Genomic DNA, 44,112 nt, shown 5'->3' with positions numbered 1-44,112 from the left:
GGTTCTTGATGGTGAAGTAGGAATTAAACATCAAACCCACATTGAGTAGGTTTGAGTAGGTTTTAAATAACGGTAAAATAATTAGTACTTATTCTTGCCCTAAACCATATTGTTAATATTTTATTTGAAGCCGAGTTAAGTAATTAACTCGGTTTTTGATTGCTATTATTTTTCGGGGGGGATTGCCTTATAATTTAATTGGTAAACAAAAACATCTTACTTGCCCAAAATCATCTGTAACACAAACTTGGAACCAATAAAGCCAAGCGCCAATAAAAAGAAGCCAATAATGGTAAAGCGAATCGCTTTTTGTCCACGCCAGCCAAATTTATAACGGCCCAACAGCAGCGCGCCATAGATAAACCAGGAAATAATACTAAAGGCAGTCTTATGCGCTAAGTGCTGGGCAAAGAAGTTATCAATGGTTAGGAAACCAAAACCCAATGCCAGCGTCAGCAGGATAAAGCCGGCAATCAGCATATCAAACAGCAGCTCTTCCATGGCTTGAAACGGTGGCAGCAAATTCACCCAAATCCGGCGTTTCTGTTTGTTTTTCAGCTCCCGGTTCTGAAACCAGAGCAAGACCGCATGGATAGTGGCCATCAGCAAGACCGCATAGGCCGATAACGACAGCAGGATGTGAATATCCAGACCTAAAGAATTGTTTTCGACAAACAGGTTTAAACCGCTAAAGGAATGGCCCAGAATCAGGCCGGTCGCGGCCACTGGAATCCCAATCAGGTTTAGCGCAATCACCGGCCGGTAAGTACTAAACAGTACACTTAATAACAGCATTAAGCCTGAGGTAAAGGACATCAGGTTAAACACGTTATAGTTAATGCCCATCGGCAGCAGCATGTCGTTATACAGCACAGCGGCGTGCAAACATAAACCCAAGCCCAGCACAATACCAATAAACCAATGGTTTGGAGCACGCTTGGACATTAAATGCATAAATAAATACCAGAACGAAGTGGTATAAGCGATTAATGCCAGAATCGTGTAAACCAAGGGGAGACTGCTCATGTCAAACCTTTTTCAGGATGATGAATATTCATTTATATAAATTCGATGCGAACTACAGTATCCTATAGCATCTTATGCATAAATTTTCTATTTTAAGAAACATTTTTTTGCTGATGGCTATTTTAAGCGGATTTTGCAATGTTTGATACCTTAACAGAACGACTCACGCAGAGTTTAAGAAATGTTACTGGCTCAGGGCAGCTAACCGAAGACAATATTAAAGATACGTTACGTGAAGTACGTATGGCACTTCTTGAAGCCGATGTGGCGTTACCTGTAACTCGTGAATTCATCGCGAAAGTTAAGGAAGAGGCATTGGGTCAGGAAGTGATGACTCAGTTATCCCCTGGTCAGGCGTTCGTCAAAATTGTCTATGACGAACTCACAAAAATGATGGGCGAGGCCAATGAAAGCCTTGACCTTGCTGCCAAGCCACCGGTTGTGGTGTTATTGGCAGGTTTGCAGGGTGCGGGTAAAACCACCACTGCAGCAAAATTGGCACGTTTCTTACAAGAACGTCAAAAGAAAAAAGTAGCGATGGTGTCTGCCGACGTTTACCGTCCTGCGGCAATTAAACAGCTACAAACGGTTGCAGGCGAAGTTGGCGCAATTTTCTTTGACTCAAATGCCAATGAAAACCCTGTCGATATTGCCAACCGTGCCATCGAACAGGCAAAAATTCAGTTTGCTGATGTGTTAATTGTCGATACTGCAGGTCGTTTGCACGTCGATGATGACATGATGGATGAAATCAAGGCATTACATTCAGCGATTAAACCGACTGAAACCTTGTTCGTGGTCGATGCCATGACGGGTCAGGATGCGGCAAATACAGCCAAAGCCTTTAATGATGCCTTGCCATTAACAGGTGTAATCCTTACTAAAACTGATGGTGATGCGCGCGGTGGTGCAGCACTTTCAGTTCGTGCGATTACAGGTAAACCGATTAAATTCTTGGGGATGGGTGAAAAACTCGATGCCCTAGAGCCATTCCACCCAGAACGTGTTGCACAACGTATTTTGGGCATGGGTGACGTGCTGTCTTTGGTCGAAGAAGTTGAACGTAAAATCGACAAAGAAAAAGCCGAAAAAATGGCGAAAAAACTGCAAAAAGGCGGCAGCTTCAACTTTGAAGATATGCTGATGCAGTTTGAACAAATGAATAAAATGGGCGGCATGATGGGCTTCTTAGACAAGTTGCCTGGCATGAGCAACTCAGGTATTCAAGATGCAATTGCGCAAGCCAATCCTGAAAAGCAAGTGAAAAAGATGGAAGCGATTATCCAGTCGATGACCATCAAAGAGCGTCGTAACCCAGACCTGATGAATCCAAGCCGTAAAAAACGTATTGCTGCGGGTTGTGGTATGGATGTGTCAGAAGTGAATAAGTTGATCAAGCAACATGCACAAATGGCAAAAATGATGAAAAAATTTGCCAATCCATCGGGCATGGCAAAAATGATGCGTTCACTGGGCGGTTTACAAAAGCAATTCAGTGGCGGTGGTATGGGGCCATTGTTTGGTGGCAACGACCCAACCAAGAAATAATTGTTAAAAACATCTTAGAATCAAAGTGTTAAAAAAGCAGGCGCATAAAAATGCGCCTGCTTTTTTGTTGTTCTTTATTCGTAGATGACAGCTACACCGAAAGATTTATCAGCGTAGATGGAGCAATGTTTGGTTTTTAGTGCACTTCATGGGTTGCATATTGAATATAACGCTGCAAACCTTTGAGCAATAAATCTTGCTCGACTTGCGGTTGATATTGCTGCAAGAATTTGGCAAACAGCGGTGCATCGCCACCCGTTAAAATCAGTTTACGTGGTGACTGTCGAATTACATGCTCAATGGTGCTGAGCAAGCCGAGTAAAATACCATGATGAACAGCATCAATGGTGCTGCGTCCTGGGGTGAGTTCATCAAATGCAGCATCGGGAATTTTAATGCCTTTGGTGTTTTGAATCAGTGCATCACGTTGCAAATATAAGTTCGGTAAAATATAGCCGCCTAAATGCGTCAGTCCATCCGCCAAATCAATAGTCAGCGCCGTACCACAACTAATGACACAATAATTTTCTTGTGGGTCATTTGCCACGGCAAGCACTTGCAGCCAGCGATCTATCCCCAGTTGTTGAATATCATATTCACAATGCAAACCTGCATAATCTGCATGCACTTTGGCATAAATCACAGGCACATTCAGGGTTTTTAAAATCAAGTGAATGCGTTGATTATTCTTCTGATCTTGTACCGATGACACGCCTACTTTATGCACATTCAGACTTTTAAAGTGTTGAATCAAACCCAGCAACAAATCGGCAGGAGATTGCAAATGCAATTCTGCTTCATGTTCGATGATGCGGTCTTGTTCTGTGACCCAATATTTCAGGCGGGTGTTACCAATATCTAGCCATAAATTTTTCATGAAGATGACTCGGCATGATCGATAGGGCGTAAACGTCCCTGATAAAAAACTTCAAGCCCTTGTGCCGTTTCAATTTGCACTGCGCCATCATCCTGAATGCCTAAAAAAGTACCCTGACAAGTACCTTTAAAATGTTCAAATTCAACTTGTTGTTCCATAAATGCGGCATGATGATTGAAGCGAGATGCCAAATTATAGCAATCGTGATTAAACCAGTCGCAGGCTTGTTGAATGGCAAGATAAAGCTCTGCGATCAGGCGCACACGATCAATAGATACCAAACCCAGTTCGGTTAAAGATGTGGTTTTTTGATCAATAACTGCTGAGCTGACAGGTGCAAGATTAAGCCCAACCCCAACAATGACTTGCTGTGCAGAAATTGGCTCAATTAAGATGCCGCCCCATTTGCCTTGCGGGCTGTATAAGTCATTTGGCCATTTTACTTGTAGATTCAGCGCCTGTAGACTCGGCATTTGCAAGATATTTAACGCAATTTCTAAAGCCAAACGCCCATTTACAGGTGTTCGTAAATTTAGCAATGTGCTTAAATAGATGTTCCCTTCGGGTGATACCCATTGCCGTTGACGTTGTCCTCGACCATGCGTTTGTCTGGTACTGCATACCAAGACACTCTGCACACCTTTTTGTGCAATTTCCCGTACATCATCATTGGTGGAAGTGGTAATCGGCTTCAGGATGAGTACTTCTGGAAGCTGTCCTGCTTCTGTGAGTTGTTGTTGCAGTTGTCGGGTTTCTACATCCATACGAATTTACAAATAGTGGAATATATTTATGGAGTTAATCATATATTTATTGATTGGTGCAATTGCTGGATTTGCAGCAGGGCTGTTTGGCGTGGGCGGCGGCTTAATTATTGTGCCAATTTTATATATTGTGTTCACTCAACTCAATTATGACCCATCGGTGTTAATGCACATGGCGGTGGGGACATCATTGGCAACCATTATTGTAACTTCGATCAGCTCAGTTACGGCACACCATAAAAAAGGTGCGGTGATGTGGCCTGTATTTCGTAATCTTGCGCCTGGTTTAATTGTGGGTGCATTTGTTGGTGCAGGTATTGCCGATTTCCTTTCGGGGCAAGGCTTACAATTATTAATTGGCGGTTTTGCACTGTGGGTGGCTTTTAAGATGTTTAGAGGCGCAAATATTGCGGTTGATCCTTCACATCATTTGCCTTCAACTGCAAAGCAAGTCATGGCGGGCGGTGGGATTGGCATTGCCTCTGCAATTTTTGGGATTGGCGGTGGCAGTTTAACAGTGCCGTACTTAAACCGTTACGGCGTGGTCATGCAAAAAGCGGTAGCAACCTCAGCCGCTTGTGGTTTGCCAATTGCGGTGGCGGGCGCATTAGGCTTTATGTGGTTTGGTAAGCAAGCCGAAGTTGCAGTACCCAATACCATTGGTTATATCCACATTTATGCATTTATAGGCATTAGTGTGATGAGCTTTATTACTGCCAAAGTTGGTGCGAAAGTGGCACATTTGTTATCGCCAGCGATGTTGAAAAAATGTTTTGCCTGCTTGCTGACCACCGTTGGCTGTTATTTTGTATATCAGGGTATGCGAGTATTTTTCTAAGTTGAGTCGCTATTTTCTTTGTTTTAAGCCATGTAAAATTGGCTCTAGCGCCATGAAATTGTCGGACAATGTCATGGCGTTGTGATCTGTTTCGCAGTAAAAAGAAAGATGCTTGTATCGGAGCTATGCTTGCAGTCGAAGGATGATCCTGAGATGTCTTAAATGAGAGTAGCTCCGAATTTTCATCACTGCATCTTATAAAAACAAGATAGGAACAGTATGCAACAACAAGAATCAGAAAGTTTATCGGAACAAATTGCCCGACACATCGCAGAACAGATTATTAGCGGTGATTTGGTTGAAGGTGAGCGTATTCAGGAATTGCGCATCGCCAAAGAACTGGACGTGAGTCGTGGTTCGGTACGTGAAGCGCTGTTGTTATTGCAACGTACTCATCTGATTGAAATTTTTCCACGTCGTGGTGCAATTGTGTCGGAAATGTCGGCACAGCAAGTCCGAGCTTTGTTTGACAGCAGCAGTTTGTTATTGGGTTATATTGTGCAGCGTATTGCGGACACGTGGCGAATGCATGAAGCAGAAGCCTTACAACAACTTTTGCTGCAACTGGCAGAGCAATGTCGCTTGGGCAATACTGAAAAGTTTTATGATTTAATTTTTCAATATCTGGCACGGCAGCCTGATATGGTGGGAAATTTATATTTAATGAAGTTCTATCAAGAGTTATTGCCATCGTTAAGACGCAGTTACTTTTTGACCTTAAATACTTCGCGTCGGGAGTTACAAGAATCTTTTGAATTATTTAAACTGGTGAGTGATGCAATTTTAAGCAGAAAATCACAACAAGCCACTTTATTTATGGAAGATTTTTGCCGACACTTGCGCAACTTGGTGTTGGAATCTCTGACCCGTATGAAACAGATCGAGCTTGCATGGGCAAGACGTTCACGCCGTTAATTGGGACATTATGCGTTTAAGCAGTTTAAAACTTTCTGGCTTCAAATCTTTTGCCGACAGTACGACCTTACATTTTAAAGCCAACCGTACCGCTGTGGTGGGGCCGAATGGTTGTGGTAAATCCAATGTGATTGACGCCATTCGTTGGGTGATGGGCGAATCTAGTGCGCGCCAGTTGCGTGGCGGCAGTATGCAGGATGTAATTTTCACAGGAACTGCCAAACGCAAACCTGTAGGTGTAGCCAGTGTTGAACTGCGTTTTGACAATACCTATGGCAAATTGGGCGGTGCTTATAACGCCTATAATGAACTGTCGGTACGTCGGCAGGTCAACCGTGATGGTAAGTCTGAATATTTTTTAAATGGAACCAAGTGTCGTCGTCGTGACATCACCGATATTTTTCTGGGTACAGGTTTAGGCCCGCGTTCTTATGCAATTATTGAACAGGGCATGATTAATCGTTTGGTTGATGCTAAACCTGAAGAAATGCGGGTGTTTATTGAAGAAGCGGCAGGCGTGTCACGTTATCAGGCGCGTCGTCGTGAAACCATGCTGCATTTGGATCACACCACGCAGAATCTGGCGCGTTTGGAAGATATTGCTTCAGAACTAAAATCGCAACTGAAAACCTTAAAACGTCAGTCAGAAACAGCTATTCAATACAAAGCGCTTGAGAGTGAAATTCGTACCATTAAAGTCGAAGTGTTGTCTTTTCAGTGTGAACAAAGTGCGCGTTTACAGCAAGAATATACCCTGAGTATGAATGAGTTAGGGGAAAGTTTTAAATTGGTGCGCTCTGAGCTGACTACTTTGGAACATGACTTAACTGCGACCAGTGAGTTGTTTCAGCGTTTGATTCAGCAATCGACACCGCTACAACAAGAGTGGCAACAGGCAGAAAAGAAACTGGCTGAACTGAAAATGACTTTGGAACAAAAACAAAGTTTGTTTCAGCAAAATACCGCGACTTTATCGCAGCTTGAACAACAAAAAGCACAAACCAAAGAGCGTATGCAGCTGATTGAATTACAGTTAGAAAGTCTGGTTGATCAGCAAGAAAACCAACAGGAAAATCTACAGCAGCAAGATCATTTAGCGCAGCAGCAGAGTCAGCAATTTCAAGATTTAAAAGCGCAGCAACACACTCAAGCTGAACAATATGCGCAAGTCAAAGCACAAGTAGAACAGCAACAACAAAAGTATGTGCACATGCAGGCTCAAAGTGAGCAACTGGCGAAAAACATCAGCCGTATTGAACAGCAAAAACAAACCCTGACACAGCAGTTTGCACAAATTCAGCCGCAAGATCAGCAAGAGGGGATGCAACAACTGCAAGACGAAAAGACCCGCTTGCAGGCTGAAATGTTGACGCTAGAACACAGTATTCAAGACAGTACTCAGCAACTCGCCACGTTGCAGACCAACTATAATGAGCACAAAGCACAGTGTGCGACCTTAAAATCTGAGATTCAGATTTTGCAGTCAGAACAGAAAAATCTCAATCAATTGCTCATTAAGCAAAGTCCAAAAGCACAAGCCGATGTGGTGCAGTTGATGCAAGTGTTACAACTTGCAGATGTGGCGAAACCACATGCCAATTTAATTGAAAAGTTTTTGGCTAAATGGTTGTCTGCACAGGTGGTAGAAGCAGATATTGAATTTCAGGACAGCCGCGCACGTCAGCTAAAAATTCATTTGGCTGTAGATTCAAAGACATCAAAAATACAGCTTTCGGGGTGTGAGTCGCTCAGTGACTGGATTGCTTCACCGCAAAGTAGCTTGTGGCAAAGTGTCGCAATTACAGAAAGTTTATCGCAGGCTTTGGCATTGCAAGCGCAATTACAAGCAGGGCAGTCTATCCTTGGTTTAGATGGTTATCATGTGGGAGCAGACTGGGTAATCGGGCTGTTTTATGATGAAGCGGCACAGGCAGGGCAAGGGGCATTAAGCCATCGGATTCGCTTGGATGAAATTGAACAGGCGTTGGCGTTGCAACTGCCACAATATGAGCAAGCAGAACAGCAACTGCCTGAATTGCAGCAACAGGTACAACAGTTGCAGCAGCAATTGCAGCAACAACAGCAACAGCTCAAACAGCAACAGCAAGCCTTGCAAACGCTAGATGTGCAAATGGCGAAAGCCGAAAGTGCGGCACAGGCTTTTGCAGTACAGCAACAGCAATTACAGCATCAATTGGCACAATTAGATGAGCAGCTTGAAGAAGATGCTATGCAAAAAGATGATCTGGAAATTGATTTGCATGCTTTGGCTTTTAAACTTGAGCAAGCCTTACCGCAGTATAAAACCTTGCAATTTCAGGTCGAGCAGCTGAATGAGCAGCTGGATAGTTCACAGCAACAGTTTCAGCAGCAGCAACAAGAAGTGGATCTGTTACGTCGTCAAGCGGTACAAACTCAGCAGCAAATTGAACTGTTAGAAAAAGATGCCACTTTCTTAAAAGCACAATATCAACAAATTGTGGCGCAAATGGAACAAGCCAAAAAGTTTGTCGATCCTGTTCAGTTGGAATTGCCTGACTTGGAAACTCAGTTTTCAGAGCAGCAGCAGCAGACTGAAAAGCTGCAAAAAACTTGGCAGGAATGGCAAGTGGAATTGAACAGTGTGCAGTCCAAACAGCAGCAACTGACCGAGCAACGGCAGCAGCAACAGCAGCAAGATGAACAATTACGTGCCAAACTCGAAGAAAAGCGCTTGGCATGGCAATCGGCAAAGTCGGACTATCAGCATTATTCTGAACAGTTAAAAGATTTAAACAGCGAGATCATCACAGGTTTGCAGATTGATGTCGCTGCGCATCAACAAAAACTGGCGAAAGCGCAGCAACAGTTTGATAAATTGGGTGCGGTCAATTTGGCGGCTTCGGAAGAATATGAAGAAGTATCTGCCCGTTTTGCAGAATTAAGCCATCAAATTGAAGACTTGGAAAATACCGTTTCGCAGTTACAGGCGGCAATGAAAAGTATTGATCAGGAAACTCGTAAACTGTTTATGAATACTTTTGATCAGGTGAATACCGAATTGCAGGAGTTGTTTCCTAAAGTCTTTAATGGCGGTGAAGCGAGTCTGAGCTTGGAAGATGACTGGCAATCTGGGGTGAAATTGATGGCGCGTCCACCGGGTAAGCGCAACAGTTCTTTGGCCTTACTTTCAGGGGGTGAAAAAGCACTGACAGCTTTGGCTTTGGTTTTTGCAATCTTCCGTTTAAACCCAGCGCCATTTTGCGTACTCGATGAAGTTGATGCACCGTTAGATGATGCTAACGTGGGGCGCTTTTGTAATTTAGTAAAAGAACTTTCTGAACAAGTGCAATTCATTTACATTACACATAATAAACTTGCTATGACGATGGCAACCGACCTCTTAGGTGTTACCATGCCTGAACCGGGAACCTCAAAATTAGTAACCGTAAATTTAGAAGAAGCCGCAGAATACGGCCTAGTCGCGGAGGCATAATATGGAAATCACCACAATCGTTGGAATTGTCATCGCTATTGTGATCATGGCGTTTGGTTTGAAAATGATTCTAAAAAAACCTGTAGATTCAGCGCCATCCTTAGATTCGGAACTGCAATTTAATGCAGAAAGCCAAAAACCGATTATTCCACGCCATGTACGTGACCAATTGCAAAGCGACGCTACGCCACCGCGTGTGGAGCCGACTTTAACGGTAGATGAAGTTACGCAAGATGCGCCTGCCAAGTCTGAACCACAGGCTTTAACGGATGATGTCGTGGCTTCTTCAAGCACAGAAACTGACAAAGTTGAACCGAGTTTGCAGGCAAATACAGAAAATTCTGAGCTTGATCCATCCACAACGATATCGAAGTCTGAAGTTGCACAAGACACGCCAAGCCCGACAGCGACAACTTCAGAATATTCATTATCGGATGAAATTCAGCAAGTGATTGTAGAAACTGAACCGAATGCGCAGACTGTCGAGCAAAACAAAGCTTCGACTGAATACAGCCTGAATCAACACATTGAAACTGCCGAAATTTCAGAATTTAATGAAGAAAGCAGCATTTTAGATTCGCATTTGTATGAACAAAAAATCATGGATGAAGAAAGTGCCCTGGCAACCGCTGAATCTTTTATCGCGCTGAATGTCTTCCCTGAACGTCGCATACTTTCGGGCGATAAAGCCTTAAAAGTCTTGATGAAATATGGTTTACGTTTCGGTGAAATGTCATGTTTCCATCGCTATAACGAAGATGGCACTAAATTATTATTTTCAGTTTTACAAATTAATGATGAAGGCGCAGATGGTTTTGATTTAGAAACTTTATCGAGCGAACAAGTTAAAGGTTTAGCGTTCTTCCTCGCTTTGCCGCACAGCGATGTGCAAAATGCCTTTGATACCATGGTCAGCATTTCAGGACTGATTGCACGTGAAATTGATGGAACGGTCTATGACCAAAACCATTTAGAGTTTACTCCACAATTACGTGAACACTGGCGTCATCAGGCGATAGATTATCGTGCTGGTCAGGCAAGTCATGCCTAGAATTGCGATCTCGTACTGGGTATAAGCTACGTCAAGTGTTTGGCAATTGAACTGAGTGCAGTAGGATAAATTGCAACTTTGCAGCCGCATTTTTATAATGTGCGCAGCAATACAAGCTGTAGCATGCGCTACATAGAAAAAATTGAAGGGCGGAACAAGACCGCCCTTTTTTATGGTGGAAAATATGTCTGTAGATTTAACCGTCGTGGCGCAAATGCGTCAATTGATTCAACTGCTTGCCAAGCACAATCATGCCTATTATGTGATGGATCAACCGACAATTGCAGACAGTGAATATGATCAGCTTTTCCATCAACTAAAAGCGTTGGAACAACAGTATCCAGATTTAGTTCAACCCGATACACCGACCAATAAAGTCGGTGGCACACCTTTGGCAAAGTTCACCACGGTTACACATGCTGTGCCAATGTTGTCTTTAGGCAATGTGTTTAATCAGGAAGAATTATTTGCCTTTGCAAGACGTGTCGAAGAGCGTTTGCCCAACCAAAATATTGAATACGATGTCGAACTCAAATTTGATGGTTTGGCGATTTCACTTTGGTATGAACATGGTGTTTTAGTGCGTGGTGTGACCCGTGGTGATGGGGAAACAGGGGAAGACATTACCCACAACGTCAAAACTATCCGCAATTTACCGAAAGTTTTGAGTGCGACAGAAACGGCTATTCCTGAATTTTTGGAAGTGCGTGGTGAAGTGTTGATGCCAAAACTTGGTTTTGAAAAACTCAATGCGGCCAATACAGCCAAAGGTGAAAAAACCTTTGCCAATCCACGCAATGCAGCAGCAGGCAGTTTGCGTCAGTTAGACCCGAATATTGCGGCTTCACGTCCTTTAGCATTCTATGCTTATGGCATTGCGCAATGTGTGCCGCCTCATGGACAAAGCACCATGTCCGACAGTTTGGCATGGTTGGGGCAGTTTGGTTTTGAAATTGGCGAACGTCATTTTGTCTGCAAGAGCATTCAAGATGTTCAGGCGGCCTATGAGCAAATTAACCTTGAGCGTCCGAATTTAAGCGTTGAAATTGATGGCATGGTGGTCAAGGTCAATGACTTGAAACAGCAACAGCAATTGGGCTTTTTAAGTCGTGAGCCGCGCTGGGCGACTGCCTATAAATTCCCTGCAGTTGCCGCTTTAACCACCATTGAAAATATTGATTGGCAAGTGGGGCGCACAGGTACGTTGACGCCTGTGGCACGTTTAAACCCCGTTGCGGTAGGTGGTGTGACGGTATCCAATGTTACTTTGCATAATATTGGTGAAATTCACCGTTTGGATGTGCGTTTAGGCGATACGGTCAGTGTTTACCGTAGTGGTGATGTGATTCCCAAAGTTGAAAAAGTCTGGCCTGAATTTCGCCTTGCCGATGCGCAAGAAGTGCATTTACCTGAACAATGCCCTGTGTGTGATTCGCCTGTGGTGATGCCTGAAGGTGAGGCTTTGGCGCGTTGTTCAGGCGGTTTGTATTGTGCGGCACAGCGTATTGAAGCGATTCGTCATTTTGTGTCACGTAAAGCCATGGATATTGAAGGTTTGGGTGATCGTTGGGTGGAGTCATTACTGCATCTGAACTTGCTACAAAATGTGGCTGATATTTATCATTTACACGAACACCGCGACACTTTGCTCGGCATTGAAAAAATGGGTGAGAAGTCGGTTCAAAACTTGATTGACTCGATTGAAAACAGCAAAAAAACTACTTTGGCTGCGTTTATTTATGCATTGGGAATTCGTGGTGTGGGCGAAACCACCGCGCGGATGCTTGCCAATACTTTTCAGACTTTAGAGGCTTTGCGTGAAGCTGATTTAGAAGCGTTAAAGAAAACTCCAGATGTGGGAGATATTACGGCAGAATGGATTTTGGACTTTTTCCAAGCACCGCATAATTTAGAAGTGTTGGATCGTTTATTAGCTGCAGGCATTCATTGGGATGCTCCGATTGCACCGACACGTCAGCCTTTGAATGGTGAAAGTTGGGTGATTACAGGGACGTTGAGCCAAATGGGACGCGATGAAGCGACTCAGTTGTTGCAGGCTTTGGGTGCACGGGTGAGTGGTAGTGTTTCGGGTAAAACCAAATGTGTCGTGGCGGGTGAGAAAGCTGGCTCAAAGCTGGAAAAAGCCGAGAAGTTGGGTGTGCAGGTCATGAATGAAGCTGAGTTTATTCAGCTGATGCAGGAATATGGTGTGCTTGAATAAGCATCATCCTACATTTTATCCACTAATAGGTACAAAGGCACTTCAACGATGAAGTGCCTTGGTTTTTACTGAGAGAAGTCGAAGGTTTAACGTTTCTTCACAATGCCATCATCAATGAGTTGCTGAAAATGTTCGACTAGACTGGTTTCAATATTGCGGTAGTGCATACCCAATTCACGCTGACTTTTTTCCGCATTAAAATAAATTGGGTAGCCCATATTCAGTTCCACAAATTTACGGGAAAAACCAAGTAGAGGGCCAAAGGCTTTAAAGGCAAATTTAGGTAACTGATTGCGTGGGAAAGGGTATTTACGTCCAAAGTGCTGCGCTAAAATTTTGCCCATTTCCAATAAGCTGAGTGTGCCACCGCTAATAATATAGCGACCTTCAGCAGCAGGGTTGAATGCGGTCTGAATGTGAGCATCGGCAACATCACGCACATCGACAATGCCATTCCACATAGCAGGGACACCTGCCAAGGTCATACCGTTGGCAAACTGCAATAACACTTCCACGCTGCCCGATTGGGTGTTTTTGGTCAACGATGGGCCAAGCACCAAAGCAGGGTTGATACAGACCAAATCCCAGCGGTTTTGTGCCTTTGCCATTTCCCAAGCTTTGCGTTCAGCTGCCACTTTTGAATAAGGATAAGGCTGATGCTCAGGGCTGCTGCTAGTATTCCAGTGACTTTCATCAAAGCGATTATTGGCCGTATTTAAAATATCAATCGCATCGCCATAGGTTGCAGCAATACTTGAAGTCACCACTACACGCTTTACCGATGCAGTACGATTAACGCTGTTTAATACATTTTCGGTGCCTATGACGGCAGGTTCAATAATGTCTTTAACTGCATCTTTATAATTGGTGACCACAAAAGGCGAGGCCATGTGCAGCACGATTTCACAACCTTGCATGGCGGCATCAAAAGCACCTTCTTCAAGTAAGTTGGCTTGGAATAATTGTAAGTTGCCTGTGCTTTTTGCCGCGATATCAGTCAGATGTTGAAAACTGTGGGTTTTATTCAGATCACGCACCGTCGCGTGTACGGTATGTCCTTGTTCAAGCAGGTTTTTAATGACCCAACTGGCAATATAGCCTGTTGCGCCTGTGACTAAAATGGGTGCAGATGTATTTAGATTTGTCATTATTTTAAGAAAGTGATGGAACTCGTGACTATCATAAAGCAGCTGGGTTTTAAAATCCGCTTTTTAGGCGTTTTTTACGATACTTGAGCGTCAAAGTATGGTTTCTTTCAATATTTACAAAATGATGCAAAATCATTGTATTGTCATTTTTAAAGCTAAGTTTTGCCAAGCAGTTGTTTTATATATGGGAATTTTTAAGTTATATTGCAAATGCGTATGTTTCTCATTTTAATTTTATAAAAATCATGGGTTTACAATAATTAACTTTTGCAATTTTGCCTGAATGTGTCCATAATGACTAGATTAAGAAAGGGAGTACAGCAAATGCGTGGCAATCCAGAAGTCGTAGACTATTTAAATATGTTGATTGGTGGCGAACTGGCTGCTCGCGATCAATACCTGATTCATTCGCGTATGTATGAAGATTGGGGTTTAAGCAAAATTTTTGAGCGCATTGACCATGAAATGCAGGAAGAAGCGCAGCATGCCGATGCTTTAATTCGTCGTGTATTGTTCCTTGAAGGCACTCCAAATATGCAGCGCGATGACATCGACGTGGGTGAAGATGTGGTGTCTTGCTTAAAAGCCGATTTAAAACTGGAATACGAAGTACGTGAAAAATTGGCGCAAGGCGTAAAATTGTGTGAAGAAAAAGGCGATTATGTTAGCCGTGATATGTTGCGTCAGCAAATGACCGACACAGAAGAAGATCATACGTACTGGTTGGAAAAACAATTACGTTTAATTGAATTGATTGGTTTACAAAACTACATTCAATCGCAAATGTAATCTGATCAAAGCAAAATAGACCAAAACCCGATTTATGATAAGTCGGGTTTTTTTATAGATCGGTTTTTATAGATTGGCTTTTTTATATCAATTGGTTTTTTTAAGGATGTATCTTGGTGCTTTGCAGATGTCGATTGAGCCGATTCAGTATTATACTGAGGTGATTTTCTAACTTGAGAGCAAGCCACGTGCAACAACAGATTTTATTGATTACAGGCTGGGGCGGTGGTACTGCACTCTTAAATCCGTTACAGCAAGCCTTAACTGCACAAGGTTTTCGGGTTGAGCTCATCAATATTTTTAACGCTACTGATGCTCAAGTCATGCAGCAACAGGTTGAATTTGCACGTCAGTTTGATGTAATTATGGGCTGGTCACTGGGTGGGCAATTGGCAACGCTACTGGTCGATGCGATTGCCAGCCAATATGCAGGATATAAAACCTTAATTACCATTGCATCCAATCCGTGTTTTGTTGCACAAGCCGATTGGGATACCGCTATGCCACAAGCCACGTTTGCCCAGTTTAAACAATCTTTTGCACAAGATCCAATTCTGACCCTAAAGCGTTTTGGTTTTATGGTGTGTCAGGGTGTCACTAGTAGTAAAACCGACCTATTACAATTACAAAGTTTGGTTCAGCCACAGCCGCAATCTTTGCTTCAACACGGTTTGGATTTATTGGAAAACTTAAACTTGGTGACTAAGCTTAAAAATTATACAGGTCTGCAGTATCATCTTTTTGCCGAGCAGGATGTTTTAGTTGATTGCAAAGTTGCAGCTAAACTGCAAAATTTAGCTGCAAAGTTTTTAAGCGTAGATGTTTTGCAAGGCTCGCATGGGCTGCCATTGTTCCATGCCGATGAGTTGACTAGCAAAATCTGCCAATATTTACAGAAAAACCCGCCAACAGGTCCATAAGTGACAAATCTCGCAATTTATTTTATCTGTAGACAGGTTTAAGATTTAGCACATCAAGTTTTTTACAAGATCAAGGATGATGGTGGGATGACAGAACAGATGGATTTGGCTTTTGATCGTGAACATCTTTGGCATCCTTACACCTCTATGACTCAGCCCTTAACAACCTTTAAGGTTAAGCGGGCATTTGGCAGCACCATTGAACTTGAAGATGGTCGCCAGTTGATTGACGGCATGTCATCGTGGTGGTGCGCGATTCATGGCTATAACCATCCTGAGCTGAACCGTGCTGTGACTGAGCAACTCGACAGTATGGCGCATATCATGTTTGGTGGATTGACCCATCGTCCTGCTATTGAGTTAGGGCGTTTGTTGCTCGAAATTACCCCACCGAGTTTAGATAAAATTTTTTATGCAGATTCAGGCTCCGTCGCCGTTGAAGTGGCGCTGAAAATGGCTGTGCAATACTGGACTGCACAAGGCAAAACTGAAAAAACCAATTTTATTACCACCCGTTCTGGCTATCATGGCGATACATGGAATGCCATGTCGGTTTGTGATCCTGTTACAGGGATGCATCAGGTTTTTGGCTCAAGTTTGGCGCGTCGTTATTTTGTATCTGCACCACAAACAGGTTTTGACCAAGAGTGGAATCCTGCCGATATTGCAGAATTGGCGCAAAGTTTGGTAGAGCATCATCAGCAGATTGCCGCCATGATTATTGAACCAATTGTGCAAGGTGCAGGCGGCATGCGTTTTTATCATCCTGAATATTTGCGTCAAGCCAAATTGCTTTGTGAGCAATATGATGTGTTGTTAATTTTTGATGAAATTGCCACAGGTTTTGGGCGTACAGGTAAGTTGTTTGCATGGGAACATGCTCAGGTCGAACCCGATATTATGTGTATCGGCAAAGGGCTGACAGGCGGTTATATGACTTTGTCTGCCACATTGACCACGAAGCATGTTGCAGAAATGATTTCGCAGGGTGAGGCAGGTGTGTTTATGCATGGCCCGACCTTTATGGCAAATCCACTGGCTTGCGCGGTTGCAGTAAAAAGTACCCAATTATTATTAGAACAAGACTGGCAAGCCAATATTCAACGCATTCAGCAGCAACTTGAACAGCATTTAACGCCATTGGCTAATTTGGCATGGGTGCAGGATGTGCGGGTTTTAGGTGCAATTGGTGTGGTAGAACTTAAACATGCTGTCGATATGCAAAGCTTGCAACAAGAATTTGTGCAACGCGGTATTTGGGTGCGTCCATTTGGTAAATTGGTTTATGTGATGCCGCCGTATGTGATTACAGCAGCAGAACTAAATACTTTATTGCAGCAATTGGCTGAGGTGGTGGCAGGCATGCAAGGAGCGAGCGCATGAGTTTACTCGATCACTATGCAGAACAGCTTGATCAGCTTCGCCAACAGGGTAATTTTCGTCAGTTTCGCAGCAATCAACAGCAAGCTAAAACCATTGAAATTCAGCAACAGCAGATGCTGAATTTATCGTCTAATGATTATTTGGGTTTAGCTTCTGACTTGCGCTTGCGTGAACAGTTTTTTGATGAAACACCGAATGCACAGCGTTTAATGAGTGCCTCTTCATCACGTTTGCTGACTGGAAATTTCACTGTCTATGAACAGCTTGAAGCCACATTAACGCAATTATTTCATGGGCGAGCTGCCTTGTTGTTTAATAGCGGCTATCACATGAATATTGGTATTTTACCTGCATTGGCAGATGCGAAAACCTTAATTTTGGCCGATAAACTGGTACATGCGAGCATGATTGATGGCATTCGTTTGTCATCTGCAAAATATTTGCGTTATCGACATAATGATTTGGCGCATTTGCAGCAATTGCTGACGCAATATCATGCTGATGAAAATTATGAACGTATTATTGTGGTGACTGAATCTATTTTTAGTATGGATGGTGATGAAACTGATTTAGCCGCTTTGGTCGCGCTGAAACAGCAATTTGCCAAAGTCATGTTATATGTCGATGAAGCACATGCCATTGGCGTACGTGGGCAGCAAGGTTTAGGTTGTGCCGAACAATATGGCGTAATTGATGCCATTGATTTTCTGGTCGGGACATTTGGCAAAGCCGTTGCTTCAATTGGGGGATATTTGATCTGTGATCCGATTATCCGTGATTACTTGATTAATCGGATGCGTCCGCTAATTTTTAGTACCGCGCAGCCACCTATTTGCATGGCGTGGACGCAATTTATGCTGAATCAGATTGTACACATGCAGGCACAGCGTCAGCATTTGGCCGCCTTGAGCCAATATATGCAACAGGGGATTCGGGCCAAAGGTTTTGCTTGCCCATCCACTTCGCAAATTGTACCTGTGATGATTGGCGACTCTACTGCAACTGTAAGCAAAGCCCAACAATTACAGGCGGCAGGTTTTTATGTGATGCCTGTACGTCCGCCGACTGTACCGCAAGGCAGCTCACGACTGCGGATTTGTTTAAATACGCAATTTGAAACGGCAGATTTAACACAGTTACTGGATTTGCTTTAAGTGTGCGTATGCGTATAGATAAGGCACAAGTGGCACAGCGTTTTGCCCGCGCTCATCAGAGTTATAAAACGCATGCCGTGGTACAGCAGCAAATTTGTCAGCAGTTAATGGCAAAAATGCAGCAATATATTGTACAGCAAAAGTTGTCAGGTCAACCTCAGCCTTGCTTTGAAAACGTCTTGGAAATCGGCTGTGGTTCAGGGAATTTAACCGACTTGCTACTGCGTGAATTTCAAATTCAACAGCTGACTTTAAATGATTTATATGCCGAAGTGTTGCATGCGTATCTGCATCATCCTCAAACAACTATCACTCAAATTCATGGCTTAATTGGCGATATAGAACAGCTCGATTTTCCGCAGTCTTTGGATTTAATTTGTTCGAGTTCGGCTTTGCAATGGGTGGAAGATTTTGGAGCATTATTGTGCAAGGCGAATCAAGCGTTACAGCCGCAAGGGTATTTGTGCTTTTCGACATTTGGCCCTCAAAACTTGACTGAAATTAAGCAACTAACAGGTCAGGGCTTACATTATTTGAGTATGGATACGTTACAACAACAGCTCAAACAGCAGGGCTTTGAAGTATTACACTGTTCAGAGCAGTTTGAATCATTAAGTTTTGAACATCCCAAACAGATTTTGCAGCATTTAAAAGCCACAGGTGTCACGGGTACAGCACAAGGGCAGCGTTGGAACAAAACGACTTTAACCGAATTTTATCGGGGCTATGAACAATTTAGTCAGCAACATAGTTCACAGAAAAAAAGTTACACGCTCACGTATCATCCTATTTATTGTCTTGCACGGAGAATGCCATGACAGCTCAAGTTTATTTTGTGAGTGGTATTGATACAGGGATTGGCAAAACCTATGCCACGGGTTATTTAGCCAAGACCATGAATGAACAGGGTATTCAGACCATTACCCAAAAACTGATTCAAACGGGCAATCAAGACGTTTCAGAAGATATTGAGCAGCATCGTAAAATTATGGGCAGTGAATGGTTGCCTGAAGATGATGACAAACTCACCATGCCTGAAATTTTTAGCTATCCTGCTTCACCGCATTTGGCTACACAAATTGATGGTCGTGAGATTGACTTTGCTAAAATTGAGGCTGCGACTGCGCAACTGGCAGCAAAGTATGATGCAGTATTATTAGAAGGTGCGGGTGGACTCATGGTGCCGCTGACCACAGACCTACTCACCATCGACTATATTGAGCAAAAACAATATCCTGTTATTTTGGTGAGTTCTGGGCGTTTGGGCAGTATTAACCACACTTTGCTCAGTTTGGAAGCTTTAAAAACACGTGGTTTGAATTTACATGCATTGGCATATAATTTGAACGATGAATCACAAGACCCTTTAATTTCGCAGGATACTGCCAAATATTTAAAAAATTATTTGTCAAAAAGCTTTCCAAAAGCACAGTGGATTGAAATTCCTGTATTGCCAAATATTTAATTTTTATTATTTTTTGTCCAACCAATTTGCCCAATAAAAAAGCCACACATGAACGTGTGGCTTTTTATCAATTTGGCGTATTTCAGCTTTTAGAATTTTTTAAAGCTTTTATTGCCAAACGGTTTGCGTGGTGCATTTTCGTCACGACGTTCACGGTTGCCGTAGCTGTTGCCATCCTGACGTGGTTCACGGTTGCTGTAGCTGTTACCATTCTGACGTGGTTCGCGGTTGCCATAGCTGTTACCGTCTTGGCGACGCTCACGGTTGCCATAGCTATTGCCGTCTTGGCGACGTTCACGATTGCCATAGCTGTTGCCATCTTGACGACGCTCACGGTTGCCGTAACTGTTACCTTCTTGGCGTGATTCACGTGGTGCAAAACCTGTGTTTTGTGCAGCTTCTTCGGTGTCACGACGTTGCTGACGCAAGAAACCACCACGACGTGCTGCCAACGGTTTTTCCTGCATACGCTCATTGCGACGTTTTGCCATGCCGTACAAACCTGTGCCTTGACGTGGTTTTAACTCAACCGCTTTGGCAAGGTTATCGATGTCATTTTTATCCAATTCCATCCAGCGACCTGTACGTAATTCACGCGGTAAAATTACCGTGCCGTAACGGGTACGCAATAGACGGCTGACTTTCAGACCTTGTGATTCAAAAATACGACGAACTTCGCGGTTACGACCTTCTTTTACCACCACTTGATACCAGCGGTTAATACCATCACCGCCAATTTCAGAGAAAGATTCAAACTTGGCAGGGCCATCATCTAGCACTACGCCGCGCAGCATGTTGTTTTTCAGTTGTGGTGTCACTTCACCCATCACACGAACTGCATATTCACGTTCAATTTCGTTCGATGGGTGCATTAAACGGTTGGCTAATTCACCATCGTTGGTGAATAGCAATAAACCTGTCGAGTTAATGTCCAGACGACCAACCATTACCCAACGATCATTGGCAATTGCAGGCAGGTTATCAAATACAGTTGGGCGCTGTTCTGGGTCGTTGCGTGAGCAAATTTCGCCTTCTGGTTTGTAGTAAATCAGAACACGACGACGAATTTCATCTTCAATTTGGAACTGAACTTTACGACCATCGATGCGAAGCTCATCACCTGGTTCGATACGTTCACCCACTTGGGCAACTTGGCCGTTGACACTCACACGACCAGCGGCAATGACTTCTTCCATATAACGGCGAGAACCCAAGCCTACTCGTGCGAGTACCTTTTGCAACTTTTCACTCATGACAGCACAACCTTAGAAATGATCATCAACAGTTTACCTATTCAAGACACAGACGCAGATGCATCGAGTGCCATGAAAGCTTCCTTGGCATCCTGTAGGGGAGGCAATTGGCTTAAGGAATTCAAGCCAAACGCATTTAAAAATTGGGGCGTTGTAACTAACAACGCAGGTCTTCCTGGGAGTTCTCGAAAGCCAGATTCCTTAATCCAGTTCCAGTCAAACAATGTACGTAAAATTTGACTATTGTTTGATACTCCGCGAATTTGTTCAATATCTGCACGGGTCACAGGCTGGTGGTAGGCAATCACGGCCAATATTTCCAGCATAGAGGGTGAAAGTCTAGTCGGACGTTCAGGCCACACCTGTGTAATAATTGTACGATACTTTGCCCGTACCTGAAAACGAAAACCTTGAGCGGTTTCGATCAGTTCAATCGAGCGACCATGTTGTAGCATGGCCAATTGTTGTAAAAACTGGCGTAATTGCGCTTTGCTATATTTATCTTGAAAAGCTTCTTTCAGACGCGCTAAAGACACAGCACTGTCACTGGCAAAAATAATTGCTTCGAGTTGCATCAGCACTTCATGCTGTTGTTCGCCTTCAGACAAGCTCGAAATTATGGGTTCTGGATTCATGCCTGCGCCCCTTGAATGCTCAATGGTGCTTCAATCCCACTGCTGATAATGCACACTTTTTGCTGGCGAGTCAGTTCTAAAATCGCCATAAAGGTCACAACCATGCCCATGCGTCCCTGACTTGGTTTTAGCAACGCATCAAAACTCAGTACTTCACCCGATGCGAGTTTGGCTTCAATAAATGCAATCCGTTCTTCAAGTAAAACAGGTTCTTGCAAAATTTGATGGGTGACAGGTTCAGGACGATTAAAAATGCAGAACAAGGCATCACGTAATTGATCGGCTGCATAGCCGACATTATTGACTGCGGTATGCCCTAAGCTAACATTGGTAGCAAAAGTATCGCGTTCTAAAACAGGCATTTGCCCCAAGCGTTCAGCTGCTTGTTTGACTCTTAAATAGGTTTCTAAACGGTCAATCAGCTCTTGTTTTGGGTCTTTTTCAATGCTGCTGATACTGGCAGGTTTAGGCAACAATAGGCGGGATTTTAAATCGGCCAGTAATGCCGCCATCACCATATAATCGGCAGTCAGTTCAATATTTAGCGATTTCATGGCATCCATATACGACAGATATTGCGATGCAATCGGGGCAATATCTAACTGGAGTAAATCGAAGCCATTTTTTTGAATCAGGTAAATTAAAAAGTCGAGTGGTCCTTCGAAATGCTCTAACAGAATTTCAAATGCTGCAGGAGGAATATACAAATCCTCAGGAATCGACTCTTGCCACTCATCTAACACACGAATGTGTTGGGCAGGTTCCATCGCATTGTGGAGGGATTGATTCATTACAGTGTTGGGCCACGCGAATTTTCAAAAGCATGCAAATGCTATTTCCGCTTCAGATAAGAAGGAGATGGAGAAATAGCTCAGAATTAATAGCGGCTAGTCTAAAGGATATCGTGATTGAAATAAATCTGTTCTACGACCAAATATCAAAAAAAGCCTAAAATAAATCGGGATTGAGGGAGATTTAAGGCAAGTTGTAAAAATTAACTCATTCAATCTTTAAGTATTTATTTCTGTTTATTCTGTAATGCGTATTCAATCATTGCCATGCAGCTATCTTGCAGGCAAAGATTACGGCTTTCTGATTGTGCCAAAAGTGCTTTGCATAATGCTGCATCTAAAAAATAAGTATAAGTAGCGGGAGGTTCAGGCATTGTTGCTGTGAATGCAGTTTTGGAACATACGATTGCATCGGACTCTAATGTCCAAGGATGTTGCACATAAATGTGCATCTCATCCGAGAACTGCTGCAAATTTAACAATACCTGAAATAAAGTCATCGGTTTAATTCATGCAAGCAAGGCTTTTAAACTGCCGTGCTGTCAATCACTTTGAAGGTAGTGAATGCTTATTCAAAAGCACTCACATCTCCCACACCACGACGCACAATTTGCGGGTTGTCGCCCGATAAATCAATAATACTGGTGGTGCTAAGTGTGCCTAAGCCACCATCAATCAGTACATCAATACGTTTGTTGAGTTGTAGATCAATCTCGTATGGATCATCTAAAGGGTCTTCTTGCCCTAGTAAAATCAGGGTGCTGGTCAGTAAAGGTTCGCCTAATTCTTTAAGCAGCATGCGACAAATGGGGTTGCTTGGAATACGCAAACCAATGGTTTTTTTATTGGGATGCATCAAGCGACGCGGAACTTCACTGGTCGCAGGTAAAATAAATGTGGTGACCGCAGGCGTATTGTTTTTCAGCAGACGATACATGGCATTGTCCACTTTGGCGTAGGTGGCAATATCCGATAAATCGGCACAAATAATGGCGTATTGGTGTTTTGCGCCTAAACCACGAATTTGTGAAATGCGCTCCATCGCGTTTTTATTACCAATTTGGCAACCAATCGCATAAGCAGCATCGGTTGGATAGACCACCACATCGCCTGCGCGTATGCGTTCAACCGCTTGGCTGATTAGACGCGGCTGTGGATTTTCAGGATGTACTCTTAAATGCAACATATGAATTCCTCAGTAGCGTAAATGTGACGTTAGGCTCATTATGAAAGGGGATTGATGTCACTTGCAATCATTGCCTTGTGCTTTATTACATTTAATCCAAATTTTTTCGTTCAAACTCTGCAATTTGTAATGTTTTGCCACCTCGGGTGCAGTAACAAATACATTCAATAAAGCGTTTTGCATCGCGTGGTAATTTGGCTTCTCCGTTAAAATAACGCTGCACTTGGGCAAAGACATTGTCTTTAAATGTGCGGCCATCTCCACCTTCACCGGTCAGGTTATCTAAAGATACACGGAATTTTCGTCCAAACGCTTGAGCAAACAGCCATTCAATGGCTTGAGGTTTAATTTCAACCTGTTCAAATAAGGCTTGTTGTTCCTGAGTACGACCATCGGGAGCATACCAATAGCCTAAGTCTGGCAGTAAACGTCGTTGTTCGCCTGCGATGCTCCAATGGCTAATTTCATGTAAAGCGCTATTAAAGAAACCATGTGCAAATTGAATACGTGCAGGCTGTGTTGCCGTGGCAGGAAAGTACTCAGGTTCAAAATCACCTTTGACCAAGTTCACATTTAGGTGGGAAAACCAGTGATTAAAGTGTAAGATGAGCCAGTCCACCTGTTCCGTTTCTGTATTGAGTTTTGCCCAGTCCGAGAGTTGCACTTGGGGGTGCGAAGTGTCAGAATTGGTGGTTGGAAGTGTGCTCACAAGTGATGAAAAATTCACTTCTGTTTGCGGCTGCAACAGATGCATGACTGTGTTACCCAAAATTGGTCTGTCTAAATAAGTACAAAATTGTATCTTAATCTTTGACAGAGTACTGATGAATTTGTAGAATTGCCGCCTTAATTATGTCAGCAAATACCTTTCCGGCACAGATTGAGCCGTTTAAATGGGCTGAACAGGGCTTTACATGGTCAGGTAACCTGCCATTGTCTCGCTTTGCTCGTATCGCCCGTGAAGCTGTTGGATCAATTGATGATCAATTGGTTAACATAGACTGTAAGCTATCAATGGATGCGTATCATCGCATTGTATGGCTAGATGGTCATATTGAAACGAAAGTTCCAATGGAATGCCAGCGCTGCTTGGGTTCTGTAGAAATAGACCTCGTTTCAGATTTTCATCTAGCTCTTGTGGATGATGAGTCACTGATAGAGCGCTTGGATGAGGATGCTGATTTCATTGTATTAGGTGAAAGTGAAGCCACCACCAAAGGCGATTATGATTCGCCTGCGACGGCTAATTTACTGTCACTTATAGAAGATGAATTGTTATTGTTGTTGCCTTTATCTCCTAAGCATGACGCTTGCGAGCATAAGCATCAACCTGCCATTCAGAACATTGCCGAAGAAAAACGTGATAATCCGTTTGATGTTTTGGCAAGTTTGAAAGGTAAACTTAACTGAAAATTATGTTATAATTTCCAGTTAAGACAACTCAATTTGTTCTGATCCATTTTTCGATCTTTGTAAGGAGCCATCATGGCCGTTCAGCAAAACCGTAAAAGTCGCTCTCGCCGTGACATGCGCCGTTCACATGACGCTTTAACCGAGAATGCATTAACTGTAGACCAAGCTACTGGTGAAACTCATCGTCGTCACCACGTAACTAAAGATGGTTTCTACCGTGGTCGTCAATTATTCGCTAAAGCAGATGCTGAATAATTGGTGATGTATTAAGCGTCAAGCTTAGTAGAAAAAATGGGAGCGTAAGCTCCCTTTTTTTGTGCCCGATTTTTGTTGTATTTGGCAATTACTAAAAACAAAATTAAGTGTTAAATTTCCGCTCCATAACTGAGCTTACATGAGAAGGTGTGGGTTGTAGCTGCAAAAAACTACAATTTGCGCATCTTAATTAAAGGATTTTTTATGTCTGCTAAACGACTCGAGCAAGCAGCTCAAGCCACTAAAACTGCATTTGTCTTTCCTGGTCAAGGCTCACAAAAAGCCGGTATGTTGGCTGAGCTTGCAGAACAGTTTAGCGGTGTGCGCGAAACATTTGCAGAAGCCTCTGAAGCGATTGGCTTTGACTTATGGCACATTGCACAAAGTGGTGAAGGTTTAGACCAAACAGAATTTACTCAGCCTGTATTACTCACTGCAAGTATCGCTTTATGGCGTGTGTGGTTAGAGTTGGGTGGTGTTGCACCAAAATATTTGGCAGGACACTCATTGGGCGAATACAGCGCATTAGTAGCTGCAGGCAGCTTGAGCTTGGGCGATGCCGTTAAACTGGTAAACTTGCGCGGCAAATTAATGCAAAACGCTGTGCCACAAGGTCAGGGCGCAATGGCTGCCATTTTAGGCCTTGAAGATGCCAAAGTGCTTGAGCTATGTGAACAAGTGAATGTGCAAGGTCGTGGCTCGGTAGAAGCAGCTAACTACAATGCACAAGGGCAAGTGGTTATTGCAGGCGATAAAACTTTAGTCGAAGCAGTAATGGCATTGGCCAAAGAAAATGGCGGTAAAGCCATTGCCCTGCCTGTATCTGTACCTTCACACTGTTCATTGATGAAACCTGCTGCCGAACAGTTTGCACAAGCTTTGGAACAAACTGCCATTGAGCTACCGCGTATTCCTGTAATACAAAATGTCAACGCTGGAATCGCGGCAGATGTTGCGCAATTAGGTCAGGCACTCACTGCGCAATTGTACCAATCGGTGCAGTGGACACAAACCATGCAATACCTACAAGATCAGGGTATTGAATATATCGTGGAATGTGGCCCAGGCAACGTATTGGCGAATCTTGCGAAGCGTTTACCGAATATCGAAAAAGCATTCCCACTCGACACACAAAGTCGTATGGAAGATGCACTAAATGCCATTTTAGTGGCAGAAGGGAAAATTGCATGACACAAGAACGTAAAGTTGCATTAGTCACAGGTGCAAGCCGAGGGATTGGTGCAGCCATCGCTCAGCAACTCATTCAAGACGGTTTTTTTGTGGTAGGTACTGCCACTTCTGAAGCGGGCGCAGAAAAATTATCGGCAAGTTTTGCAGAAAACGGTGCAGGTAAAGTATTGGATGTCCGTGATGGTGCAGCCATTGATGCATTGGTTTCTGAAATTGAACAAAGCTATGGTTCAGTTTTGGTTTTAGTTAACAATGCGGGCATTACCAAAGATAATTTGTTACTGCGTATGTCAGAAGATGATTGGGATGACATTCTCAACATTCACTTAAAGGCAGTTTACCGTTTATCTAAACGTGTCTTGAAGGGCATGACCAAAGCACGTTTTGGACGCATTATTAATATTAGTTCTGTGGTAGCACATTTTGCGAACCCAGGACAAGCGAACTATTCTGCGGCAAAAGCCGGTATTGAAGCATTCAGCCGTAGCCTTGCCAAAGAAATGGGCAGTCGTCAAATTACAGTAAACTCGGTTGCTCCGGGCTTTATTGCAACTGAAATGACAGATCAGCTAAGTGAAGAAATTCGCAAAAAAATGAGTGAGCAAGTGGCATTAAACCGTTTAGGTGATCCACAAGATATCGCAAATGCAGTGAGTTTCTTGGCTTCTGACAAAGCTGGTTACATCACTGGTACAGTGTTACACGTAAATGGTGGTTTATACATGAGCTAAGCTCAAGTATAAACTTTCAAAATTTTATAGATTCAATTAAACTAACGGCATTAAAAACGCCACAAGCAATGAGGAGAATTCCTGTGAGCGATATCGAACAACGCGTTAAACAAGCGGTTGCAGAACAACTTGGTCTTAAAGCTGAAGAAATCAAAAACGAAGCATCTTTTATGGATGACTTAGGTGCTGACTCTTTAGACTTAGTAGAGCTTGTAATGTCTTTCGAAAACGATTTTGACATCACAATCCCAGACGAAGATTCTAACGAAATCACAACAGTTCAATCAGTAATCGACTACGTAACTAAAAAACTTGGTTAATTGTTGATTTCAGCTCTGCTGAAATGAAAGCCACCGCAAGGTGGCTTTTTTATGCGCTGTCGTTTTTACAATCGAATATGAAAAAGGCGCATTTTGTTAAATGTGTGATGTAGCTTACATTTTGTTACCAGGCTAGTGTCTAATCACAACCGAAGTCGCTTATTTTTTTAGTTATAAATGAATGAGAACAGAAACGTGCTTATGTAAGTGAGCGACGCTTTATAACAGCAGAAAAAAATAGGAGTACCTCATGGGTCTTTTTGATTTTGTAAAAGGGATTGGTAAGAAAAATACAGCACCTGCAGAGCCACAAGCTGCACCAAGCACACCTGCAGAACCATCAGCACAAGAAATTGCCAATAAACTTTTGGGGCATGTGAAAAGTTTAGGCTTACCTGTGACAGGTTTATCGGTGAGTTATAACGCAACTACTGACTTAGCGACAGTGCGTGGACAGGTCAACAGTCAGGCAGACCGTGAAAAAATTATTCTTGCAGTGGGTAATATTGACCATGTTGCACAAGTAGATGATCAACTCACAGTTGCAACCCCAGAACCAGAAAGCAAGTTCTATACAGTAAAATCAGGCGATACCTTATCTAAAATTTCTAAAGAATTTTATGGGGATGCCAACCAATACAACAAAATCTTTGAAGCTAACCGTCCATTACTAAAAAATGCCGATGACATTTTCCCAGGACAGGTGTTGCGTATTCCTGCATAAATGTGAGCAGCCTGAATAAAGGCGCGTGATGCGCCTTTATTTATTTTGTTTTTTGTCGTTTTTGGGCTGTTGGATTATTGCCCTATTCTCATAATGAACAAAAGAAGTAAAAAAACGGCATTATTGTATAAATATTTTGTAAGATAACGATTTTTAAAGGTTTATGGAAATTTTAAAAATAAATAAATTAAAAAAATCAAATTGTTAGGTATTTGCACAACCTAGCCATTAAATACTCGATCGTATCTTTAAAAAAACCGCCATGAATGGCGGTTTTCTCAATGACAACTCATGTGTCTCACAACGATATTTTATGTGTCGCGATATTACCAGCTCAACGCACCGCCCGTCTGATAATCAGTCACACGCGTTTCAAAGAAGTTCTTCTCTTTACGCAAGTCCATCATTTCAGACATCCATTGGAACGGGTTGTTTACGCCAACAAACTGTTCAGGTAAACCGAGCTGACTTAAACGACGGTTACAGATGAATTTCAAATATTCTTCCATCATGCCTGCGTTCATACCCAATACACCACGTGGCATAGTGTCACGCGCATATTCAATTTCAAGCATCGTGCCTTCAAGAATCATTTGAATCACTTCTTGCTGGAATTCTGCAGTCCACAAGTGTGGGTTCTCAATCTTGATTTGGTTAATCATGTCGATACCAAAGTTCAAGTGCATAGATTCATCGCGTAAAATGTACTGGAATTGCTCTGCAACACCATTCATTTTGTTACGACGGCCCATCGACAAGATTTGGCTAAAACCGCAGTAGAAGAAAATACCTTCAAGTACACAATAGAATGCGATCAAGTTGCGTAGCAAAATTTGGTCGTTTTCAGGTGTACCTGTTTTGAAAGTAGGATCACTTAAAGATTGCGTGTACTTCAAGCCCCACGCTGCTTTACGTGCAACCGATGGTACTTCGCGGTACATGTTGAAGACTTCGCCTTCATCCATACCTAAAGATTCGATGCAGTACTGGTAAGCGTGAGTGTGAATCGCTTCTTCAAAGGCTTGACGCAAAATGTACTGGCGGCATTCAGGGTTGGTAATGTGGCGATAAATAGCCAATACCAAGTTATTAGCAACCAATGAGTCTGCAGTAGAGAAGAAACCAAGTGAACGCATAACAATGGTGCGCTCATCTTCGGTTAAGCCATTTTCAGACTTCCACAACGCGATGTCGTGGTTCATGTTGACTTCTTGTGGCATCCAGTGGTTTGCACAACCATCTAGATATTTTTGCCATGCCCATTCGTATTTGAAAGGTACAAGCTGGTTTAAGTCTGCACGACAGTTGATCATGGCTTTATCATCAACCTGTACGCGTGACGCACCCATTTCCAACTCTTCAAGACCTGGAGCAACATCCAGTTGTTCTAGAGCGTTAGATGCTCTTGCCAACGGATCGGTTGAATCTGTTGCTCCACTTCTAGGGGCTGTAGCGGGTTGTGCAGCTGCCACAGTCTTCTGTGGTTGCTCTGCATGAGATACCATCTGCGGATCATGCGCTTTTTGCGGCTCGACGGGCGCAGACTTGTGTTCAGGAGCAGCCGGTTTTTGCGAATCATCTTCGAAATCGTCCCAACTTAGGATAGACATATCAATTCTCTCTTCGTTGCTTTATATCTTTTATGGACATCCAGCTACGCTGAGATGTCTTAATATACGCTTAATTTGTGAAAGCAAAATTAAGTTTTGCTCATCTTGGTCTGAAAAATGTACATTCCGACCAATGTGCTCACGACTTATTTTGCTTTCGCTGTTGTTTTGCCGCTTGTACCCAAAAGTAAGCAATTGGTGCGTAAAACAACACTACAAAGGAAACCAGCAAGACCGCGAGTCCTAACATATAGTTGTGGGTCATGTGTGGCATGTAGTGGTTTCCTTATTAATTTAACAATCCATTTTCTTGTACTAAATCCATGCATGATTAATCATGCATGGATAAAATATGTTTACTATTTCTCATCGCCTTTGATAGCAACTATTAAGGCGGTAAATACTGCCATGAATAATACTATCAATAATAAAATTACAATAAGTAGTACAAGAAAATATGGAATAGTCATTTATTGACAAGCCTCACAATCAGGGTTGTCAATGCTGCATGCTTGTGGCACTGGCGCTGCATTTGCAAAGCCGTCTTCCTCTGCAGGAACTTCAGGTTTAATTTCCTGCGCTACCGCTGCAACAGGTGCTGCCGTAACAGTTGCAGGTTTTACTGCGTTCAATGCGCCCGTGTTAATAGTCGATTTCTCTGCAGAAGTCGCACCTAATGCACGTAGGTAGTAGGTGGTTTTCAGACCACGTAACCATGCCATTTTGTAAGTCAGGTCAAGTTTCTTACCGTTTGCACCTGCAATGTACAAGTTCAACGATTGCGCTTGATCAATCCATTTTTGACGACGTGATGCTGCATCTACAATCCAGCGTGGCTCAACTTCAAACGCAGTCGCGAAAATTGCTTTCAATTCTTCAGGAATACGTGAAATTTTTTGTACTGAACCTTCAAAGTGTTTCAGGTCATTCACCATTACAGAATCCCACAAATCACGCGCTTTCAATGCACGAACGAGGTAAGGGTTGATTACTGTAAATTCACCAGACAAGTTCGACTTCACATATAAGTTTTGGAATGTCGGCTCGATAGACTGAGAAACGCCACAAATATTTGAAATGGTTGCAGTCGGTGCAATCGCCATCACATTTGAGTTACGCATACCGTCTTTTTGAACTTTGGCACGTAAGCTGTCCCAATCCAAACGCTGTGTACGGTCTACTTCAAACATACGTTCTGGACGCGATTTCGCCACAATGTCTAAAGAGTCAATTGGTAAGATGCCTTGATCCCACAATGAACCTTTAAATGTTTCGTAAGTACCACGCTCAACCGCCAAATCGCTAGACGTTTGAATCGCGTAGTAGCTGATCACTTCCATAGATTCATCGGCAAATTCAACTGCAGCATCTGAACCATAAGCCAAGTTCATCTCATAAAGCGCATCTTGGAAGCCCATGATGCCCATACCTACAGGACGATGTTTCAAATTTGAATTGCGTGCTTGTGGTACAGCGTAGTAGTTGATGTCGATGACGTTGTCGAGCATACGTACTGCAGTTTTAATAGTACGTGCCAATTTCTCACGGTCTAACACACCACCTTGAACGTGTTGTACAAGGTTGATAGAACCCAAGTTACATACCGCGATTTCATCTTGGTTGGTATTTAGGGTAATTTCAGTACACAAGTTAGATGAGTGCACTACACCAACGTGTTGTTGCGGTGAACGTAAGTTACATACGTCTTTGAATGTGATCCACGGGTGACCTGTTTCAAACAACATTGACAACATTTTGCGCCATAAGTCCTTCGCACGAAGTTTCTTATGTAGCATGTTGGTTTCTTTGGCAATGCTTTCGTAGTACGCATAACGCTCAGCAAAAGCTTCGCCCGTCAAGTCGTGCAAGTCTGGTGTTTCAGATGGCGTAAACAATGTCCATTCTGCATCTTCAAAGACACGTTGCATGAACAAGTCAGGTACCCAGTTGGCTGTGTTCATATCATGGGTACGACGACGGTCATCCCCTGTGTTTTTACGCAGCTCTAGGAATTCTTCGATGTCTAAGTGCCAGGTTTCTAAGTACGCACATACCGCACCTTTACGCTTACCACCTTGGTTGACCGCAACAGCTGTATCGTTAGCAACTTTAAGGAACGGAACAACACCTTGAGATTTACCGTTTGTTCCTTTGATGTATGAGTTCAAGGCACGTACTGGCGTCCAGTCATTGCCTAAACCACCTGCCCATTTAGACAGCATTGCGTTGTCACGCATTGCACCATAAATGTTGTAAAGGTCATCGGAAATTGTAGTTAAGTAACAGCTTGATAACTGTGGACGTAGCGTACCTGAGTTAAACAGGGTAGGCGTAGAAGCCATGTAGTCGAAGCTAGACAATAAGTTATAGAACTCGATTGCACGTGCTTCACGGTCATCTTCATTAAGCGCCAGACCCATTGACACACGCATAAAGAACAATTGTGGAAGTTCAAAGCGTACGCCATCTGAGTGAATGAAATAACGGTCAAATAAAGTTTGCAGACCTAAATAGGTAAACTGGTTTGAGCGTTCAGGCTGAATCGCTGCAGCAAGTTTGGCAAGGTCAAACTCAAGTAAGTCTGCAGAAAGCAAATCAAGTTCTACACCTTTTTTCAGGAAAGTTTCTAATGCTTCGCCTTCAGGTGTATCTGTTGCCAAACCTAAAAATTCTAAGCCTGTTGCTACCAAGTCATTACGCAATAAACGCGCAGTCACATAGGTATAGTTCGGCTCTTGCTCAATACGGGTACGAGTCGCCATCATCATGGTGGTTGAGATGTCAGACTCTTTTACACCGTTGTAGAGGTTTTTCACGGTTTCATCAATGATGGCATCTACATCAATGCCTTCTAAACCTTCTGCCGCTTTATTCACGGTTGCTTTTAACTCACCTAAATCTAGTGGTTTAAGCTGACCGTTTGCATCAGTGACTTGTAACGTCGGGTGATGGTTTTCACCTGCTTGCTTACGCGCTTCTGAGCGTTGTTCACGGTAGATGACATAAGCACGAGCAACTTTTTGCTCGCCTGTACGCATGAGCGCAAGTTCAACTTGGTCTTGAATTTCTTCAATGTGAATAGTTCCGCCAGACGGTAAACGGCGGTTGAATGTGTTCAACACCATTTCAGTCAGTTGTTCGATCCGATCATGAATGCGGCTTGAATCGGCGCTTTGTTGACCTTCTACAGCCAAAAACGCTTTGCCAATTGCAACTGCAATTTTTTCAGCATCAAAAGCGGCAACATCACCAGTGCGTTTAATCACTTGTAATTGACCAGGGGTTGAGGTGATTACGCTCATGTCAGCATAGCTCCATTGTCATCTATTGTTATGTTTATGGACCATTAAACTGGGCAAAACTTAGGCCGCAGTGATTGAGGGATAAACACAAGACTTAGTGGTTTAAAATTGAATTGAACACAAGATACGGGAAAATTGAGGGTAGTTCAATATTGACTTTTTCTTTTAAATTTTGACTGATTTGGAATTAAGATTGTTCTCAAAAATACCGTTTTTGGTCCTTTGGGCTATAAGCCTTATCAGACAAGGGCATAGCATAACAAAGCTCGGAAAAACTGCTTATAGATAACCTTGTGGATAACTTGAAAAGTTAGGAGATAATTTTTCCAAAGGCGGCAAAGGCTTGATCTAGTGCAAAAAATACCCATTTTGTAACTTTATATTTCTTAAATATGTTTAAAAATCACCAAAACTAGAAAAGTGCTATAAATTCAATGCTTAATAAAAATATAACAAAATAATACGCAGATGTATCAGTTTGGTGAACAGTATCTTGTTTACAATGTAAACGTGTGTATATTGCAAATTATATCAAGACCTATCTCTCAGATTTTAAAAGGATAGGTCGAATCCAATAAAGGGACAGGTTATGAGTCAAGAAGAAAAGTTACCAAAAATTTTAATTGTTGAAGATGATGAACGCCTTGCACGACTTACGCAGGAATACTTAATTCGCAATGGTTTGGAAGTTGGGGTAGAACCAGATGGCAACCGTGCGATTCGCCGTATTATTGCCGAGCAACCTGATCTTGTGGTGCTCGATGTGATGTTACCAGGTGCCGATGGTTTAACCATTTGTCGTGAAGTTCGTCCACATTATCATCAACCAATTTTAATGCTGACTGCGCGTACTGAAGATATGGATCAGGTGCTAGGTCTGGAAATGGGTGCAGATGACTATGTTGCAAAACCTGTGCAGCCGCGTGTGTTGTTGGCGCGTATTCGTGCTTTATTGCGCCGTACCGACAAAGTGACTGAAGATGAAGTGGCACAGCGCATTGAATTTGATGATTTAGTGATTGATAACGGTGGTCGTTCTGTAACTTTAAATGGTGAATTGGTTGATTTCACCAGCGCAGAATATGACTTGTTATGGTTATTGGCTTCAAATGCAGGGCGTATTTTATCTCGTGAAGATATTTTTGAGCGTCTACGCGGCATTGAATATGATGGTCAAGACCGTTCAATTGACGTGCGTATTTCACGTATTCGTCCAAAAATTGGCGATGATCCTGAAAATCCAAAACGTATTAAAACTGTGCGCAGTAAAGGTTATTTGTTCGTTAAAGAAACCAACGGCATGTAATACGCTTTTTTCTGAGTCAAATACTGGCTCACATATAAAATAAGTCACATAGGACGGATTTTGTGCTTAAACACAGTATATTCTTGCGCATATATGCAGGATTGGTGATCTTAGTTGCAGTAGTTGCCATTTTGGCGTACTTATTGGTGCAAATCATCAACTATCAGCGTGCGCAAGAATATCGTGAGTCTTTAACTGATGGTATGGCTTATATTATTAGTGAAGGGATTGCACGACAGCAAAACGAACAGCAAAAGAAAGACTGGATTTCTGATGCATCCGATTTGCTGGAATTGCCCATCTACTATGTGCAGGCAGACAAAGTAGATTTGTCGCGCGCAGAGCTTAGACGGATTAAAGAACGTAAAGCGGCTGTGCGCTATAATGCCGAAAATATGATTGCCTATATTATTTTGGGTATGAAAGATGATCCAAATCATTATTTATATATCAAGGCAGATAAAATTACAGAACGGCAAATGAAAGCTTTGCCGATTTTTGTTTTAGATTATTTGGTGTATTACCCGGGTCAGGAAAAAGAATATCTAGCCAAAATTCAGCAGCACTTTTCTTATCCGGTCAATATTAAAAATATTCAGGAACTGCCACTCGATTCTGAACAGATTGGGCGTTTAAGACTCGATCACAGCATTATTTTATATCGTGACAATGCCACCGTGCGTGGTACAACCATCTCGATTGTGTCACCGATGCCAAATTCACCCTCAGAAGTCTTGGTTTTAGGGCCTGTGCCGTTATTTAACTGGATGCCATTCCAGTTGGCAGCAGGCATTACCTTGCTCAGTATGTTTATGTTGAGCTTGGGGGTTTATGGTCTGATCTTGCCTATGCAGCGTAAGATTCGCCAAGTGAACTATGCCTTAAACCGTACTAAATCGGGCGATTTAAACATGCGTTTGCCTGTAGATGGCACAGATGAAATGGCAAGTTTGGCATCTAGCTATAACAGCATGTCCGACCATATTCAGCGTTTGATTGAGGCGCAGCGTGAACTGATGCGCGCTGTATCGCATGAGCTGCGCACGCCTGTGGCACGTATTCGTTTTGGTATGGAAATGCTGGCAGAAGAAGATGATTACGAATATCGCTTACAGCAAGTCGAAATGATTGATAAAGATATTGAGGCTTTAAACACCTTGATTGATGAGATCATGACCTATGCCAAACTTGAACAGGGCATGCCATCTTTAGAAATTGAAAAGATCGTTTTGGTTGAAGTGCTAGAGCAGGTGGCTACGGAAACAGAAGCATTGAAAACCCAAAAAGATATTCAATTGCTTGCCCCACCTGTGACTTTGGAAGTGGAAGCTGAACGCCGTTACTTGCACCGTGTGGTACAGAACTTGGTGGGCAATGCAGTCCGTTACTGTGACCATAAAGTCTTGATCAGTGGCGGTATTAACGAACAAGGCATGGCCTATGTTTGTGTGGAAGATGATGGGCCAGGGATTCCCGAACAAGACCGAGAACGTGTATTTGAAGCCTTTGCTCGTTTAGATGACAGCCGCACCCGTGCTTCAGGTGGTTATGGTTTAGGTTTATCTATTGTGAGCCGTATTGCTTATTGGTTTGGTGGGAAAATTGAAGTCGATCAGAGTCCAAACTTGGGTGGTGCACGTTTTATGATGGTTTGGCCTGCCAAACGGTTTAGTAAGGCAAGAAAAAAAGTCGCAGCAGAGAAAGAGAAAACTACAGATTCATTGACTTGATTTGAGTGTACTAAAACTTTTCTCAGACATAAAAACCAGTGCAGTTCAAGGCACTGGTTTTTTATCGCTTTTTTATCTCTATGCAGATCAATCTACAGCTTAGTGCGATTCTTTATATTGCTGATCGGCCTGTTCAAAACGGTCTGTCACTTCATGACTTGGCGCTTTACCCAATAAACTCACCACGACAATCGCAATCCAAGAACACATAAAGCCTGGAATAATTTCATAAATACCCGTATCTGCCCAAAGGTTTTTCCAAAGAATGACCATAAGTGCGCCGACAACCATCCCCGCCAATGCACCATTTAAAGTCATGCGTTTCCAGAACAAAGACAAAATGATTAGTGGACCAAATGCTGCACCGAAGCCTGCCCAAGCATAAGAAACCAATCCCAAGGCTTTTGATTCAGGATTACCCGCCATCCAAATAGCAAGCAGCGCAATCATGAGTACCATGCCGCGTCCGACCCACACCAATTCATTTTGTGAGGCATTTTTGCGTAAGAATGATTTGTAAAAATCTTCAGTTAAAGTACTTGAACAGACCAAAAGTTGACAGCTTAGGGTACTCATCACGGCAGCTAAAATTGCAGCCAATACCACACCTGCCACCCACGGATTAAACAGGATTTTGGTCAATTCCATAAATACTGTTTCAGGATTGGCATTGACCACACCTGCCAGTTCAGGATGTTGCTGGAAGTAGGCGATACCAAAAAAGCCCGCAGCCACCGCACCGCCTAAACATAGTGTCATCCATGTCATGCCAATACGACGTGCATTCGGAATAGACTTGACTGAATCAACCGCCATAAAACGCACTAAAATATGCGGCTGTCCAAAATAGCCTAAGCCCCATGCCATGAGGGAAATGATCGCGACCCAGCTTAAATCACTGACTAAATTCAGCGCCTGCGGACGAGCCGCTTCTAAAGCAAGTGTGACTTGGCTTAGGTCAGAAAAGCTGAGTAGGGTAATGATAGGGGTCAGCAAGAGCGCAAAAATCATCAAGCCAGCCTGAATGGTGTCCGTCCAGCTGACTGCCAAGAAACCACCAATAAACACATAGCTGATGGTGGCAATAGCACTAATCCACAATGCAGTGCTATAAGGCAGATCAAACATACTTTCAAATAAGCGCGCACCTGCAACCATGCCCGAAGCACAATAAATCGCAAAGAAAATTAGAATTACGCAGGCAGATACAATCCTTAAAATTTTTCTTTGATCATTAAAACGGTTAGAAAAATAATCAGGCAAAGTCAGTGCATTGTGCTGTACTTCGGTGTGTACTCGTAAACGACCTGCCACCAAAAGCCAGTTTAGCCATGCGCCAATAATCAGACCAACGGCAATCCACATTTCAGACAAACCTGAAAGATAAATGGCACCGGGCAAGCCCATCAGCAACCAACCACTCATATCGGATGCGCCTGCAGAAAGTGCGGTGACAAAACTGCCAAGACGACGACCACCTAAAATGTAGTCCGAGAAATTTCGAGTCGCGCGATAAGCCAATAAACCAATGACAATCATGGCGACAATATAAAACAGGAAAGTAATAATGGTGGGGTTGAGTGCGCTCATACAGTATCCATTTGGGTTTTGGACAGTCGATGAAAATACAGACTGCTGCTAGACGTGAGTCACTCAATTTTGTGAGTGCAGACATCTCATCTGCGGTGCTGATTTCATCAAGAAACGCGAAATTTAACCATACATTAAAAAATATTTCAGATTTTTTTCTGAATGGGCATAAAATAGGCAGCTTGAAAGCTGCCTATCATCTTGATGTTTATCTGATTTGCTTATGGATTATTGCGACCCATAACACCACGAATAGTATTCAAGACATCTGCAGGTAAGACCACAGTTTTGGCATTGTTCGATTTCGCCATATCTTGCATGGCTTTTACATATTGCTCACCCAATAAGTACGCCACAGGAATTTCTTTATCACCCACCGCAGAGCTGACCATTTCAATGGCACGTTGAGAAGATTCTGCCAATACAACTTGCGCTTCTGCATCACGACGTGAAGCTTCCAAACGACCATCGGCTTCTAAAATAGCCGCTTGTTTTTCACCATCGGCTTTGGTTACGGTAGCACGACGCTGACGTTCTGCTGCAGCTTGTTCTTCCATAGCTGCCTGCATGGTATGCGATGGTTTAATATCCTGAATTTCTACAGTTTTAAGGGTAATTCCCCAGTCTGAAATATCATCAGAAATGGCTGCTTTGAGTTTGGCTTTGATGTGATCGCGCGAAGACAAGGCATCATCCAAATCCATTTCACCCACAATAGAACGCAATGAGGTTTGAACCAGGTTTTGAATTGCCCAAGTATAGTTTTCAATACCATACACTGCTTTTTCAGGAGTCGTGAGGTTAATGTACGCCACCGCATTCATAAGCAGAACTGCGTTGTCACGGGTAATGACTTCCTGAGATGGAATATCTAATACAATATCTTTGGTGGTGACTTTATAGGCCACTTCATCGACATAAGGAATGACGAAGTTGAGTCCTGGTGCAAGTGTAGTGTGGTATTTACCCAGACGTTGCACAATCCATTTATAACCTTGCGGAACAATTCGCACGCCTTTAAAAATGGTAATTCCAACAAAGGCTAAAATCGCTAAAACAATAATAGATCCACCAGACATTTTAATTTCTCACTTTTTCGTTGTCATGTGCGCTGTGATGCGGCTGCACCACTAAATCATTTCCCAAAATATCAATCACGCGAATCCGATCTCCCACTTGTACAGGGCTCGTGGTACGGCAGTTCCATTCGTCTGAACCAAGTACGGGCATGGGGAAACGGACTTTAATTTGATCATGTTCTAAGTTGGTTTGAATAACCATGCCAATTTGTCCAATGGTGGCTTCGCGTGATAAACCTGCTTTAGTTTTATCGGTAGATAAGGGTTTGATAAACTTAAACCACGCCAAGGTACACAGTACCGACAAGATAATCCACATCACCAATTGGGTAGTGGTACCCATCATGGGGAACATCCAGTATAAAATACCGACCATGACTGCCCCAATGCCAAACCATAAAGCGGCAAACGCAGGCAAGACCAGTTCTGAAAGCATTAACAGAACGCCTAGTACAAACCAGTGCCAAGGTTCAAGAACGAATTCCATACATCTACTCGCGTATTTTTTACGATTGGTTAATTCTAATTGCTTAGAGAAACGCATCGACTTAAAAAGATGCGCTCTCATCACTTTAACAGATCAATAAGTTTATGAATATTAAAAAAATCACTGAATCCTAAAATTTCGGACGCGGTGCAGGTTTCAGCGCGGCAGGTGATTTTTTAAAGTTATTGATGGCTTGCAGAATTGCTTTGACCTGTAATTGTGCGGCTTTTTCACCTTCTAAAATGGTTTGGTTACTGGCTTTTAAATCTAGAGTACCAATATGTCCAACTTTAGGTTGAATCACGATATTGGCCTGCGCCAATTCCTGATTGATGCTTTGCTGCCCCATAATATTGAGGGTTTGATCGAGTAAGCCCCACATGCTGACAGGTTGATTGCCTGTCGGACGTGCAGAAATATCCACTGCAATGACTAAGTCGGCACCCATGGCTTTAGCCGTCTGTACGGGAATTGGGCTGACCAAGCCGCCATCCACATATTGTGTTCCGCCAATGGTGGCAGGTACAAAAACATTCGGAATACTGCAAGAGGCACGTACGGCTTGACCAGCATTGCCTTTAATAAAGTCGGCTTTACGTCCATTATCTAAACGTGTGGCAACGGCAGCAAAACGAATTGGAAATTTTTCAATCGGTTTATTGGCTACGTGTTGATTGACAAAGTCTTGTAACTTTTGACCTGCAATAAAACCCTGACGGTTTAAGGTTAAATCACGAATGTCGGATTCTTTAAAGGTTAGGGCAATATGTTGGAGCTGATAAGGACTTTTACCACTGGCGTATAAACTGCCGACAAAGCTGCCTGCACTGGTGCCTGTGACAATTTTTGGTTTAATCCCGTGAGACTCTAAAACTTTAATGACGCCAATATGTGCAAAACCTTTAGCACCACCGCCACCCAGCGCCAGTGCAATTACAGGTTCACGTGCTTGGATAGGTGTGGTGCTTGGCGGTGTTTTTGTTGTTTTGTCGCAGCCAGCCAAAGTTAGAGCTAGTACGCCCACTAAAGAATAACGAATCAGTTGCATATCAAATCTAAATTTAGATCAAAGAATATTGCGCCCATCTGAACAAAAAATAGAAACTTTGACTAGCCCTTTTTCAAAAGCTTTTGTAACGGTTTTGCCAACCAATGTGGATTTTTAGCCGAAAACTTGCCGTGATATTGCGTATAAATTGCATCTAAATCTTGAGCATAATCGCCCGTAGGATGAAACACGCCCAAAATATGAATGGTTTTGTGTGCATAATCAAAAGAGAACATCACAATTGGGATATTGGCGCCGTAGGCAATATGGTAAAAGCCACTGCGGATATTTTCGGCTTGTTTACGTGTGCCTTCGGGCGCCATACCAATCCAGATTTTTTCTTTTTTTCGTACAATCTCAATAATATCTTGGGTATGTCCTTGAGGAGAATGGCGCACCACAGGAATTACCCCAATCCAGTTTAAAAGTGGCTTGAGTGGGGTTTCAAATAAAGTGTGCTTACCAAAAATAGTAATTTGAATACCTAAACCGAGTAGGGCGGTAAAACCATGCCACGCATCAATATTTGACGTATGCGGTGAGATAATAGCAACTGCTTTGGGCAAGTTGGGAAATTCGCCCACCATTTGCCAGCCTTGCGCCAAAAAAATATTTTTAAATAAAGCACGACTGCTGGCTGTTCCACGTTGTGGAACTTGGTCGGGTAACTGTGGAAATTGCCGTGCACTGCGTGCAAAAGGATTGGTGATTTTCATGAATGCGATGTCATCCTGACGTGCGTGATTAACAACAATAAATACCCAATATCATGACGCATGAATCTAAATCTATTCAAGATATTAGACTTTCGCTTTGTCTGATTCATTGGCAAAATAGTCGAAATCTGAATGTGAAAGTGATGAAAAATAACAATCCATTATTCAAAATTTTAGTGTAGTACTGCGTTTTTTTGATCTTTTGCCCATATCTAAATTGAGATGCTATGCCCAATTTGCGCCAAACTTATTTGTTGTTATTTTCTCTGTATTGGGCGCAGGGCTTGCCTGTTGGTTTTATGACCCATGCCTTGCCTGTGATTTTACGTGCGCAAGGTGTGTCTTTGGCACATATTGGCGGTTTCGGTTTGTTAATGCTGCCATGGTCAATCAAAGTGTTTTGGGCACCTTTGGTGGATCGCTTTGGACATTCATATTTTGGGCATTATCGTAGCTGGATTTTGCCGTGCCAGTGGCTGAGTGTTTTGGTGCTGATTGGGCTGTCCTTTTTACCGATTGAGTCCTTAAATCATCCTATATATTTGTGGGTGTTTTTTGTGGCTTTGCTCGGTATGAACTTGGTCGGTGCAACCCAAGATATTGCCACCGATGGTTTGGCGGTCAATATTTTACAAGCCAAACAGCAAAATTGGGGTAATACCTTTCAGGTGGTTGGTTCACGACTGGGCTTTATTGTGGGTGGTGGAGCAATTCTGTGGGCATTGGATTGGCTAGATTGGCAAAAAACCTTTCTGATTTTAGCGGGATTGGTGTTTTTAAATACCTTATCAATTTTAATGTTTAAAGAACCACAACATGCCGCTAAACAAGGGCTTGTTCAAGATCAAAGCAAAATGTCATTTCACGCACGTCTTGCTGTGATTCGTGAATATCTGCGCTATTTTGTGGAAACGCCTGTACTGTACGCATGGCTATGGGTGTTACTCAGCTTTAAAATTGCCGATGGTTTGGCTGGCCCTTTATTAAAACCTTTAATGGTAGATTTAGGCTTAAGCTTTTCTCAAATTGGCATTTATGTGACCATGTTGGGAGCAATGGCCGCTTTGTTGGGTGCAGGCATCGCAGGGTTGATGCTGAAATGGTGGTCTAGAGCGCATGCCCTCATCATTTTTTCTGTGCTTAAAATTTTGAGTTTAGTGGCCTATGCTTATTTGGCTGAATTGTATGAACAGCAAGTTGATGTGGCACACTGGCTGATTTATAGCATTAATGCTGCGGAAGATTTTTGCTCTGCCATGTTACTTGTAGTGATGCTAACCTTGATTATGCAGTACAGTCGTAAACAATATGCAGGGACTGATTTTACATTTCAGGTTGCGATTATGGCGACTGTGAGCGGGGTACTTTATATCCTGAGTGGAATCTTAGGCGATGCTTTAGGCTACGCGAATTATTTACTGTTGATTTGTATTGTTGCGATTCTATGCTTTGTACTGATCTGGAAATGGGCAAAGCTTGCGAAAAGCGTTCAATCATCAGCACTTGAATAACAAGGTAGATCATCAAGACAGAATGACAGGCTTAAACCACTTTAAAAAATACATTGAGTGAAAAAATAAAAGCGACCTTTAAAGAGTCGCTGGAGTATAAAAGGTATCCACATTGAAGCAGATACCGATCTCGTTTTTGTGATTTTCAAAAATTATTATTTGCGCTTTCAGTGCTTCACTTCGGCAGCGCAGGTAGTATAACTTTTAATTATGACAATCCTGCGACAACTTAAGTCGCATATAGGTGTGTTGCAGCTAAAATCAACATATTCTAGCTGCGATATGCAGTATTGATTGCCAGTGTCCATTGTTGGTGATTACAACGCGGACAGGCTTCATTGGCGTGTTCAAGTAAACGGACATGCCCACAATACATGCAGGCATAATACGTGTTTGGAGTTGTGCGGTTCACGGGTTGGTAAGCTTTAGGGAATAAGGGTAAACCATAGCGTGTGGCACCGTCATGAAAAAATAACATGCTGAATTTGCCATCACTTTCTAGTAAACCGACACGTACTTGTCCCAAATGCTCCACACCTTGTTGGCGCATTTCGGCAAAGAATTCATCATGCGACATTTTGCCGTATTTAATTTTTTCTAGGACCAGTTCGCCATTTTCTACAATATACAGTGATTTACCTTCAATCAAATCTTCAAAGGGTTGGTATTTCATCATGAGCCATGTGGTCAGGCGATACATTCCAATCACTACTGTCATCACCACCAAGGCGTGTACCAAAGGTAAATCTTCCGTGAACATGGGGTCGCCTGCAATAGAACCGAGCGATAAAATAATGGCCAATTCAAAAATGGAAAGCTGGCGTACTCCGCGTTTCCCTGTAAGGCGCAAAAATATAATAATCATGCTAAACATGAGTGCTGCCCGAATCATTAATTCGGCAACAAATGCCCATGTAGTATCGTGAATAAAGATGGTAAACCAATCCATAGATTGTCTATTTTGTTATTTTGATGCTTGATACTATGCTTAAATTGAGTGGGTAAAATAGTGGTTTTGAGTAAACAACTGCAATTATTTGAGTGGTTTAGAAAAAAAATAAAAAACTGTTATATTGTCTAAAAATTATAAATATAAAAATAATGAATCAGAAGATGAATCCGCAACTCTTACAGTTTGCTAAACCCATGCGTCATGCCGCTACAGATGCTGAAATTTGCTGTGGCGGCGACTTTGTGCCAAACGCTTTATGGAGCTTAAATTTAAACGTCAGCAGGTCATTGAGCCTTATATTGTAGATTTTTACTGTCATGAAATTGGCTTGGTGATTGAGGTAGATGGTGGACAGCATGGAATAGATGATGCTATTGAATATGATGCTGCACGAACCAAGTTTTTAGAGGCTTTGGGTTTAACCGTTGTGCATTATCGGAATCATGATGAGTTGGGGCGGACGGATATGGTTTTAGAAGATTTGTGGTAGAGATGTTTTGAACTAAAACAGACCTCTCCCTAACCCTCACTTGCGCTTTGTTTTAAAGCAGTGCTTTAAAACTTGTTCAGGAGAGGAAATTCCATTGTGAAATTTATATTGGCATTAAATCAAATGACGCTCCCTCTCCCTATGAGCATAGGTATCTACACAATTTCCATGTTTTGCGTTAAATTGAAGAGCATGCTCTTCAATTTTAACATCTCTCG

General features: G+C 42.7%; 38 protein-coding genes and 2 pseudogenes. 22 read left to right on the top strand and 18 right to left on the bottom strand.

Annotated elements, in window-relative coordinates; all coding sequences use genetic code 11:
* Positions 1–216: 216 nt before the first annotated feature.
* Positions 217–1,026 (bottom strand): cytochrome c biogenesis protein CcsA, encoded by an 810-nt coding sequence (ccsA, locus tag CF596_RS08450; RefSeq protein WP_016659852.1) that lies wholly within the window; start codon positions 1,024–1,026, stop codon positions 217–219.
* Between the two features lie 138 nt (positions 1,027–1,164).
* Between ccsA and ffh the strand changes: the two genes are divergently transcribed.
* A complete protein-coding gene (gene ffh / locus CF596_RS08445) occupies positions 1,165–2,574 on the top strand; it encodes a signal recognition particle protein (protein WP_096902093.1) in 1,410 nt (469 codons plus the stop codon).
* A gap of 136 nt (positions 2,575–2,710) precedes the next feature.
* On the opposite strand, the gene CF596_RS08440 is transcribed toward ffh, so the two are convergent.
* A complete protein-coding gene (locus CF596_RS08440; protein ID WP_004972372.1) occupies positions 2,711–3,451 on the bottom strand; it encodes a type III pantothenate kinase in 741 nt (246 codons plus the stop codon).
* Complete coding sequence (locus CF596_RS08435) at positions 3,448–4,215, bottom strand: biotin--[acetyl-CoA-carboxylase] ligase (RefSeq protein WP_096902091.1); 768 nt, start codon at positions 4,213–4,215, stop codon at positions 3,448–3,450. Before CF596_RS08435 ends, CF596_RS08440 begins: the two co-directional genes overlap by 4 nt.
* Positions 4,216–4,243: 28 nt before the next feature.
* Between CF596_RS08435 and CF596_RS08430 the strand changes: the two genes are divergently transcribed.
* From CF596_RS08430 to ligA, 5 genes are all read left to right on the top strand, one after another.
* Positions 4,244–5,053: a sulfite exporter TauE/SafE family protein gene (locus CF596_RS08430; RefSeq protein ID WP_004972366.1), complete on the top strand. Its 810-nt coding sequence runs from the start codon at positions 4,244–4,246 to the stop codon at positions 5,051–5,053.
* A 219-nt stretch (positions 5,054–5,272) separates the two neighbouring features.
* Complete coding sequence (locus CF596_RS08425) at positions 5,273–5,968, top strand: GntR family transcriptional regulator (RefSeq protein ID WP_004972365.1); 696 nt, start codon at positions 5,273–5,275, stop codon at positions 5,966–5,968.
* Between the two features lie 10 nt (positions 5,969–5,978).
* Complete coding sequence (gene smc / locus CF596_RS08420; protein WP_096902090.1) at positions 5,979–9,443, top strand: chromosome segregation protein SMC; 3,465 nt, start codon at positions 5,979–5,981, stop codon at positions 9,441–9,443.
* Between the two features lies 1 nt (position 9,444).
* Entirely contained in the window at positions 9,445–10,494 is a 1,050-nt protein-coding gene (locus CF596_RS08415) for a cell division protein ZipA C-terminal FtsZ-binding domain-containing protein (protein ID WP_096902089.1), read from the top strand.
* Positions 10,495–10,678: 184 nt separating this feature from the next.
* A complete protein-coding gene (gene ligA, locus CF596_RS08410) occupies positions 10,679–12,715 on the top strand; it encodes an NAD-dependent DNA ligase LigA (RefSeq protein ID WP_004972359.1) in 2,037 nt (678 codons plus the stop codon).
* Positions 12,716–12,801: 86 nt separating this feature from the next.
* Here ligA and CF596_RS08405 read toward each other — a convergent pair whose 3' ends face one another.
* Entirely contained in the window at positions 12,802–13,863 is a 1,062-nt protein-coding gene (locus tag CF596_RS08405; RefSeq protein ID WP_096902087.1) for an aldehyde reductase, read from the bottom strand.
* A gap of 324 nt (positions 13,864–14,187) precedes the next feature.
* Here CF596_RS08405 and bfr point away from each other — a divergent pair, with 324 nt between their 5' ends.
* The 6 genes from bfr (at position 14,188) to bioD (ending at position 19,574) form a co-directional block, all read left to right on the top strand.
* A complete protein-coding gene (bfr, locus tag CF596_RS08400; RefSeq protein ID WP_004972356.1) occupies positions 14,188–14,652 on the top strand; it encodes a bacterioferritin in 465 nt (154 codons plus the stop codon).
* Between the two features lie 188 nt (positions 14,653–14,840).
* Positions 14,841–15,572 (top strand): alpha/beta fold hydrolase, encoded by a 732-nt coding sequence (locus CF596_RS08395; protein ID WP_096902085.1) that lies wholly within the window; start codon positions 14,841–14,843, stop codon positions 15,570–15,572.
* Between the two features lie 99 nt (positions 15,573–15,671).
* The gene (gene bioA / locus CF596_RS08390) at positions 15,672–16,955 is read left to right on the top strand and encodes an adenosylmethionine--8-amino-7-oxononanoate transaminase (RefSeq protein ID WP_096902098.1); all 1,284 of its coding nucleotides are present in this window, start codon (positions 15,672–15,674) and stop codon (positions 16,953–16,955) included.
* Positions 16,952–18,109 (top strand): 8-amino-7-oxononanoate synthase, encoded by a 1,158-nt coding sequence (locus tag CF596_RS08385; protein WP_096902083.1) that lies wholly within the window; start codon positions 16,952–16,954, stop codon positions 18,107–18,109. Before bioA ends, CF596_RS08385 begins: the two co-directional genes overlap by 4 nt.
* A gap of 8 nt (positions 18,110–18,117) precedes the next feature.
* The gene (bioC, locus tag CF596_RS08380; protein ID WP_096902096.1) at positions 18,118–18,927 is read left to right on the top strand and encodes a malonyl-ACP O-methyltransferase BioC; all 810 of its coding nucleotides are present in this window, start codon (positions 18,118–18,120) and stop codon (positions 18,925–18,927) included.
* A complete protein-coding gene (gene bioD / locus CF596_RS08375; protein WP_096902081.1) occupies positions 18,924–19,574 on the top strand; it encodes a dethiobiotin synthase in 651 nt (216 codons plus the stop codon). The genes bioC and bioD overlap by 4 nt, the downstream gene beginning before the upstream one ends.
* A gap of 380 nt (positions 19,575–19,954) precedes the next feature.
* Here bioD and rluB read toward each other — a convergent pair.
* The 6 genes and pseudogenes from rluB to CF596_RS08345 form a co-directional block, all read right to left on the bottom strand.
* Positions 19,955–20,827 (bottom strand): annotated as a pseudogene (gene rluB / locus CF596_RS08370) (23S rRNA pseudouridine(2605) synthase RluB); the annotation flags it as partial.
* Between the two features lie 41 nt (positions 20,828–20,868).
* Positions 20,869–21,462 carry an SMC-Scp complex subunit ScpB gene (gene scpB / locus CF596_RS08365; RefSeq protein ID WP_096902078.1) on the bottom strand — a complete coding sequence of 198 codons (594 nt, stop codon included), beginning with the start codon at positions 21,460–21,462 and terminating at the stop codon, positions 20,869–20,871.
* The gene (locus tag CF596_RS08360; protein WP_096902076.1) at positions 21,459–22,253 is read right to left on the bottom strand and encodes a ScpA family protein; all 795 of its coding nucleotides are present in this window, start codon (positions 22,251–22,253) and stop codon (positions 21,459–21,461) included. The genes scpB and CF596_RS08360 overlap by 4 nt, the downstream gene beginning before the upstream one ends.
* 227 nt (positions 22,254–22,480) lie before the next feature.
* Entirely contained in the window at positions 22,481–22,753 is a 273-nt protein-coding gene (locus CF596_RS08355; protein WP_096902074.1) for a hypothetical protein, read from the bottom strand.
* Positions 22,754–22,821: 68 nt separating this feature from the next.
* Positions 22,822–23,439, bottom strand: coding sequence for an L-threonylcarbamoyladenylate synthase (locus CF596_RS08350; RefSeq protein ID WP_096902073.1), 618 nt, complete (start codon positions 23,437–23,439; stop codon positions 22,822–22,824).
* 91 nt (positions 23,440–23,530) lie between these two features.
* Positions 23,531–24,193 (bottom strand): elongation factor P hydroxylase, encoded by a 663-nt coding sequence (locus CF596_RS08345; RefSeq protein WP_096902070.1) that lies wholly within the window; start codon positions 24,191–24,193, stop codon positions 23,531–23,533.
* A 98-nt stretch (positions 24,194–24,291) separates the two neighbouring features.
* Between CF596_RS08345 and CF596_RS08340 the strand changes: the two genes are divergently transcribed.
* The 6 genes from CF596_RS08340 (at position 24,292) to lysM (ending at position 28,073) form a co-directional block, all read left to right on the top strand.
* Positions 24,292–24,849, top strand: a complete 558-nt coding sequence (locus tag CF596_RS08340) for a DUF177 domain-containing protein (RefSeq protein WP_004972332.1) — start codon at positions 24,292–24,294, stop codon at positions 24,847–24,849.
* 75 nt (positions 24,850–24,924) lie between these two features.
* Positions 24,925–25,107 (top strand): 50S ribosomal protein L32, encoded by a 183-nt coding sequence (gene rpmF, locus CF596_RS08335; RefSeq protein WP_004972331.1) that lies wholly within the window; start codon positions 24,925–24,927, stop codon positions 25,105–25,107.
* Between the two features lie 204 nt (positions 25,108–25,311).
* The gene (gene fabD, locus CF596_RS08330; RefSeq protein WP_096902067.1) at positions 25,312–26,298 is read left to right on the top strand and encodes an ACP S-malonyltransferase; all 987 of its coding nucleotides are present in this window, start codon (positions 25,312–25,314) and stop codon (positions 26,296–26,298) included.
* Positions 26,295–27,029, top strand: a complete 735-nt coding sequence (gene fabG / locus CF596_RS08325; RefSeq protein ID WP_004972328.1) for a 3-oxoacyl-ACP reductase FabG — start codon at positions 26,295–26,297, stop codon at positions 27,027–27,029. The genes fabD and fabG overlap by 4 nt, the downstream gene beginning before the upstream one ends.
* Before the next feature lie 83 nt (positions 27,030–27,112).
* Positions 27,113–27,349: an acyl carrier protein gene (acpP, locus tag CF596_RS08320; protein WP_096902066.1), complete on the top strand. Its 237-nt coding sequence runs from the start codon at positions 27,113–27,115 to the stop codon at positions 27,347–27,349.
* A gap of 250 nt (positions 27,350–27,599) precedes the next feature.
* Positions 27,600–28,073: a peptidoglycan-binding protein LysM gene (lysM, locus tag CF596_RS08315; protein ID WP_004972325.1), complete on the top strand. Its 474-nt coding sequence runs from the start codon at positions 27,600–27,602 to the stop codon at positions 28,071–28,073.
* A 326-nt stretch (positions 28,074–28,399) separates the two neighbouring features.
* On the opposite strand, the gene CF596_RS08310 is transcribed toward lysM, so the two are convergent.
* Positions 28,400–29,683 (bottom strand): ribonucleotide-diphosphate reductase subunit beta, encoded by a 1,284-nt coding sequence (locus tag CF596_RS08310; RefSeq protein WP_096902063.1) that lies wholly within the window; start codon positions 29,681–29,683, stop codon positions 28,400–28,402.
* Between the two features lie 470 nt (positions 29,684–30,153).
* Entirely contained in the window at positions 30,154–32,985 is a 2,832-nt protein-coding gene (locus tag CF596_RS08305) for a ribonucleoside-diphosphate reductase subunit alpha (protein ID WP_096902060.1), read from the bottom strand.
* A 589-nt stretch (positions 32,986–33,574) separates the two neighbouring features.
* On the opposite strand from CF596_RS08305, the gene bfmR reads away from it, so the two are divergent.
* Both bfmR and bfmS read left to right on the top strand, forming a co-directional pair.
* On the top strand, positions 33,575–34,291 hold the full coding sequence (gene bfmR / locus CF596_RS08300) for a response regulator transcription factor BfmR (protein ID WP_096902057.1): 717 nt from the start codon (positions 33,575–33,577) through the stop codon (positions 34,289–34,291).
* Between the two features lie 62 nt (positions 34,292–34,353).
* A complete protein-coding gene (gene bfmS / locus CF596_RS08295) occupies positions 34,354–36,021 on the top strand; it encodes a sensor histidine kinase BfmS (protein ID WP_096902056.1) in 1,668 nt (555 codons plus the stop codon).
* Between the two features lie 99 nt (positions 36,022–36,120).
* Here bfmS and putP read toward each other — a convergent pair whose 3' ends face one another.
* The 5 genes from putP to CF596_RS08270 all read right to left on the bottom strand — a co-directional run bounded on the left by putP (position 36,121) and on the right by CF596_RS08270 (position 40,941).
* A complete protein-coding gene (gene putP, locus CF596_RS08290) occupies positions 36,121–37,611 on the bottom strand; it encodes a sodium/proline symporter PutP (RefSeq protein WP_096902054.1) in 1,491 nt (496 codons plus the stop codon).
* Between the two features lie 221 nt (positions 37,612–37,832).
* Positions 37,833–38,690: an SPFH domain-containing protein gene (locus CF596_RS08285; RefSeq protein ID WP_004972306.1), complete on the bottom strand. Its 858-nt coding sequence runs from the start codon at positions 38,688–38,690 to the stop codon at positions 37,833–37,835.
* Position 38,691: 1 nt separating this feature from the next.
* Positions 38,692–39,177, bottom strand: a complete 486-nt coding sequence (locus tag CF596_RS08280; RefSeq protein ID WP_096902094.1) for an NfeD family protein — start codon at positions 39,175–39,177, stop codon at positions 38,692–38,694.
* Positions 39,178–39,307: 130 nt separating this feature from the next.
* Complete coding sequence (locus CF596_RS08275) at positions 39,308–40,225, bottom strand: patatin-like phospholipase family protein (protein ID WP_096902052.1); 918 nt, start codon at positions 40,223–40,225, stop codon at positions 39,308–39,310.
* Between the two features lie 62 nt (positions 40,226–40,287).
* Positions 40,288–40,941 (bottom strand): 1-acyl-sn-glycerol-3-phosphate acyltransferase, encoded by a 654-nt coding sequence (locus tag CF596_RS08270; protein WP_004972299.1) that lies wholly within the window; start codon positions 40,939–40,941, stop codon positions 40,288–40,290.
* A 227-nt stretch (positions 40,942–41,168) separates the two neighbouring features.
* On the opposite strand from CF596_RS08270, the gene CF596_RS08265 reads away from it, so the two are divergent.
* A complete protein-coding gene (locus CF596_RS08265) occupies positions 41,169–42,452 on the top strand; it encodes an MFS transporter (protein ID WP_096902051.1) in 1,284 nt (427 codons plus the stop codon).
* A gap of 271 nt (positions 42,453–42,723) precedes the next feature.
* Here CF596_RS08265 and CF596_RS08260 read toward each other — a convergent pair whose 3' ends face one another.
* Positions 42,724–43,401 carry a YetF domain-containing protein gene (locus CF596_RS08260; protein WP_096902049.1) on the bottom strand — a complete coding sequence of 226 codons (678 nt, stop codon included), beginning with the start codon at positions 43,399–43,401 and terminating at the stop codon, positions 42,724–42,726.
* Between the two features lie 152 nt (positions 43,402–43,553).
* On the opposite strand from CF596_RS08260, the pseudogene CF596_RS08255 reads away from it, so the two are divergent.
* Positions 43,554–43,894, top strand: a pseudogene (locus CF596_RS08255) (DUF559 domain-containing protein).
* The last annotated feature ends 218 nt before the right edge of the window (positions 43,895–44,112 follow it).

This window comes from Acinetobacter sp. YT-02 (assembly GCF_002412355.1).
Taxonomy (GTDB): Bacteria; Pseudomonadota; Gammaproteobacteria; order Pseudomonadales; family Moraxellaceae; genus Acinetobacter; species Acinetobacter towneri.
The sequence above is the reverse complement of the archived record's forward strand: the minus strand, read 5'-3'. Positions and strand labels throughout refer to the sequence as shown.

Coding starts and splice junctions, on each gene's coding strand:
- ccsA (WP_016659852.1), bottom strand. CDS start 1,026: ATGAGCAGTCTCCCCTTGGTTTACACGATTCTGGCATTAATCGCTTAT.
- ffh (WP_096902093.1), top strand. CDS start 1,165: ATGTTTGATACCTTAACAGAACGACTCACGCAGAGTTTAAGAAATGTT.
- CF596_RS08440 (WP_004972372.1), bottom strand. CDS start 3,451: ATGAAAAATTTATGGCTAGATATTGGTAACACCCGCCTGAAATATTGG.
- CF596_RS08435 (WP_096902091.1), bottom strand. CDS start 4,215: ATGGATGTAGAAACCCGACAACTGCAACAACAACTCACAGAAGCAGGA.
- CF596_RS08430 (WP_004972366.1), top strand. CDS start 4,244: ATGGAGTTAATCATATATTTATTGATTGGTGCAATTGCTGGATTTGCA.
- CF596_RS08425 (WP_004972365.1), top strand. CDS start 5,273: ATGCAACAACAAGAATCAGAAAGTTTATCGGAACAAATTGCCCGACAC.
- smc (WP_096902090.1), top strand. CDS start 5,979: ATGCGTTTAAGCAGTTTAAAACTTTCTGGCTTCAAATCTTTTGCCGAC.
- CF596_RS08415 (WP_096902089.1), top strand. CDS start 9,445: ATGGAAATCACCACAATCGTTGGAATTGTCATCGCTATTGTGATCATG.
- ligA (WP_004972359.1), top strand. CDS start 10,679: ATGTCTGTAGATTTAACCGTCGTGGCGCAAATGCGTCAATTGATTCAA.
- CF596_RS08405 (WP_096902087.1), bottom strand. CDS start 13,863: ATGACAAATCTAAATACATCTGCACCCATTTTAGTCACAGGCGCAACA.
- bfr (WP_004972356.1), top strand. CDS start 14,188: ATGCGTGGCAATCCAGAAGTCGTAGACTATTTAAATATGTTGATTGGT.
- bioA (WP_096902098.1), top strand. CDS start 15,672: ATGGATTTGGCTTTTGATCGTGAACATCTTTGGCATCCTTACACCTCT.
- CF596_RS08385 (WP_096902083.1), top strand. CDS start 16,952: ATGAGTTTACTCGATCACTATGCAGAACAGCTTGATCAGCTTCGCCAA.
- bioC (WP_096902096.1), top strand. CDS start 18,118: ATGCGTATAGATAAGGCACAAGTGGCACAGCGTTTTGCCCGCGCTCAT.
- bioD (WP_096902081.1), top strand. CDS start 18,924: ATGACAGCTCAAGTTTATTTTGTGAGTGGTATTGATACAGGGATTGGC.
- scpB (WP_096902078.1), bottom strand. CDS start 21,462: ATGAATCCAGAACCCATAATTTCGAGCTTGTCTGAAGGCGAACAACAG.
- CF596_RS08360 (WP_096902076.1), bottom strand. CDS start 22,253: ATGAATCAATCCCTCCACAATGCGATGGAACCTGCCCAACACATTCGT.
- CF596_RS08355 (WP_096902074.1), bottom strand. CDS start 22,753: ATGACTTTATTTCAGGTATTGTTAAATTTGCAGCAGTTCTCGGATGAG.
- CF596_RS08350 (WP_096902073.1), bottom strand. CDS start 23,439: ATGTTGCATTTAAGAGTACATCCTGAAAATCCACAGCCGCGTCTAATC.
- CF596_RS08345 (WP_096902070.1), bottom strand. CDS start 24,193: ATGCATCTGTTGCAGCCGCAAACAGAAGTGAATTTTTCATCACTTGTG.
- CF596_RS08340 (WP_004972332.1), top strand. CDS start 24,292: ATGTCAGCAAATACCTTTCCGGCACAGATTGAGCCGTTTAAATGGGCT.
- rpmF (WP_004972331.1), top strand. CDS start 24,925: ATGGCCGTTCAGCAAAACCGTAAAAGTCGCTCTCGCCGTGACATGCGC.
- fabD (WP_096902067.1), top strand. CDS start 25,312: ATGTCTGCTAAACGACTCGAGCAAGCAGCTCAAGCCACTAAAACTGCA.
- fabG (WP_004972328.1), top strand. CDS start 26,295: ATGACACAAGAACGTAAAGTTGCATTAGTCACAGGTGCAAGCCGAGGG.
- lysM (WP_004972325.1), top strand. CDS start 27,600: ATGGGTCTTTTTGATTTTGTAAAAGGGATTGGTAAGAAAAATACAGCA.
- CF596_RS08310 (WP_096902063.1), bottom strand. CDS start 29,683: ATGTCTATCCTAAGTTGGGACGATTTCGAAGATGATTCGCAAAAACCG.
- CF596_RS08305 (WP_096902060.1), bottom strand. CDS start 32,985: ATGAGCGTAATCACCTCAACCCCTGGTCAATTACAAGTGATTAAACGC.
- bfmR (WP_096902057.1), top strand. CDS start 33,575: ATGAGTCAAGAAGAAAAGTTACCAAAAATTTTAATTGTTGAAGATGAT.
- putP (WP_096902054.1), bottom strand. CDS start 37,611: ATGAGCGCACTCAACCCCACCATTATTACTTTCCTGTTTTATATTGTC.
- CF596_RS08285 (WP_004972306.1), bottom strand. CDS start 38,690: ATGTCTGGTGGATCTATTATTGTTTTAGCGATTTTAGCCTTTGTTGGA.
- CF596_RS08280 (WP_096902094.1), bottom strand. CDS start 39,177: ATGGAATTCGTTCTTGAACCTTGGCACTGGTTTGTACTAGGCGTTCTG.
- CF596_RS08275 (WP_096902052.1), bottom strand. CDS start 40,225: ATGCAACTGATTCGTTATTCTTTAGTGGGCGTACTAGCTCTAACTTTG.
- CF596_RS08270 (WP_004972299.1), bottom strand. CDS start 40,941: ATGAAAATCACCAATCCTTTTGCACGCAGTGCACGGCAATTTCCACAG.
- CF596_RS08265 (WP_096902051.1), top strand. CDS start 41,169: ATGCCCAATTTGCGCCAAACTTATTTGTTGTTATTTTCTCTGTATTGG.
- CF596_RS08260 (WP_096902049.1), bottom strand. CDS start 43,401: ATGGATTGGTTTACCATCTTTATTCACGATACTACATGGGCATTTGTT.